This is a genomic window from Pontitalea aquivivens (assembly GCF_046507575.1).
In the GTDB taxonomy this organism is placed as follows: Bacteria; Pseudomonadota; Alphaproteobacteria; order Rhodobacterales; family Rhodobacteraceae; genus Pontitalea; species Pontitalea aquivivens.
This window is the reverse complement of the sequence record NZ_JBKFEY010000003.1, coordinates 1-54,927: the sequence shown is the minus strand read 5'-3', so window position 1 is coordinate 54,927 and position 54,927 is coordinate 1. Positions and strand designations below refer to the sequence as shown.

Below are 54,927 nucleotides of genomic sequence, written 5' to 3'. Positions count from 1 at the left end.
GGCGACTGGGAAAAGGACCGCCGCCAGATCAGCCGGACCGAGCTGATCGGGATCATGCGCCCGCGTGTCGAGGAAATCCTGGAAGAGGTGCGCGCGATCCTGGATGCGGCGGGCTTTGACCATCTGCCCAGCCAGCAGATCGTGCTGACGGGCGGGGCCAGCCAGATCCCGGGGCTGGACGGGCTGGCGGCGCGCATCCTGGGCCAGAACGTGCGTCTGGGGCGGCCGCTGCGGGTGCAGGGCCTGCCGCAGGCCGCGACCGGGGCGGGCTTTGCCAGCGCGGTGGGGCTGGCGCTGTTTGCCGCCCATCCGCAGGACGAATGGTGGGATTTCGAAATCCCCGCCGAACGCTATCCGGCCCGCTCGCTCAAGCGTGCGATGCGCTGGTTCCGCGACAATTGGTGAACCCAGTTGCTGCGGTGGATGCGAATCGTTTCCACCAGATGCTGCGTCATGCGCGAAATACCGCTTGCGGCGGTTTTCCGCCTTCCAGATTTTGTGGGGTAACTGTGTTTTTCTGGTGACGTTCCACGGAATAAAGGCTAAAATCACCCTAATTTTCAGGGAAACCGGCTCGGGACAGGGGCCGAACAACATCACAGGCGGAAACCAATGACCTTGAATCTGATGATGTCGGATCACGAAGACCTCAAGCCGCGGATCACCGTGTTCGGCGTCGGCGGGGCGGGCGGCAACGCGGTCAACAACATGATCGAAAAGCAGCTGGAAGGCGTCGAGTTCGTGGTGGCGAATACCGATGCCCAGGCGCTGCAGCAGTCGCGCGCGGCGGCCCGTATCCAGATGGGCGTCAAGGTCACCGAAGGTCTGGGCGCGGGCGCGCGCCCCTCGGTCGGGGCGGCCGCTGCGGAAGAGACGATCGAGGAGATCGTCGATCATCTGGCCGGCGCGCATATGTGCTTCATCACCGCTGGCATGGGTGGCGGCACCGGCACCGGTGCGGCCCCGATCATCGCGCAGGCCGCGCGCGAGCTGGGCGTGCTGACCGTGGGCGTTGTGACCAAGCCGTTCCAGTTCGAGGGCACCAAGCGGATGCGTCAGGCCGAAGAGGGGCTTGAGGCGCTGCAGAAGGTCGTCGATACCCTGATCATCATTCCGAACCAGAACCTGTTCCGTCTGGCCAACGAACGCACCACCTTCACCGAGGCCTTCGCCATGGCCGACAACGTGCTGTATCAGGGCGTGAAGGGCATTTCCGACCTGATGGTCCGTCCTGGCCTGATCAACCTCGACTTTGCCGATGTGCGGTCCGTGATGGATGAAATGGGCAAGGCGATGATGGGCACCGGCGAGGCCGATGGCGACGACCGCGCCATTCAGGCCGCCGAAAAGGCGATTGCCAACCCGTTGCTGGATGAAATCAGCCTGCGCGGCGCCAAGGGCGTGCTGATCAACATCACCGGCGGCTATGACCTGACGCTGTTCGAACTGGACGAGGCCGCTAACCGCATCCGCGAGGAAGTGGACCCCGACGCCAACATCATCGTGGGCTCGACGCTCGACCCGTCGATGGAAGGGCAGATGCGCGTATCGGTCGTGGCGACCGGCATCGACGCCGCCCCGGCGACCTCGGAAATCCCGGTGCCGCGCCGCCCGATGTCCGAACCGCTGCGCCCCGCGGCGCGCGAAGAGGCCCCGATGGCAGAACCCGCACCGGTGACGCAGCCGGTGGCCGCCTCGGTCGCGCCGGTGCAGCAGCAGCCCGTCGCGCAAGAACGGGGGCTGTTCGACGCGCCCGAAGCGGCGCCGGTTCAGCCCGCCCCCGCGCATGCCCCGTCGCACCCGCAGGCCCATGCCGATGACCTGCCGCCCCCGGCCTATCGTCCGCAGCCCGCGCCGCAGCCGATGGCGCGCGACCTGCCGCCCGAAGACGACATGGGCGCCTTTGTCGCGCCGCGCCCGCGCGCGCCGGGAACCCCCTCGCCCGAGGCGCTGCAGCGTCTGCAGGCGGCGGTGAACAAGGCCCCGTCGGCTGCGGGGCAGCAGCGCCCGCTTGCGGCGGGTCTTGCAGCCCAGCGGCCCGCGCCGCAGCACGCGCCGCAGCCGGAACGCCCGCGGTTTGGCATCAATTCGCTGATCAACCGGATGACGGGCCACGGCGTCGAAGCCGCGCCGCAGGCCGCGCAGCCCGCACCCCAGGCCCGCACCGTCGCCCAGCAGCATCAGGCCTATGATGAGGATCAGGCCGCCGATCCCGATCAGGACCGGATCGAAATCCCGGCGTTCCTGCGGCGCCAGGCGAACTGATCCGTTCACAAAAGACCAGACAGGGCCGGGGAAATCCCGGCCTTTTGTCTTTTTATATCAATGCATTGCGCCATGATCGGCAGGCTTGCGCCCAAGCCGGCGGCAATTGTTTCAATGCGTTACAAAGAGTGAATTGTTAACCGACCCCCGCGCGCTTAGCTGATGCTGCGGTTCGGTGCCCGCCCGCCAGCCCGGCTACCGGCAAGTGAAACAAAGGACGCAGCAGTGCAGACGACAATCGGTTCCCCGGCAGTGTTTGAAGGCGTTGGCCTGCATTCCGGCCAGCCCGTGCGGATGGTGATCCACCCCGCGCCCGCCGATCATGGCGTTGTCTTTCGCCGCACCGATGTGCGCGCGGCCAATCCGCGCATTCCTGCGCTGTGGGACAGGGTGACGCCGTCCAGGCTGTGCACGCTGGTGGAAAATGCCGATGGCGTTTCCGTCTCGACGATCGAACATGTGATGGCAGCCCTGGTCGGCGCGGGGGTGCACAACGCCCTGATCGACATCGACGGCCCCGAAGTGCCGATCCTGGATGGATCTGCCGCGCCCTTCGTCGCGGTGATTCAGGCCAGGGGCCTGCGCCTTCTGGATGCGCCGCTGCGCGCCATCCGCGTTCTGAAACCCGTCGAGGTGCATGAGGGTGAGGCCGTGGCCCGCCTGGACCCGGCCCCGGCGCTGGAAATCGATTTCGTCATCGATTTCGCCGATGCCGCGATCGGCCGCCAGGCCAAGCGGCTGAACATGGCCAATGGCGCCTTTGTGCGTGAACTGGCCGACAGCCGCACCTTCTGCCGTCAGTCGGATGTCGAGGCGATGCGCGCCAATGGGCTTGCCCTTGGCGGCACTTATGAAAATGCCGTCGTGGTCGATGGCGATCGTGTGCTGTCACCGGGTGGTCTGCGGCACGCCGATGAGGCGGTGCGCCACAAGATGCTGGATGCGCTGGGGGATCTGGCCCTGGCGGGCGCGCCGATTCTGGGCCGCTATACCGGCACCCGGGCCGGCCATGCGATGACCAACCGGCTGTTGCGCGCGTTGTTCGCCGATCCTTCGGCCTGGACCTGGGAAGAATGCACGGCCGCGCAGGCCTATGGCCTTCCCGGTGCAGGCGTTTGCCGGGCCAGCGTTGCGGCGCGCTGACCTGCGCGCCGTTGCCGGGCCGCCAGCTGTCATATGGCCTATGCCGCGGCGGTGAAAGGCGTTTTGCGCCCCGGATTTTTCTGTGCTAGGACAAACCGAAGGGGCGGTTCCGCGTCATGCGGGGCGGCTTTTGACAAGGTTGAATCAGGGTAGAAACGGGATAGGGCAGGACATGGCGCGCGGCAGATCGGCGGCTCAACTGGTCGGAAGTCTCGTTCTTGTGGGGGTGCTGGCGGCCTGCGGTGGTGGCACGGCGCGCGAAGCCTCGCTCGAATCCCTGACCGCCGAGGAAATCTACAAGCGCGGCGAATATGAGCTGGAGGTGGGCAACCCACGCCGGCCCGCATCCGCGCTGCGCTATTTTTCCGAGGTCGAGCGGCTTTATCCCTATTCGGAATGGGCCAAGCGTGCGCTGATCATGCAGGCCTTCACCCAGCACAAGGCCAAGGATTACGAGGCAGCACGCGCCAGCGCGCAGCGTTTCATCGACACCTATCCAGGCGATGAGGATGCGGCCTATGCCAAATACCTGCTGGCTTTGTCCTATTACGACCAGATCGATGAGGTTGGCCGCGATCAGGGCCTGACCTTCCAGGCGCTGCAGGCGTTGCGCGCGGTGATCGAGGAATATCCCGACAGCGAATATGCGCGTTCGTCCATTCTGAAATTCGACCTGGCCTTTGACCATCTGGCGGCGAAGGAAATGGAAATCGGGCGCTATTACCTCAAGCGCGGGCATTACACGGCGGCGATCAACCGCTTCCGCGTGGTGGTAGAGGATTTCCAGACCACCACCCACACGCCCGAGGCGCTGCACCGCCTGGTCGAGGCCTATCTGGCACTTGGCATCACCGAAGAGGCACAGACCGCGGGGGCGATTCTGGGCCACAACTTCCGGTCGTCGCCCTTCTATGAAGACAGCTACCGCCTGCTGACCCGCCGTGGCCTTGAACCCGAGGCTGGTGGCGACAGCTGGCTGGCGCGGGTCTATCGTCAGGTGATCCGGGGCGAGTGGCTCTGATCGCGGGCCGCGACGGGGGCGGGGATGCTGCGCGCGCTTGAAATCCGTGACATGCTGATCATCGACCGGCTGGACCTTGGGTTCCGGTCGGGTCTGAATGTGCTGACCGGGGAAACCGGCGCGGGCAAGTCGATCCTGCTGGATTGCCTGGGTTTCGTTCTGGGCTGGCGCGGGCGTGCCGAACTGGTGCGCAAGGGTGCCGATCAGGGCGAGGTGACGGCGGTTTTCGATCTGCCCGATGGTCATGCCGCCCATGCCGTTCTGGCCGAGGCCGGGCTGTCCGGCGGGCCCGAACTGATCCTGCGCCGGGTGAATGGCGCCGATGGCCGCAAGACCGCCTTCATCAACGATCGCCGCGTTTCGGGCGAGGTGCTGCGGGCGCTGTCGGCCACGCTGGTGGAACTGCACGGCCAGTCCGACGATGGCGGTTTGCTGAACCCGCGCGGGCACCGTGCGATGCTGGATGCCTTCGCGGGCCATGAGGATCTGCTGGCGCAGGTGCGCACAGCCTGGAATGCGCGTGCGGCAATTGCCCGCAAGCTGGATACCGCCGAGACCGCATTGGCCGCCGTCAGGGGCGAAGAGGATTTCCTGCGCCATGCCGTGGCCGAGCTGGACCAGCTTGATCCCCAGCCCGGCGAGGAAGGCACGCTGGACGCGCAGCGCCGCCTGATGCAGGGCGCCGAACGCATCCGCACCGATGTGGCCCGTGCGCTGCAGATGCTGGGCCCTGATGGTGCCGAGGGTGCGATGCGCGATGCCGATCGCTGGCTGCAGGGGGCTGCGGAAAAGGCCGAAGGCCGGCTGGATCTGCCGCTGTCGGCGCTGGAACGCGCGCTGATCGAACTGGGCGATGCCGCGCAGGGCGTCGAAGAGGCGCTGGAAGCCCTGTCTTTCGACCCCCGCGCGCTTGAGGCATGTGAGGAACGTCTGTTCGCGATCCGGGCGCTGGCGCGCAAGCATGGCGTTTTGCCTGACGATCTGGGCGGGTTTGCCGAAACCCTGCGCGCGCGCCTGGCCGCGCTGGATGGCGGTGAAGATGGTATCCGGGCGCTGCGGGCCGATCTTGCCGCTGCGGGGGCCGCCTATGATGCGGCGGCGGCGCGGCTGGGCGCGGCGCGGCGCGCGGCGGCGGGACGGCTGGATGCGGCGATGGCGGCGGAACTGGCGCCGCTGAAGCTGGAACGGGCGGTCTTTGCAACGGCGATCAGCGCGGGTGAATCCGGCCCCGAGGGCAGCGATACGGTGGCCTTTACCGTGGCCACCAATCCCGGCGCGCCGGCGGGGCCCCTGAACAAGATCGCCTCGGGCGGGGAACTGTCACGATTCTTGCTGGCGCTGAAGGTGGTTCTGGCGCGCGGGGCCGATGCTCTGGTGCTGATCTTTGACGAAATCGACCGCGGTGTGGGGGGCGCCACCGCCGATGCGGTCGGCCGGCGCCTGGCGCGTCTGGCCGAGGGGGCGCAGGTTCTGGTCGTGACGCACAGCCCGCAGGTGGCGGCGCGCGGCGGGCATCACTGGCGCGTGGAAAAGCGGGTGGTCGATGGCATGACCAGTTCAACCGTGGTGCCGTTGGCCGCCGACGCGCGGGTGGATGAAATCGCGCGGATGATTTCGGGCGCCGAGGTCAGCGAGGCCGCGCGGGACGCGGCCCGCGCGCTTCTGACGGGCTGACCCGCCGCTGCGGGGCTCAGGCTGCGGGACGAAGGGTGGGGGACGAAGGGTGGGGGCAGGGTCCTGGCCGGTCAGCCTTCGGCCACGAATTGCGCCGCAACGATTTCCCAGCCCGCGCCATTGGCCACCAGCGTCGCCGCCAGCACCGCCCCGATCCGCCCCGCGTCCGACCCGTCGGCATGCACGATGCCCGTCAGCACAAAGCGTTGCAGCAGCACCGCCGCATGCGGGCCCAGCGGGCGCAGCCTGGTCTTGCCGGTCACCAGCCGCGCGCGGGCAAAGGCCCCTGCCAGTTCCCCTGCCAGAACCTCGGTAATTTCGTCCACGCCTTCGGCGGCGGCGCCGGTCAGGCTCAGGAAATCGGCATCGGCGGCAAAAAAGCCCGCCAGCGCGCGGGCGTCACGCGCGCTCCAGGCCAGGGCAAAGGCGCGGGGCAGGTCGGCGGGGGTGGACAGCAGGGTCATGCAAGGGTCTCCGGGCGGGGGGCGGCCAGATCGGGGGCCAGATCGGGGGCCAGATCGGGGGGCAGCAGGTCAGGTCCGGGCACCAGCTTGCCCGGGTTCAGGATATTGGCGGGGTCAAGCGCGGCCTTGATCGCGCCCATCACCGCCCAGGCGGGGCCATGTTCGGCCGCCATCAGTGCGCGTTTGCCAAGCCCCACGCCGTGTTCGCCGGTGACCGTGCCGCCCATGCGCAGCGCGCGTTCGGCCATGCGTTCGGCCAGCCGCTTGGCCCGCGCCAGATCGCTGTCGCTGCCCCGGTCCAGCAGCAGGACGGCATGGAAATTGCCATCGCCCACATGGCCCAGGATCGGGCCGATCAGGCCCTCGGCGGCGATATCGTCGCGGGTTTCACGCACCGCTTCGGCCAGCCGCGACATCGGCACGCAGATGTCGGTCACCAGACCCATTGATCCCGGCCGCGCGGCCAGACACGCGGTATAGGCACCGTGGCGCATCTTCCACAGCCGCGCGCGCGCCTCGGGCGTGGTGGCCCAGTCGAAATGCGCGCCGCCCATTTCCGCCACCACCTCGCCAAAGCGTTCGGCCTGTTCGGCCACCCCCGCGGGCGAGCCGTGGAATTCCACCAGCAGATGCGGCGTTTCGGGCAGGCTGGTGCCGGCATGGGCATTGAAGACCCGCGCCATCGTTTCATCGACGAATTCGATGCGCGCCATCGGAATGCCCAGCTGGATCGTGGCCATCACCGTCTGCACCGCCGCCTCCAGCGTGTCAAAGGCGCAGACCGCGGCGGAAATCGCCTCGGGCTGGCCATGCAGGCGCAACGTCAGTTCGGTGATGATGCCCAGCGTCCCTTCCGAACCCAGCATCAGCGCGGTCAGGTCATAGCCTGCGGCGGATTTGGCCGCAGCACTGCCGGTGCGGATGATACGGCCATCGGCCAGCACCACCTCAAGGGCGGCGACATTGGCGCGCATGGACCCATAGCGCACCGTCGTCGTCCCCGAGGCGCGGGTGGCCGCCATGCCCCCAAGGCTGGCATTGGCGCCCGGATCGACGGGAAAGAACAGGCCGGTGGCGCGCAGGTCCGCATTCAGCGCCTCGCGCGTCAGGCCGGGTTGCACCACGGCCAGCATGTCCTCGGGGCGGATCGCAAGCACACGGTTCATCCGGCCCATGTCAAGGCACAGCCCGCCCTGAACCGCCAGCGCATGCCCTTCCAGTGACGTGCCCGCGCCCCAGGGCACGATCGGCATGGCATGGGCCGCGCAGATGCGCACGATCTGCGCCACCTCGGCGGTGGTTTCGGGCCAGGCTACGGCATCGGGCGGGGCCAGCGGATACCAGGCCTCGGATGCGCCATGCAGGTCGCGCTCGGCGCGGGTGACGCTGAGGCGTGGACCAAGCAGGGCCTGCAGGGCGGCAATGGCGGCATCATGGGGCATCATGGCGATCCTTCGGCGGTGCGCTGCTGCCCCTTCCTTAGGTCAGCAAGCAGGCCGGGAAAAGCCCCCCGGCGCCGGGCGGGCGCCTTCCCGCCCGTATGGCCGCCCGTATGGCCCGCCCCTATGGCACGGCGGGGCGAACGGGCAGATCAGACCGGCGCGCAGGCGGCTTCCAGCCAGGCCCGCGCAGGCGCCGACACGGCCGGACCGATCCGGTGCAGGACTTGGGCGTGATAGTCATTCAGCCAGTCGCGTTCGTCGGGGGCCAGCATTCCGGCCAGGATCAGCCGGCGGTCAATCGGCACCCAGGTCAGTGTGCGCAACGCCAGCATCGGTCGGTCATCGGCGCCGGGCAGGGGCGGGGCCTGTTCCACCAGAACAAGGTTCTCGATGCGGATGCCAAAGGCCCCTTCGCGGTAATAGCCCGGTTCGTTCGACAGGATCATGCCGGGCTGCAGGGCCACATCCGACAGCCGCGACAGCCGCGCGGGGCCTTCGTGCACGCAGAGCGCCGCGCCAACCCCGTGGCCGGTGCCGTGGTCATAATCCTGGCCCGCGCGCCACAGGGCGATGCGGGCCAGCGCGTCCAGATCGCGCCCGGCCAGGCCCCGGGGCCAGCGCGCGCGCGATATGGCGATCATGCCCTGCAGCACGCGGGTAAAGGGGGCGCGGGCAGCCTCGGGCACGGGGCCGACGGCGATGGTGCGGGTGATGTCGGTGGTGCCGTCCACATATTGCCCGCCGGAATCGACCAGCAGGATTTCACCGGGGCGGAGGGGGCGGTTGGTGGCCTCGGTCACGCGGTAATGGACGATGGCGCCATTGGGCCCCGCGCCGCAGATCGTGTCAAAGCTGATTTCCGTCAGCGTATTCGACGCGCGGCGAAACCCTTCCAGCGCGGTGACCACGGCGATTTCATCAAGCCCGCCCTTCGGCGCCTCGGCGTCCAGCCAGGCCAGGAATTCGACCATCGCCACCGCGTCGCGGTGATGTGCGGCGTCCATCCCGGCGATTTCGGCCGGGGTCTTGATCGCCTTGGGCAGGATGCAGGGGTCGTCGGCCCACAGGATTTCTATACCCTGTTCGCCCAGTTCGCGCCCCACCTGCAGCGGCGCGCTGGCCGGGTCGACCTGCACCGGGCCGGGCAGGCTGCGCAGCGCGGGGGCAAAGGCGGCGGTCGGGCGCAGGGTGACATCGGCGCCCAGATGTTCCAGCACGGGGGGCGAAAATTTCGCGGCCTCGGCAAACAGTGTCAGATGGCCGGTATCATGCAGGATCGCAAAGCCCTGCACCACCGGATTGCGCGGAATATCGGCGCCGCGGATGTTCAGCAGCCAGCAAAGCGAATCCGTCAGCGTGATCACCGCGGCGCGCGCGCCGCGCTGGCGCAGCCCGTCCGCCAGACGCGCGCGCCTGGTGGCGCTGTCCTCGCCCGCGAATTCGGGCGGATGGATGCGGGCCGGGGCGGCGGGCGGGGCGGGCTGGTCGGGCCAGATCGCATCGACCGGGTTGCGCGGCACAGGCACCAGGTCAACCCCGCTGCCGGTCACCGCTGCCTGCAGATCATCGATTTCCTTGCGGGTGTGCAGCCAGGGGTCAAAGCCCACACGCCCGCCTGCGGGCAGGGCCGCGGCAAGCCAGGGGCCGGGCTTGACCTCGGGCCAGTTGACCGGGGTAAAGGTGGCGCAGTCGACCTCGGCCCGGACCTGCACGCGGTAGCGGCCATCGACGAAGACGCCCGCGCGATCCATCAGCGCGATGCAGAACCCTGCCGATCCGGTAAACCCCGTCAGCCAGGCCAGCCGCGCATCATGGGGGGCGACATATTCGCCCTGATGGGCATCGGCGCGTGGCACGATGAACCCCGCAAGCCCCTGACCGGCCAGCACCGCGCGCAGCGCCGCCAGCCGGGGTGGCCCGTCCGAGGGGCGTGAACGGACCGCGAAATCCTGATACATCAGCGCGCCGCCTTGGCGATGCCCATCAGCCGGGCCCGCGCGCGCGGGTCGGAATCGAACAGCCCCGCCAGCTGTTCGGTCATCGCACCGGCCAGCTGTTCCACATCGGTGATGGTCACCGCATGCTGGTAATAGCGTGTCACATCATGGCCGATGCCGATCGCGATCAGTTCCACCGCGCGGCGCCGTTCCACCATGGCGATCACGTCGCGCAGGTGTTTTTCCAGATAATTCGCGGCATTGACCGACAGGGTGGAATCATCGACCGGCGCGCCATCGGAAATCACCATCAGGATCTTGCGCGCCTCGCGCCGGCCCAGCATGCGCCGATGCGCCCATTCCAGCGCCTCGCCGTCGATGTTTTCCTTCAGCAGGCCTTCTTTCATCATCAGGCCCAGGTTGTCGCGCACCCGCCGCCAGGGCACATCGGCGGATTTGTAGATGATGTGCCGCAGGTCATTCAGCCGTCCCGGTTGTTGCGGGCGCCCGGAATTGAGCCATTTTTCCCGGGCCTGCCCGCCCTTCCAGGCACGGGTGGTAAAGCCCAGGATTTCCACCTTGACCGAGCAGCGTTCCAGCGTGCGCGCCAGAACATCGGCGCAGATCGCCGCGATGGAAATCGGCCGCCCCCGCATCGAGCCGGAATTGTCCAGCAGCAGCGTCACCACCGTGTCGCGGAATTCGGTATCCTTTTCCACCTTGAACGACAGCGGCGTGGTGGGCGTGGCCACCACACGCGCCAGGCGCGCCACATCCAGGATGCCTTCCTCGCGGTCGAATTCCCAGCTGCGGTTCTGCTGCGCCTGAAGCCGGCGCTGCAGCTTGTTGGCCAGCCGGCTGACCGCGCCCTTCAGCGGTTCCAGCTGCTGGTCCAGATAGGCGCGCAGCCGTTCCAGCTCGGCTGGTTCGGCCAGATCCTCGGCATGGATTTCTTCATCGAAATCGGTGGCATAGACCTGATAGTTCGGATCCGCGGCGGAATAGGGCGCGGGCGGGGGCGGTTCCAGCGGCGCCTCGGCCTCGGGCATGTCGACCTCTTCGCCCATCTCCTGATCGGCAAGGTCGTCCATGCTGACGGTGGTCTGGCTTTGCTCCTGGGTTTCGTCCTGGCTGCTTTCGGACGATGCCTCATCCTCGTCCTGCGCCTCGTCGCGGGCCTGGTTGTCGCCGGCCTCTTCTTCCTGTTCAGCCTCGTCCTCGGCACCCTCGTCGGGCTGGTCGGCATCGGGGTCTTCGCCCAGCTGATCGGCATAGCCCAGATCGGCGATCACCTTGCGCGCCATGCGCGCGAAGGCCGCCTGATCGGCCAGGACCGCGTTCACATCGCCCAGATCGCCCGCGGCCGATTCCTCGATGAAGGGGCGCCACAGATCCAGCACATGGTGCGCGGCGGCGGGCAGTTTGCGCCCGGTGGCCAGTTCGCGCACCATGTAGCCCGCGGCGACCGCCAGCGAGGCCTCTTCCCGGCTGCGGATCTGGCCATAGCCCTTGCGCTCGGCCTCATGTGCGATCCTGGCGTCGATATTGGTCAGCGTGCCGGGCATGTCGCGCGCGCCAAGCGCCTCGCAGCGGGCGGTTTCCATCGCCTCATACAGATCGCGCGCCATCGGCCCCGAGGGGTTGTAGCGGGCGAACGTGCCCGCATCGTGATGGCGCCGGCGCAGCGCCAGCGCATCGCCCGTGCCCCGCGCCAGCAATACCTCATCGCGCGTCATGCGGCGGCTGACCTGCGGCAGGCGCATCGTATCGCCCGCGATCCCCGAAGGATCGACCGAGAAGGTGACCGTCAGATCGGCATCGTCGGCCAGCGTCCTGGTCGCCTCGGCCAGCGCCTTCTTGAACGGATCTGCAGGGTTGTCGACGGGTTTCATGCCTTACCGTATCGCCTGGGCCGCAGCACTTTCGGGAAGCTCCTCATCAAAGAGGCGCTGGTAGAATTCGGCAACCGTCTGGCGTTCCAGTTCGTCGCATTTGTTCAGGAAGGTCAGCCGGAAGGCATAGCCCACGTTGCGGAAGATTTCCGCGTTCTGCGCCCAGGTGATCACCGTGCGCGGCGACATGACCGTGGACAGATCGCCGTTCATGAAGGCGGTGCGGGTCAGATCGGCGACATGCACCATCTGGCTGATCGTCTTGCGGCCTTTTTCGGTGTTGTAATGCGGGGTCTTGGCCAGGACGATCGCGGTTTCGGCGTCATGCGACAGATAGTTCAGCGTGGCCACCAGGCTCCAGCGGTCCATCTGTGCCTGGTTGATCTGCTGCACGCCGTGATACAGGCCCGTCGTGTCGCCAAGGCCCACAGTGTTGGCCGTGGCAAACAGCCGGAAGAACGGGTTGGGGGTGATGATTTCATTCTGGTCCAGCAGCGTCAGCTTGCCGTCATGTTCCAGAACGCGCTGGATCACGAACATCACGTCGGGGCGGCCCGCGTCATATTCATCGAAGACGATGGCGACGGGGTTGCGCAAGGCCCAGGGCAGGATGCCTTCGTGGAATTCGGTCACCTGCTTGCCGTCGCGCAGCTTGATCGCATCCTTGCCGATCAGGTCGATCCGGCTGATGTGGCTGTCCAGGTTCACCCGCACGCAGGGCCAGTTCAGCCGGGCGGCGACCTGTTCGATATGGGTGGATTTGCCGGTGCCATGATAGCCCTGGATCATCACGCGGCGATTGTAGGCAAAGCCTGCCAGAATGGCCAGCGTGGTGTCGGGGTCGAACTTGTAGGTCGGGTCGAGTTCCGGCACACGGTCGGTGCGTTCGGCAAAGCCCTTCACCTTCATCTCGGTATCGATCCCGAAAACGTCCCGTACGGAGATGTCTTCGGTGGGTTTCGCGTTGTGATCCAGCATGCCGTCCGCCAATTCTATCCGGGTTGTCTCGCGCGCGCGCCCCGATCGGGCGGCCTGGGAAAGTTGTGGATCATATCGCCCGGGCGTGCAAGGGGAAGGCGGTGGATTGCCGCGTTCGCGCGCCCGCGCTAGTTTGGCGTGGGTTCCTTGCAGGAGATCGGGGATGAGTGGCCTTCTGGCGCTGTTGGATGACGTGGCGGGCATCGCCAAGGTCGCGGCGGCAAGCATCGACGATGTGGCGGGGCAGGCCGCCAAGGCGGGTGCCAAGGCGGCGGGCGCGGTCATCGACGATGCGGCGGTGACGCCGAAATATGTGCATGGCTTTGCGCCGGCGCGCGAATTGCCGATCGTGGGCAAGATCGCGCTGGGTTCGATCCGCAACAAGCTGCTGATCCTGCTGCCGGCGGCGCTGTTGCTGTCGGCCTTCGCGCCCTGGGCGATCACGCCGCTTTTGATGCTGGGCGGGGGCTATCTGTGCTTTGAGGGGGCGGAAAAGGTCTGGCATCTGTTCCAGCCCCACACGCCCCATGCCGATGGCCATGTCGACCCCGTGGGCGACCCGCTGCACCTTGAGGCGGAAAAGGTCGCGGGCGCGGTCAAGACCGATTTCATCCTGTCGGCCGAGATCATGACCATTGCCCTGGCAGCCCTGCCCGCGCAGGGGGTGGTGATGCAGGCGCTGACGCTGGCGGTGGTGGCGGTGGGCATCACCGTGGCGGTCTATGGCGGGGTGGCGCTGATCGTGAAAGCCGATGATGCCGGGCTGTGGCTGGCGCGCGTCGGGCGGCTGGCGCCGACCCGCGCGCTGGGGCGCGGCATCGTCGCCTTCATGCCCCATTTCATGAAGGCGCTGATGGTGGTGGGCACGGCGGCGATGATCTGGGTCGGCGGGTCCATCGTGCTGCATGGGCTGGCAGACCTTGGCTGGCATGGCCCTTATGACTGGATCCATCATCAGGCCGGGGGGGCCGCTGCGGCCCTGGGGCGCGCGCCCGGTGCGGTGGCCTGGGCCGTCACCGCGCTGTTCGACGGCGTCTTTGGCCTGGCGCTTGGGCTGGGGTTGATCCCGGTCGTGGCGCGGCTGATCAACCCGACGGTCCGCGCGCTGCGCGGAGGGTCCCGCCGCGCCTGAGCCGGGGGCAAGAGGCGCCGGGGCCGGGGCAGGGGGCGCTGCCCCCTCTGCACCCCCGGAGTATTTTGGCCAAGAAGAAGGGGCCAGGCGGGGCCTTGATCCGGCCCGGATCAGTCCTTGAAGTTGCGGCTGTCCTTGATCTGATCCCAGGCCCAGACGACCTGTTGCAGCATTTCTTCCTGACTGCGGTCACCGCCGTTCATGTCGGGATGCAGCACCTTGATCAGCGCCTTGTAGAGCTTGCGGATTTCAGGCTTGGTCATGCTGTCCCTGGCATCCAGGATGTCCAGTGCGCGCCGTTCCGTGGGGGGCAGCTTGCGCCCCACGACCTGACGGCCCGGGTTTTGCGTGGCATTGGCGCCCAGAATTTCCATCGGGTCGGAAATGCCGTGCCGCGCCCAGCCGCGCGCCTCGTCATTGGCGTGGTTGAAGGGGCGTGTGGGGCGTTCCCAGACCGTGGCATTGTCAAGGAAGGCCTGGAATTCCGCCTCGGACTGGCCCTGGAAATAGTTCCAGTTCAGGTTGTATTCGCGCACATGGTCCTTGCAGAACCAGTAATAGTCATCCAGCACCTTGGGGCTTTTGGGCGCGCGATACTGGCCGGGCTCATTGCAGCCTTCCTTGTCGCAGACGCGGGTCGAGGTGTCGAACGCGCCCGACATCCCGCGCTTGCCTTTCTGGCGGCGCTTCTTGTCGGAGGCGGCGGAGATATCGAATCCGAAGGGGTCGTTTCTGCTCATCATGCGTCTCTTGTGCCGGGTCTGTTGACCAGCCGGTGCGACTCGGGCCACAAAGTTTAGGGGTTTTCACGGGGGGTGGAAGGGGGCGTGGCGGAAAAATGCCGGTGGTGGATGAGATAAGGGCGCGGCTGATGCAATTCCAGCCCGACAGGCTGGAGGTGATCGATGAAAGCGCGCGCCATGCGGGCCATGCCGGTGCCCGGCCCGAGGGCGAAAGCCACTTCCGGGTGCGCATCGCAGCCGCCGCCTTCGCGCCGATGTCACGGCTGGCGCGGCACCGGGCGATCCATGCGGTGCTGGGGCCGGACCTGCTGGCCCGCATCCACGCGCTTGCGCTGGAAATCGAGAGCTAGCGCCTAGGCCATGCTGGCGGCGGCCGGGCCCAGCCGGGGGGCGGCGCCTTCGGGCGTTTCGGCCAGCAGACGGCGCGCCTTGGGTTCTTCGGGGTGGGCCTGTGCCGGGGGCGCCTCTGCCCGTTCGGGGGGCGGCGGCTGCACACGGCCCGGGTCTGCCCCCGCCGCAACCGCGCGGCGGAACACCAGAAGGTTGTGATAGACCGTGGTCTTCGAGGTCAGCCCGCTGCGTTCCTCGGCTGGCAGGGTATCGGCGCGCAGATATTCCCAGCCATCGCGCGCCATGTCGTTCATCGCGCGGGTCAGGGCATGGGCAAAGCGTTCCGCCCCGGTCTTCAGGCCACGGTCCTTTTCACCCTTCGCGGGGGCGGGGATCACCCGGTATTCAAATTGCTGCATCGGCACACCTCTTGTTCGGGGCCGTTCTAACCGGGCCTGCCCCGTGGTCAATTGACGATGCGGTGAACCGGGCCGCTAAGCCGCGGGCGGGGGCTGTTACAGCCCCAGCTTCTTTGCCACGATTTCGTTCACCGCGGCCGGGTTGGCCTTGCCGCCCGAGGCCTTGATGACCTGGCCGGTGAACCAGCCTGCAAGTTTCGGGTTTGCCCTGGCCTTTTCCACCTGCGCGGGGTTGGCGGCGATGATGTCGTCCACCGCCTTTTCGATCGCGGAAAGGTCGGTGACCTGCTTCATGCCGCGCGCCTCGACGATGGCCGCCGGGTCGCCGCCTTCGGTCCAGACGATCTCGAACAGGTCCTTGGCGATCTTGCCCGAAATGTCGCCCGCCTTGATCAGCGTGATGATGCCGCCCAGCTGCGGCGGCGTCACGGGGCTGTCGCCGATTTCATGGCCTTCCTTCTTCAGTCGGCCGAACAGTTCATTGATGACCCAGTTCGCGGCCAGCTTGCCATCGCCACAGGCCGCCACGACCGCTTCGAAGAAGTCGGCATTCTCGACCTCGGCGGTCAGCACGTCCGCGTCATATTCCGAAAGCCCCAGTTCGCTGACGAACCGCGCCTTTTTCTCATCGGGCAATTCGGGCATTGAGGCCGCGATGTCATCGACCCACGCCTGCTCGATTTCCAGCGGCAGCAGGTCGGGACAGGGGAAATAGCGATAGTCATGCGCCTCTTCCTTCGACCGCATCGACCGCGTCTCGCCCTTGTCGGGATCGTATAGGCGCGTTTCCTGCACCACGGTGCCGCCATCCTCGACAATGGCGATCTGGCGGCGGGCTTCATAGTCGATTGCGGCTTGGATGAAGCGCATCGAGTTCATGTTCTTGATTTCGCAGCGCGTGCCCAGATGGCCGAAATCGCCGGTTTCCTGCCAGCGTTCATAGGCGCCGGGGCGGCAGACCGAGACGTTGACATCGCAGCGCAGGTTGCCGTTCTGCATGTTGCCATCGCAGGTGCCAAGGTAGCGCAGGATCTGGCGCAGCTTGGCCACATAGGCTGCGGCCTCCTCGGGGCCGCGGATGTCGGGGCGGCTGACGATCTCCATCAGCGCCACACCGGTGCGGTTGAGGTCCACGAAGGACATGTTCGGGTCCATGTCGTGAATCGACTTGCCCGCGTCCTGTTCCAGGTGGATGCGTTCGATCCGCACGCGACGCGCCACGCCCGGTCCCATGTCCACGATGATCTCGCCCTCGCCGACGATCGGGTGGTAGAGCTGCGAAATCTGATAGCCCTGCGGCAGGTCGGGGTAGAAATAGTTCTTGCGGTCGAAGGCCGAGACCAGATTGATCTGCGCCTTCAGCCCCAGCCCCGTGCGCACCGCCTGGGCCACGCAGAATTCGTTGATCACCGGCAGCATCCCGGGCATCGCGGCATCGACAAAGGCCACGTTGGAATTGGGCTCCGCCCCGAAGGTGGTCGAGGCGCCCGAAAACAGCTTGGCGTTCGAGGCCACCTGCGCATGGACCTCAAGGCCGATCACCAGTTCCCAATCGGCCTTGGCACCGGCGATCACTTTGGGTTCGGGGGCTTTGCAGGCAAGATGATCAAGCATGGGTCACGTCCTTCCTTGGCGGGCTTTCGCCTTCTAGGCCAGGGGCGAGGGAGGGGCAAGCCTTCGGGAAAGACCACCGCCGCCGGCTCTGCGGGGCTGGCGGCGGATCATGAGTATTTTTGCCAAGAAGAAGCCCACGCGCTTTCATCTTGCCGCAAATACCTCGGGGGTCCGGGGGCAGAGCCCCCGGCGCGGGCCGCGTGCGTCCGTTCAGCCCAGAAGCCGCGCGGTCATTTCCCGCAGATCGGGGCTCAGGTCCGGGGTGGCGGCGATGCGGGTCAGCGCGGCGCGGGCCAGCGTGCGGCGCGAAGCATCATGGCGCGCCCAGGTTTCAAAGGCGGTGGACATGCGCGCGGCGGTTTGCGGGTTTACCGGGTCCAGCCGGATCAGCCAGTCGGCATAGAAGGCATAGCCCGCGCCCGAGGCATGGTGAAAGCCTGCGTGGTTGGCCGCAAGCCCGCCCAGCAGCGCCCGGAAGCGGTTGGGGGTCTTCCAGTCGAAGGCGGGGTCGCGGGCCAGCGTTGCGGCCAGTGCCGGGGCCACGGCGGGCGGGCAATGGGCCATTTGCACCATGAACCACTTGTCCATGACCAGCCTGTCGCCTTCCCAGCGGCTGCGGAAGGCGGCAAGCGCATCGGCGCCGCAGTCCGCCTCGATCAGGCAGGTCAGCGCGCCCAGCGACTCGGTCATGTTGCGGGCCTGGGTGAACAGCGCCCGGGCCCGTGCCCCGCCGTCGCGGCGCGACAGCAGCGACAGGCAGGCCAGCCGCAGCGCGCGCTGGCCCGCGGGGGCGGCTTCGGGGGAATAGGGGCCGGGCACTTCCATTTGCCGATACAGCCGGTCCAGCAGCGGTTCATGCCGGTCGGCCAGCGCGCGGGCCAGGGCCAGGCGCGCGGCATGGATCGCGTCGGGGTCGGGGGTCTTGCCCGTCTCATGCAGGGCCTGGGCGATCTCTTCGGCGCCGGGCAGGCGCAGCACCAGCGCGCGGAAGGCGGGGTCGGCGGTGTCATCGGCCAGCACATGGCCCACGGCATCAAGATGCGCGGGGTCGGGCGCGCCGCCCGTGGCCATCGCCATCAGCGCCTGGCGTGCAAGGCCGCGGCCCGCTTCCCAGCGATTGAAGGGGTCGGTGTCATGGGCCAGCAGAAAGGCCTGTTCGCCGGGGTTTGTGTCGCGTTCCAGCACCACGGGGGCCGAAAAACCGCGCAGGATTGACGGCACCGGGCGGGCGCCAAGGCCGGGGAAGGTGAAACTTTGCCGGGTTTCGGTCATTTCGAGCACACGCGTCGGCATCACCTCATCGCCATTGGGCGACAGCAGGCCCACGGCAATAGGGATCACGCGCGGCGGCTTGTCGCGCTGGCCCGGCGTGGGGGGCGTGGATTGCTCGAACGTGAGCGTATAGGTGCCATCGGCCCAGTCCCCGGTCACGCGCAGGCGCGGGGTGCCGGCATCGGTGTACCAGCGCCTGAACTGGGTCAGATCGCGGCCCGTCACATCCTGGAACACCTTCAGCCAATCCTCGATCGTGCAGGCCTGGCCGTCGTGGCGGGTGAAATACAGATCCAGCGCCCGGGCGTAGCCGTCATCGCCCACCAGACGTTTGAGCATGCCGACCACCTCGGCGCCCTTTTCGTAGATGGTGGCGGTGTAGAAATTGTTGATCTCGCGGTATTCCTGCGGGCGGACGGGATGGGCCAGCGGGCCCTGATCCTCGCGGAACTGGCGGGCGCGCAGGGCCATCACATCCTCGATGCGCTTGACCGGGCCCAGGCGCATGTCGGCGGTGAACTGCTGGTCGCGGAACACCGTCAGCCCCTCTTTCAGGCACAGCTGGAACCAGTCGCGGCAGGTGATGCGGTTGCCGGTCCAGTTGTGGAAATACTCATGTGCGATGATGCCCTCAATTCGTTCGAAATCGGCGTCGGTCGCGGTTTCGGGGCTGGCGAGCACCCATTTCGAGTTGAAGATGTTCAGGCCCTTGTTTTCCATCGCGCCCATGTTGAAATCGTCCACGGCGACGATGTTGAACACATCCAGATCATATTCGCGGCCATAGGCGGTTTCGTCCCAGCGCATGGACTGTTTCAGCGCCTCCATGGCGAAGGCGCAGCGGTCCTGATCGCCGGGGCGGACCCAGATGTTCAGCGCGACCTTGCGCCCCGACATCGTGGTGAAGCGGTCGGAATGGGCGACCAGATCGCCCGCGACCAGCGCGAACAGATAGGCGGGCTTGGGCCAGGGATCGTCCCATTCGGCCCAACCCTTGCCTTGCGCCACCGGGTTGCCGTTCGACAGCAACACCGGCAGATCGCTTTCGATGCGCACGCGGAAGCGGGCCATCACATCGGGGCGGTCGGGGTAGAAGGTGATCTTGCGGAACCCCTCGGCCTCGCATTGGGTGCAATACATGCCGCGCGACATGTAAAGGCCTTCCAGCGCGGTATTGGTTTCGGGCGCGATCTCGACCTCGGTTTCCAGCGTGAAGGGGGTATCGGGCAGGGCGGCGGGGTGAATCGTCAGGCCGGTGTCGGTCAGCCGGTAATCGGCGGGCGTCAGCGTGACGCCATCGACCGTCGCCGAAATCAGGCGCAGCGCCTCGCCATCCAGCACCATCGCCTGACCGCTGCCCCGGGGCGCCAGCTGCAGCCGGGCGCGGACGCGGGTCGCGCCGGGGTGCAGGCGAAACTGCAGATGCACCTGATCCAGACGGAACGGCCAGGGCGCGTAATCGGCCAGGCGGGTGGGGGCGGCGGGGGTGGTGTTCATCACGGGCTCCTGCAGGTGGTCCGGGCGAACCGGATCGCGGCGGCGCAGGTTAGGGTGATCCTCGGCGGGGTTCAACTGCGGCGCTCTCTTGCCAGGCTTTCGGCATCCCGGCTTGGGCATGGCGCGCGGCTGCGCTATGGTCCGGCGTGGCAGGCGGGCAATCAGGATCAATCCCGGCCTGACTGGTAAAGTATCTTGACCGATTTTGTGCAAGCCGCCATTAGAGTACGGCAATCGCCCCGGATCGGGGCCGAAACGGGGGAGCAAGCATGAGCGAACGTATCGCGCGTGAGGCATTGTCGGTCGATCCGCAGCTGGTCGAATTCATCGAAACCGTGGCGCTTCCGGGCACCGGGGTCAGCGCCGGGGCCTTCTGGAAGGGCTTTTCGGACATCGTGCGCGATCTGGCGCCGAAGAACCGCGCGCTCCTGGCCAGGCGGGAAGAGATTCAGGCCCGGATCGACGCCTGGCACCTGGCCCGCCGCGGCCAGCCGCATGATGCCGCCGCCTACAAGGCCTTCCTGACCGAAATCGGCTATCTTCTGCCCGAGGGCCCCGATTTCACCATCGAAACCGGCCCGACCGATCCCGAATTCGCCACCCAATGCGGCCCGCAGCTGGTGGTGCCGATCATGAACGCGCGCTATGCGCTGAATGCCGCGAATGCGCGCTGGGGCAGCCTGTATGATGCGCTGTACGGCACCGATGCGCTGGGCGATCTGCCCGCGGGCGGCGGTTTCGATCCGGCGCGCGGGGCGCGGGTGATTGCCTGGGCCAAGGCGTTCCTGGATGAGGTCGCGCCCCTGGCCACCGGGTCCTGGGCCGAGGTCAGCGCGATCGCGGTGCGCGATGGCGCGCTGGTGGTCACCACGCAAGGGGAAACGGGGCTGAAGACGCCTGCGCAATTCGCGGGCTATCAGGGCGTGGCGGACGCGCCGTCCGCGATTCTGCTTGCGAACAATGACCTGCACATCATTCTTGATGTGAACGCCGATCATCCGATCGGGCGCACCGATCCGGCGCACATCGCCGATGTCCGGCTTGAATCGGCGCTGTCCTCGATCATGGATTGCGAGGATTCGGTGGCTGCGGTCGATGCAGCCGACAAGGTGCTGGCCTATTCCAACTGGCTGGGCCTGATGAAGGGCGATCTGGCCGAACAGGTGGAAAAGGGTGGCAAGACCTTTACCCGGGCGCTGGCCCCCGATCTGCACTTCACCGCGCCCGATGGCGGGCAACTTGTGCTGAAGGGTCGCGCGCTGATGCTGGTGCGCAACGTGGGCCATCTGATGACGAACCCCGCGATCCTGGATGCGGGGGGGCAGGAAATTCCCGAAGGTCTGATGGATGCGATGGTCACCACGTTGTGCGCCATCCATGACCTGCGCAAGGCCGGGGGCGCGCGCAATTCCACCACCGGGTCGGTCTATGTGGTGAAACCCAAGATGCACGGCCCCGAAGAGGTCGCCTTTGCCAGCGAAATCTTTGACCGGGTCGAGGCGGTGCTGGGCCTGCCGCGTTACACCGTCAAGCTGGGCATCATGGATGAGGAACGCCGCACCAGCGCGAACCTGAAGGAATGCATCCGCGCGGCGCAGAACCGCGTGGCCTTCATCAACACCGGCTTCCTGGATCGCACCGGCGATGAAATCCACACCTCGATGGAGGCCGGGCCGATGCTGCGCAAGGGCGAGATGAAATCGCAGCCCTGGATTTCCGCCTATGAAGACCGCAATGTCGATATCGGCCTGGCCTGCGGGCTGGCGGGCAAGGCCCAGATCGGCAAGGGGATGTGGGCGATGCCCGACCGCATGGCCGAGATGCTGGAGGCCAAGATCGGCCATCCGCGCGCCGGCGCCAACTGCGCCTGGGTGCCCAGCCCGACGGCGGCGACGCTGCATGCCACGCATTACCACAAGGTCGACGTCAAGGCCCGCCAGGCCGAGATCGCGGCGCTGAACCGCCCCGCGCGGCTGGATGACCTGCTGACGATCCCGCTGGCCACCGGCAAGAATTATTCCGAGGCCGAGATCACCGATGAGATCGAGAACAACGCCCAGGGCATCCTTGGCTATGTCGTGCGCTGGGTCGATCAGGGCGTCGGTTGTTCCAAGGTGCCGGACATCCACGATGTGGGCCTGATGGAGGACCGCGCGACCTGCCGGATCAGCTCGCAGGCGCTGGCCAACTGGCTGCATCACGGCGTGGTCACCGAAGGCCGCGTGATGGAGGCGATGCGCAAGATGGCCGCCGTCGTCGACCGCCAGAACCAAGGCGACCCGGCCTATCGGCCGATGGCGCCGGGCTTTGACGGCCTGGCCTTCCAGGCGGCCTGTGATCTGGTGTTTCTGGGGCGGGTGCAGCCCTCGGGCTATACTGAACCGGTGCTGCACCAGCGCCGCGCCCAGGTGAAGGAAGGGAACTGACATGGCACTGACTTTGGAAGCCGCCAAGCGGATCATCGACGTGGCAATGGCCCATGGCCGCGACGCGGGCTGGAAGCCGCTGTCGGTCGTGGTGCTGGATGCGGGCGGCCACCCGATCGCCTTTGAACGCGGCAATGGCGCCAGCCCCGGCCGGTTCGGGATTGCGCGCGCCAAGGCCTATGGGTCGATCATGCTGGGCATGGGCGGCAAGGCGCAGATGGCGCGGGCCGAATCGCAGGCCTATTTCATGGCCGCGGTGAATGGCGCCTTTGGCGGGCAGGTGATGCCGGTGCCGGGCGGGGTTCTGGTGCGCGACGGCGCTGGCACGGTGATCGGCGCGGTGGGCGTCACGGGTGACACCTCGGACAACGATGCCGCGGCGGCGCTGGCCGGCATCGAGGCGGCGGGGCTGGCGGGCGAGGCCTGATCTGCCCTGACCGGCGCATTTTGCGATGCCGCGCGCAGGCCCTGTGCGCGGCATCCTCTTTTCAGGCGCGCGGTCCGCCCTTAGGCTTGCGCAAAGCCAGGGGGGCACCATGTCCAGACCCGTTGTGGGCGTCATCGGCAATGCCTATGAAATCAATGACCGCTACCCGGTGCATGCCGGGGGCACGATGAATTCCGAGGCGGTGGCGCAGGTGGCCGATTGCGTGCCGCTGGTGATTCCCGCGGATCCGCGGCTGGTCCGGGTCGAAGACCTGCTGGCGGTCTGTGACGGCTTCCTGCTGACGGGGGGGCGGCCCAATGTGCATCCGTCCGAATACGGGCAGGAGGAAACCCCCGCGCACGGCGCCTTTGACCGGGCGCGCGATGCGGTGGCGCTGCCGCTGATCCGGGCCTGCGTGGACCGTGGCCAGCCCGTCTTCGGCATTTGCCGCGGGTTCCAGGAGGTGAACGTGGCCATGGGCGGCACGCTGCACCCCGAAATCCGCGACCTGCCGGGGCGGATGAACCACCGCATGCCGCCCGAAGGCACGCTTGAGGAAAGCTTTGCCCTGCGCCACATCGTGCGGCTGACCGAGGGCGGGTGCTTTCATCAGATCCTGGGCGCGACCGAGGTGATGACCAACACCCTGCACGGTCAGGGGATTTGCCAGCCCGGGCCCCGCGTCGTGATCGAAGGCCGGGCCGAGGATGGCACACCCGAGGCGATCCATGTCGCCGATGCGCCGGGCTTTACCCTGTCGGTGCAGTGGCATCCCGAATGGAATGCCGCCGATGACCCGGTGTCGCGCCCGCTGTTCCGGGCCTTTGGCGATGCGGTCCGGGCCTGGGCGGCGGCGCGGCGCGTCAGGTGACGGCCGCGCGTTCGCGGTATTCGGACCGGTCCCACAGCCGGTCGCGCATCACCTTGGCCAGAACCTCGACCGCGCGGTCGATCTCGGCCGTGCCGATGTAAAGCGGGGTGATCCCGAAGCGCAGGATGTCGGGGGCGCGGAAATCGCCCACCACGCCGCGCGCGATCAGCGCCTGCATGATGGCATAGCCTTCGGGATGGGCAAAGCTGACCTGGCTGCCCCGGATCGCCGGATCGCGCGGGGTGACAAGGCGCAGGTCGGGGCAGGCGGCCGCAACGCCCGCGATGAAGCGATCCGCCAGCGCCAGCGAGGCCGCGCGGATATCGGTCATCGCCACCCCGTCCCAGACATCCAGCGCCGCATCCAGCGCGGCCAGTTGCAGGATCGGCGGCGTGCCCACCCGCATCCGCTCAACGCCTGTGCCGGGGCGGTAGGACAGGTCAAACGCGAAAGGCGCGGCATGGCCCAGCCATCCCGACAGCGCGGGCACGGCCCGATCGGCATGGCGCGGGGCCACATAGATGAAGGCCGGGCCGCCGGGGCCGGAGTTGAGGTATTTATAGGTGCAGCCCACCGCGAAATCCGCCCCCGCGCCGGCCAGATCGACCGGGAAGGCACCCGCGGAATGGGCCAGATCCCAGACGGTGATGGCGCCCGCGGCATGGGCCCGCGCGGTCAGCGCGGCCATGTCATGGCGCCGGCCGGTGCGGTAATCGACCTCGGTCAGCATCAGCACCGCCACCGTGTCGTCGATTGCGTCTGCCACATCTTCGGGGGCCACGACCTTCAGCCGGTAATCGGCACCCAGCGTCCGGCACAGCCCCTCGGCCATGTAAAGGTCGGTGGGGAAATTGCCGCTGTCCGACAGGATCACGCGCCGCGCCGGGTTCATGTCCAGGCCTGCGGCGATCGCCTGATAGACCTTGATCGACAGCGTGTCGCCCATCACCACGCTGCCCGGTTCCGCCCCGATCAGCCGCGCCACCCGGTCGCCCACGCGGCGCGGCATCGCCATCCAGTCCGCCTTGTTCCACGCCGAAATCAGCATCCCGCCCCATTCGTCGCGGATCGTGCGCGCAACGCGGTCAGGTACCGTCCGGGGCAGGGGGCCAAGCGAATTGCCATCCAGATAGACCATCCCTTCGGGCAGGTCGAACAGGGCGCGGGTCGCGGTGAAGTCGGTTGTCATCATGTTCCTCCGTCAGGGGGGCAGAGTGTCGCGCCCGCCGGGGAATGGCAAGCACTTGCCCCTTGATCCCGGCGCGTCATCGGGCGCAGGATCGGGGGCGCGAAGGATCAGGCGCGCGAAGGATCAGGCGCGCGAAGGATCAGGGGCGCGAAGGATCAGGGGAAGGAGTCGCCGATGCGTTTTGTCAGGCCGTTGCGGATGTTCGACCTGCCGCCGGTCTGGCTTGGCCTGTTTGCCGTGCTGGGCTGGGGGGTGGCGCGCGTGGTGCCGGTCCCCTTTGGCCCCGGGCGTGTGCTGGGGATGGTGCTGATCGGACTGGGGCTGGCGTTGATGGTCGTGGCGGTGGCGCAGATGGTGGCGCGCCACACCACCTTCATCCCCCGCCGCGATCCGGTGGCGTTGGTGACGGGCGGGGCCTTTGCCCTGTCGCGCAACCCGATCTATCTGGCCGATGCGCTGATTCTGGCGGGCCTTTTGCTGTGGTGGGACGGTCTGGCGGCGATCTGGCTGGTGCCGGGCTTCATGGCGCTGATCGCGCGTCGCTTCATCGCGGGCGAAGAGACCCGCATCCGTGCCCGTTTCGGCGCCGACTGGCGGCGCTACGCCGCCCGGACACGCCGCTGGCTGTAGCCGATCGTTGCCGCGCTGCAACATTTTCCCCGCCCGAAGCCCGCGGAAGGGCCCGGCTTGACCGGCCAAAGGGTCGCAGCGGCGCCAAAGGGCTTGCGATGCAGGCCCGCTTGCCGCAAAGGCACATTGGGCGGGAATTGCGCCGCAGGTTCGGCGAATTGCCGTTGTGAAATATTATTGCGCGGTGTTATGCGTTCCGGGCCATATCATGACCACCGTGGCCAATTGGCCATGAGAAGGGGGAGAGAGCGTTGAAGATCGGAGCTCCTAGGGAGATTTTTGAGGGGGAATCGCGTGTTGCGATGACGCCGGATTCGGCGGTTCAGCTGAAGAAGCTGGGCCATGAATGTTTCCTTGAGTCTGGTGCGGGGGCCGGCGCCGGGTTTTCGGACGCGGCCTATGCGGCGGCGGGTGTGACGGTTGTTCCCGATGCGGCTGCGTTGTTCGGGGCGGTGGACATCGTTGTGAAGGTGCGCCCGCCCGGCGATGCGGAGGTAAAGCGGCTGCGCGCGGACCAGACGCTGATCTCGTTCTTCTACCCGGCGCAGAACAAGGATCTTCTGGAGGCTGCGAACAAGACGGGCGCAAGCGTGATCGCGATGGACATGGTTCCGCGGATCAGCCGTGCGCAGAAGATGGACGCGCTGTCGTCGATGGCCAATATCGCGGGCTATCGCGCGGTGATCGAGGCGGGCAACAACTTTGGCCGCTTCTTCACGGGCCAGGTGACGGCGGCGGGCAAGGTTCCGCCGGCGAAGGTTCTGGTTGTGGGGGCGGGGGTCGCGGGCCTTGCCGCGATCGGCACCTCGACCAGCCTTGGCGCGATCACCTATGCGTTTGACGTACGCCCCGAGGTGGCCGAACAGATCGAATCGATGGGCGCGGAATTCGTCTATCTTGATTTCGAGGATCAGGTTCAGGACGGCGCCGCCACGGGTGGCTATGCCGCGCCCTCAAGCCCGGAATTCCGCGAAGCGCAGCTGAAGAAGTTCCGCGAACTGGCCCCGGAAATGGACATCGTCATCACCACGGCGCTGATCCCGGGGCGCGATGCGCCGAAGCTGTGGCTGGCCGACATGGTCGCGATGATGAAGCCCGGCTCGGTCGTGGTCGACCTTGCGGCGGAACGCGGCGGCAATTGCGACCTGACGGTGCCCGACCGGAAGGTGGTCAGCGACAACGGCGTGACGATCGTGGGCTATACCGATTTCCCCAGCCGGATGGCGGCGCAATCGTCGACGCTTTATTCCAACAACATCCGCCACATGATGGCGGATCTGACGCCGGGCAAGGATGGCGTGGTCGTCCACAACATGGAAGACGACGTGATCCGCGGCGCGACCGTGACGCATGCCGGTGCGATCACCTTCCCGCCGCCGCCGCCCAAGGTGCAGGCGATCGCGGCCGCCAAGCCCAAGGAAAAGGCCAAGGAACTGACGCCCGGGGAAAAGCGGGCCCAGGAACTGGCGGCCTTTCGCAAGCAGACCCGCGATCAGGTGGCGCTGCTGGCGATCAGCGGCGGTCTGCTGCTGGCCGTCGGCCTGGTGGCCCCGGCCAGCTTCATGCAGCATTTCATCGTCTTTGTGCTGTCGGTCTTTGTGGGCTTCCAGGTGATCTGGAACGTCAGCCACAGCCTGCACACGCCGCTGATGGCGGTCACCAACGCGATTTCCTCGATCATCATCCTGGGCGCGCTGATGCAGATCGGGTCGGGCAGCTTCCTGGTGCTGGTGCTGGCGGCGCTGTCGGTGTTCATGGCCGGGATCAACATCTTCGGCGGTTTCATGGTGACGCGTCGCATGCTCGCCATGTTCCAGAAGTCGTAAAGGGAGGGCCGGAACATGGAATTCGGTTTCACCACCGCCGCCTATGTGGTTGCGGCTGTTCTGTTCATCCTGTCGCTGGGCGGCCTTTCGGGGCAGGAAAGCGCGAAACGCGCCGTCTGGTACGGCATCGTCGGCATGGCGCTGGCGGTGGCGGCAACGCTGGTCGGTCCCGGCGCGGGGCTTTGGTGGCTGTCGCTGCTGCTGATCCTGGGCGGCGGCATCATTGGCTGGATCGTCGCCAAGAAGGTCCAGATGACCGAAATGCCGCAGCTTGTCGCGGCGATGCACAGCCTTGTCGGTCTGGCCGCGGTTTTCGTGGGCTTTGGCACCCATGCGGAACTGGCGCGGGTCTTCGCGATGGATGACGTCGCGCGCGGCGCGCTGACGGGGTTCGCGGGTCTTCTGGCGCATAAATCGCCGGTCGAGGTGTCGATCCTGCGGGTCGAGACCTTCCTGGGCGTGTTCATCGGGGCGGTCACCTTCACCGGGTCGGTCATCGCATTCGGCAAGCTGGCGGGCAAGGTGACCTCGGCGGCGAAAAAGCTGCCCGGCGGTCATGCGCTGAACGCGGGTGCGGCGCTGATCTCGGTCGTGCTGCTGGTGGTCTATTTGCAGTCGGGCGGCACGCTGGCGCTGATCGTGATGACGCTGGCGGCGCTGTTCATCGGCTATCACCTGATCATGGGCATCGGCGGCGCCGACATGCCGGTGGTGGTGTCGATGCTGAACAGCTATTCGGGCTGGGCGGCGGCGGCGATCGGCTTCAGCCTTGGCAACGACCTGCTGATCGTGGTCGGCGCGCTGGTCGGCAGCTCGGGTGCGATCCTGAGCTACATCATGTGCAAGGCGATGAACCGCAGCTTTGTCAGCGTGATCCTGGGCGGCTTTGGCGGCACCACGGGTCCGGCGATGGAAGTGACGGGCGAACAGATCGCGATCGACGCCGAAGGCGTGGCCGCGGCGCTGAACGATGCCGACAGCGTCATCATCGTGCCGGGCTATGGCATGGCGGTGGCCCAGGCCCAGCAGTCGGTATCCGAACTGACGCGCAAGCTGCGCGCCAGGGGCAAAGAGGTGCGCTTTGCCATCCACCCCGTCGCGGGCCGCCTGCCGGGGCACATGAACGTGCTTCTGGCCGAGGCCAAGGTTCCCTATGACATCGTTCTGGAAATGGATGAGATCAACGAGGACTTCCCCACGACGGATGTGGTCATCGTCATCGGCTCGAACGACATCGTGAACCCCGCCGCCCAGGAAGACCCCAACAGCCCCATCGCCGGCATGCCGGTGCTGGAGGTCTGGAAGGCCAAGCAGGTCTTCGTCTCAAAACGCGGCCAGGGCACCGGCTATTCCGGCATCGAGAACCCGCTGTTCTACAAGGACAACACCCGCATGTTCTATGGCGACGCCAAAAAATCGGTCGACCAGCTGCTGCCGATGATCGAGTGATCGCGCGCGACATGACAGCAAAGGCCCCGCCCCGGCGGGGCCTTTTCGTTGGGGGCTGTTGCACAAATGCCCGGTATCCCGGTGCATACCCTCACACGCTTGATTTCCCTTGGCCCGACGGTGCTATTTGAAGCCGGCTCCGCCGATACCCCATTCCCGAAGGCCCCGCCTTTGCCCAAGCCATACCGGACCCCGCGATGCGCCCGATCGACGACCATCCCCAGCGCTATGCGCTTGTCAACGAACTGCATGCCCGCCCCTTTCCGCGGATTTCGGCGCCGGGCCATGTGGTCTATCTGGCGATCAAGGAACCGCTGGATGCGGCCAACCGCGACCGCGCCAAGGATCATGCCCATCTGCTGACCCTGCTGGACCGTTATGGTGCCGCCCATCCGCAGCCGGGGGCCACGCATTACACCGGACAGATCGGGCGCCATGCGCTGAAATGGGAAAGCCATACCGAATTCACCACCTTCCTGGCCCATGCGCCGGGCGTGTCGGACCGGCCCTTCGACCCGGCGGAAGCCGCCGTCTTTCCGGCCGACTGGATCGGGGCGGCCCCGGGGCGGCGGATCGCGGCCGTCAATATCCGCATCGAAACCTTGCCCGACGACCCCGATGATATCGCCCCCGCGCTGGATGGCTGGTTCGTTCCCGAAAGCCTGGTCTGCGCCTGGGTGCTGGATGGCGCGGCGGTGATCGCGGGCGATTTCCGCATCGATCCGGCCGGGCAGATGCGCTTTGCGGTCTTTGTCCGGCCCGGCACCGGATCGGGGCGCATCGGGCGCATCGTGCAGCGCATCTGCGAACTGGAAACCTATCGCGCCATGTCGATGTTGGGCCTTGGGCGGGCGCGTGCGCTGATGGGGCGGCTGAACGCGCTGGACCCGCAGCTGTCGGCGCTGATGACGGGGATGCGCGATGAAACCCGCCCCGCCGAGGCCGCGCTGGATGAGCTGCTGACGATCTCGGCGGAACTGGAAAGCCTGGCGGTGGAACATGCCTTCCGCTTTGGCGCGACCGGCGCCTATGAGGCGATCGTGAAAGAACGGGTCGAGGTGCTGCGCGAGGCACGCTTTGAGGGGCGGCAGAAGTTTTCCGAATTCATGATGCGCCGCTATGACCCGGCGATGCGCACGGTGAAATCGGCCGAGACGCGGCTGCGCACCATGCTGGAACGCGCCGCCCGCGCGGGTGAACTGTTGCGTACGCGGGTCGATGTGGAACGGTCTGCACAGAACCAGAAGCTGCTGGAAAGCATGGATCGCCGCGCGGATCTGCAGCTGCGACTGCAGCACACGGTCGAAGGTCTGTCGGTCGTGGCGATCAGCTATTACGCGGTCAGCCTGGCGGCCTATCTGGCTTATCCGGTGGCAAGGGTGCTGGGGCTGGGCAAGGAAATGGCGACCGCCGCCCTGACACCGCTGGTGATCGCGCTGGTCTGGCTGATGGTGCGGCGGATCCGCAAGCGGATGGGGCATTAGGCCAAGATAACGCCCGGGGGGGTGCAATTCGCGGCGATCCGTGCGATGCTGCGCTGCGGCAAGGGGGTGCAGCATGACGGGCAGGATTATCGCGGTCGCACAACAGAAGGGCGGGGCCGGCAAGACGACGCTTGCCGTGAACCTTGCGGTGGCGCTGGCGCGGGCGGGGCATTCGGTGGCGCTGCTGGATACCGATCCACAGGGGTCGTTGGGGCGGTGGTTCATGACCCGCCGCGAACGTCTGGGCGCGGCGGGGGTGGAGCTGTCGACCTCATCTGCCTGGGGTGTGTCCTATGAAAGCGACAAGCTGAAAAAGCTGCATGATTTCATTATCATCGACACGCCGCCCAAGGTGGACAGCGATCTGCGCCCGGCCCTGCGCGAGGCCGATCTGGTGCTGGTGCCGGTGGGCGCCAGCCATGTCGACCTGTGGGCGACCGAGGGCGTTCTGGATATGGCGCGGCGGATGGGCAAGCGGCCGCTGGTGGTGTTGAACCGCATCAAGCGCGGCACCCGGCTGGGGGATGAAATCGCCGCCGCCGCCGCAACGCTGGAGGCCGATCTGGCCGAATCGCAGCTGGCACACCGGGTGGTCTATGCCGAAACCCTGGGTCAGGGACTGACTGCCCCCGAGGCCGCGCGCCGTGGCCCCGCCAATACCGAGGTTGACGCGCTGATGGCGGAGGTCCTGGGCGCGCTTTCGTCTTAGAACGGGTCCGAGGCTTTCTGGAACGGATTGCTTGTGGTGATGCTTTCCCAGCATTCCATCAGGCTGGTGATGGCTGCGCGTGATCCTGACAGCGAAAAGCTGGCCAGCTTGCGTTCTTGCAGGTTCAGCAGCGTCAAGGACTGGCCCTTGGCCAGATCGTTGACGAATTCTGCGGCATTGTCCTTGTCTTCAAGCGAAACGGACAGCGCGATGCCCCCGGCATCGGCGTCAATTTCCCAGCGCGACCGATCGATGTCCACATATGTCTCGACCGTGCGTTCTGCCAGGTCCCAGCTGTGGTCGAAAAAGAACACGGTCATCGCGCCCGTGTCAAAGGCCGTCAGGTCGAAAGCCTGGTCACGGTTGTTGACCGTCTGCGCGGCACACCACAATTGCCCGTCAGAGGTGTCATGCGTCAGTTCCACCGTCCAGTTTCTTGCCGAAAACAAGGTCTCGGTCTGGAACTCGGCACGGGCGGGTGCGGCAAAGGCAAGCGCAAAAAGCGCCGTGAGAACGATGTTTCGAAAAGTCACCTGGAAATTCCCTTCAAGTCTTGCGCAAGGTTAAGGCGCTGGCCGAAAAAGGTAAAGCGCCAAGCTAGCGGCCCCGGCGCTTGACGCCGCCGCGCTGGCCGGGGCGACCGGCGGTGGACCGCCCCCTGGTCTTGACGGCGGCATCGGCGGCCTCTTGCACCGCGGACTGGCGGGCCAGCGGATCGTCGGACACCACCAGATCGACGGCTTCCAGCCGCTTGACTTCGTCGCGCAGACGGGCGGCTTCCTCAAATTCCAGGTTTTCGGCGGCCTTGCGCATGGCGGTGCGCAGACCGTCCAGATGCATTTCCAGGTTGGCGCCGTGCATCTTGCCCACGGTGGCGGTGACGCGCGACATGTCGGTGTCGCCCTGCCACAGGCCCGCCAGGACATCCTCGACGTTCTTCTTGACGGTCTGCGGCGTGATGCCATGCGCCGTGTTATAGGCGATCTGCTTTTCCCGGCGGCGGTTGGTTTCGGCCAGCGCGCGTTCCATGCTGCCGGTGATGCGGTCGGCATACATGATCACGCGGCCTTCGGCATTGCGCGCGGCCCGCCCGATGGTCTGGATCAGCGAGGTTTCCGACCGCAGGAAGCCTTCCTTGTCGGCATCCAGAATCGCCACCAGCCCGCATTCGGGAATATCCAGCCCTTCGCGCAGCAGGTTGATGCCGACCAGCACGTCAAACGCCCCCAGCCGCAGGTCGCGCAGGATTTCAATCCGCTCGATCGTGTCGATGTCCGAATGCATATAGCGCACGCGGATGCCCTGTTCGTGCAGATATTCGGTCAGATCCTCGGCCATGCGCTTGGTCAGGGTGGTGACCAGCGTGCGCAGGCCGCGGGCGGCGACCTTGCGGATTTCGTCCAGAAGATCGTCGACCTGTGTTTCCACGGGGCGGATTTCCACCTCGGGGTCCAGCAGGCCGGTGGGGCGGATCACCTGTTCGGTGAAGATGCCCTGCGCCTGTTCCAGTTCCCAGGCGGCAGGCGTGGCCGAGACAAAGACCGATTGCGGGCGCATCGCGTCCCATTCCTCGAACTTCAGGGGGCGGTTGTCCATGCAGGACGGCAGGCGGAACCCATGTTCGGCCAGCGTGAACTTGCGCCGGTAGTCGCCGCGATACATGCCGCCGATCTGCGGCACGGTGACGTGCGATTCGTCGGCGAAGACGATGGCAGTGTCGGGGATGAATTCGAACAATGTGGGGGGCGGTTCACCGGGCGCGCGGCCCGTCAGATAGCGGCTGTAGTTTTCAATCCCGTTGCAGACGCCGGTGGCCTCCAGCATTTCCAGGTCGAAATTGGTGCGCTGTTCCAGCCGCTGCGCCTCCAGCAACTTGCCCTCATTGGTCAGCTGTTTCAGCCGCTGCGCCAGTTCCGCCCGGATGCCCTTGATCGCCTGTTGCAGCGTCGGGCGCGGGGTGACGTAGTGGCTGTTGGCATAGATTCGGATCTTGTCGAAACTGTCGGTCCTGGCCCCGGTCAGCGGATCGAATTCGGTAATCGCCTCAAGCTCTTCGCCGAAGAAGGAAAAGCGCCAGGCGCGGTCTTCAAGGTGCGCGGGCCACAGATCGATCGTGTCGCCCTTGACGCGGAAGGCGCCGCGCTGAAATGCCGCATCCAGCCGCTTGTATTGCTGCGCCACCAGATCGGCCAGAAACTTGCGCTGGTCAAAAAGCCCGCCCACCGCCATATCCTGGGTCATCGCCGAATAGGTTTCAACCGAGCCGATGCCATAGATGCAACTGACCGAGGCCACGATGATCACGTCGTCGCGTTCCAACAGCGCCCGGGTGGCCGAATGGCGCATCCGGTCGATCTGTTCGTTGATCTGGCTTTCCTTTTCAATATAGGTGTCGGTGCGGGCCACATAGGCCTCGGGCTGATAATAATCGTAATAGCTTACGAAATATTCCACCGCGTTGTCGGGGAAGAAGCCCTTGAATTCGCCATATAATTGCGCAGCCAGCGTTTTGTTGGGCGCCAGGATGATCGCCGGGCGCTGGGTCTGTTCGATGACCTTGGCCATGGTGAAGGTCTTGCCGGTGCCGGTGGCGCCCAACAGCACCTGGTTGCGTTCGCCCGTCAGCACGCCTTGCGACAGTTCCGCGATCGCGGTCGGCTGATCGCCCGCGGCGGAAAATTCGGTCTTCATCGCAAAGCGTTTGCCGCCTTCCAGTTTCGGGCGGGTCAGCACCTCGGGGCGGGGGGCGGGGGCGTTGGTGGTGTTGTGGGGCATCGCGGACCTCTGCAAGCCCTCTAGACTTGGCTTGTTTTACCGTAGTTGCAAGGGGTTGGCGCAAAGGTCAAGAAAGGGTTAAAGGATGTGCTGAATTTTACGATTTATATCAGTGTATTGCGCGAAATTTTTCTTGTGTCGCGTCGCGTTTGTTCGCATCTTGTTCCGGCAAGCAGCAAAAGGCTGCCGGCGGGCGCACCACCCCACCCCTCGCTCCCCAGCCGGCCGGCAGCCACCCCTTGCCTGGTAACGGGCGCGCCGCCAAGGGCTTGCGCTTTTGGCCCGATCCACTAATAAAAGGCGACCCATTCGCAAGAGGTAAGCCATGCGCGCGCGTATCTACCAACCGGCCCGCAACGCCATGCAGTCGGGGCAGGCCAAGACCCGGATCTGGTATCTGGATTACATGCCCGCCGACGCGCGCGAGATTGACCCCCTGATGGGCTGGACCAGTTCGGGCGACACCCAATCGCAGGTCCGGTTGAAATTCGACAGCCGTGAGGCCGCCGAGGCCTATGCCCGCGATCATGGCCTGGATTACGTCGTGACCGAACCGCACAAGCGTGCCGCCAACATTCGCCCGCGCGGCTATGGCGAGAATTTCGCGACCGACCGCCGCAGCGCCTGGACGCACTGATCGGGGCGATGCGCCTTGCCCCGCCGGCAAGGCCTTTGCCGGCACGCGGGCCCTGGGCCCCGCAGGCACCGGCGTCTCAGGGCAGGATCGCCAGCCACAGCCAGATCGTCAGGATTGACCCGGTGGTCGCCAGCAACACACTGGAGGCCGCGACCCGCTTGGCGGTGCCATACATGTTGGCGAACAGATAGGCATTGATCCCCGGCGCCATTGCCGCCGTCAGCACCGCCGAACGCAGCAGCCCCGTATCCAGGTCAAAAACCCAGCGGCCAAGCCCATAGGTGATCGCCGGATGCAGCAGCAGCGACAGCCCGCTGACCATGGCAATCGCCTTCATGTCGCCTTCGGGCCGGTAGCGGTACAGCACCCCCCCCAGCCCGAACAGCGCCGCGGGCAGGGCGGCATTGGCCATCATCGTCATCGCCGCCCAAAGCGGCTCGGGCAGGTCCTGGCCGCTCAGCGCCATATAGGCCTGCAGCGCGAATCCCGCGAGGATGCCGATCACCAGCGGCGTGCGCAACACGCCCAGAAGCGCATTCAGCCCGACGCGCCCCAGCCCCGCCCCTGTCCCGCGTGACCGGACGGCCTCCATCGCGACGATGCCGATCGTGTACAGCAGCGGCGAATGCAGCGAGATGATGGCGAAATTGCCCGCCAGCGCCTCGGTTCCATAGGCGCGTTCCGTGATCGGCACCCCCAGCAGAAGCGAGTTCGAGAACAGGCAGGCAAAGCCGATCGCCACCGCATCGGGCCCCGACCGGCCAAACAGCAGCCGCGCCCCCGCGATCCCCAGCGCAAAGGCGCACAGCGCCCCGGTGTAGAAGCTGGCCATCAGCCCCGCGTCATAGCTGGCCCCCAGGTCCAGCCGCGCGATCGACCGCGCCAGCAGCACCGGCACCGCAAAATTCTGCGCAAAGCGCATCAGCCCATCGACCGCCCCATCCGCGAACAGGCCGCGCCAGGTGACCAGATAGCCAAAGCCGATCACCAGAAAGACCGGCAGGATGACGTCGATCAGCGCGCCCATGGGCGTGCCGTGATGCAGGCGGGCAGGGTCATGGCGCGGGCAGGTCCAGCACCATGCCGTCATGCGCCGGGCGGATATGGTCGGGCGTTTCGGCCATCACCTCATCATGGTCCAGATCGACATGCATGTTGGTCAGCACCGCCGTGGCGGGCCGGGCCCGCGCGATCCAGTCCAGCGCCAGCGCCAGATGGGCATGCGTCGGATGCGGCGTGCGGCGCAGCGCGTCCAGCACCCAGCACTCCAGCCCCCCCAGATGGCCCCAGGCCGCGTCAGGGATGGCCGAGACATCGGGCAGATAGGCCAGCCCGCCGATGCGAAAGCCCAGCGCATCGATATTGCCATGTTCCACGCGAAAGGGCTGAAACGGGATCGGCCCGCCCGCGCCCTCGATCTGGAAGGGGCCGTGGATGGCCCGCAGGTCGCAGATCGGGGGATAGTTGCTGTCGGGCGGTTGCACGAAGGCATAGCCAAAGCGGCTCAGCAGGGCCTCTTGCGTGTCGCTGTCGGCCCAGACCGGCAGGCGGCGGCGCGTGTTGAAGGTGATCTGGCGCAGGTCATCCAGGCCGTGCATGTGATCGGCATGGCTGTGGGTATAGACCACCGCGTCCAGGCTGCCGACCCCGGCGCGCAGCAGCTGTTCGCGCATGTCGGGCGAGGTATCGATCAGCGCGCGGGTCGCGCCCTCGGGGCCGATCCGTTCGACCAGCATCGAACAGCGGGTGCGGCGGTTCCTGGGGTTGGCCGGATCGCAGGCGCCCCAATGGCCGCCAATGCGCGGCACCCCGCCCGATGATCCGCAGCCCAGGATCGTGAAACGAAACCGGCTCATGCCTGCACCTTCATGGCGGCCTTGCTGAACAGACGGTCGAAATTTGCCGAGGTCGCGGCGGCGAAATCGGCATAGCTGAGGCCGAAGATCTCGGCCCCCTTGCGCGCGGTATGGATGGTATGGGCAGGTTCGTTGCGCTTGCCGCGGAAAGGCGGCGGGGCCAGATAGGGCGCGTCGGTTTCCACCAGGACCCGGTCCAGCGGCGCCGCGGCAAAGATGTCGCGGATGTCCTGGCTTTTGGGGAAGGCCGCGATGCCGGACATCGACAGATAGAACCCAAGGTCAAGGGCCGCGCGCGCCAGCGCGGGGCTGGACGAAAAGCAATGCATCACGCAGCTGTAGGGCCGGGCCCGGAACCCGTTGCGCAGGATCGCGGCCATGTCGTCATCGGCGGCGCGGGCATGGATGATCAGCGGCAGCCCGGTTTCCTGCGCCGCCTGGATGTGGATGCGCAGCGAGGTCTTTTGCACCTCGGCGCTGTCGGCGGTGTAGTGGTAATCCAGCCCGGTTTCGCCGATGCCCACGAATTTCGGATGCGCCGCCAGCGCCACCAGCTGATCGACGCTGACCAGCGGTTCCTGGGCCGCGCTCATCGGATGGGTGCCGGCGGCGTAAAAGACGCCCTCAAACCGTTCGGCGATGGCGCGGACCTGGGGTTCCTGGCGCAGCCGGGTGCAGATCGTTACCATCCGTGTCACGCCGGCCGCGCGGGCGCGATCGACCACGCCGGCCAGATCCTCGGCAAAATCGGGAAAGTCGAGGTGGCAGTGGCTGTCGACGATTTCGGGCGCTGCGGTCATCTGCCTGTCCTCATGACTCGGGCGGGTCAGCCGGATGCCGCCGCCGTGATTTCCAGCACCATATCCATGACCAGCGCGGCAGGGTCAAGGTTGACCGCCCGGCCGTGCCGTGCCCGCGCGCCCAGTGATTGGTGCAGCGCCGCCCATTTCAGCGCCGCCGCGGGATCGGGGGCCAGGCGGGCCATCACCGCGGCTTCGCCCGGGGCGGCCTCGGGGGTGGGGGGGCCGGCAACGCCGGTCCGTGCCAGCCGCGCCAAAAACAGGTCCGACAGGCCCAGCATCAGGTCAAAACGCGCTTCATTGGCCTTTCCGGCGACGCTTTCGGCCAGTGCCAGCGCCGCGATCCTGTCCAGCTGCGGCAGGCGGGCGTAAAGCGCCACCAGCGCGGCATAGCTGCGCAACCCGTCAAGGTTGGTCAGCCGGATCGCTTCGCCGACCGATCCGCCCGACAGCGCGGCCAGCGCCGCCGGATCCTCGGCTGCTGCCCCTGCCTGGACCAGCGCGGCGGCCATGTCCTGCGGACCCAGCGTCGCCAGCCGCAATTCGCGGCAGCGCGACCGGATCGTGGGCAACAGCCGCGCCGGTTGATGCGCGATCAGCAGGAAGGTGACGCCCGCGGGCGGTTCTTCCAGCAGCTTCAGCAGCGCATTGGCGGCCTGGGTGTTCATCTCATCCGCGGCATCCACGATCACCACGCGCCGCCCGCCCTCGGCCGAGGACAGGTGCAGAAAGCTTTTCAGCTTGCGCACCTCATCAATGCGGATGTCGGCCGACAGCGCGGTTTCCTTTTCGTTCGCCCCGCGTTTCAGAAGGAAAACCCCCGGTTCCGATCCGGCATGGATGCGGCGCACGACCGGATGGTCGGGGTCGGTGTCAAGGCTGTGCGGTGCGGGGGGCGCGCCGAACAGACCATCCGAACCGGGCGCGGGCCGGGTCAGCAGAAAGCGTGCGATGCGCCAGGCCAGCGTGGCCTTGCCCACGCCGCGCGGGCCGGTCAGCATCCAGCCGTGATGCAGCCGCCCGGTGGTGAAGGCATCCAGAAAATCCGCCCCGGCACGGGCCTGACCGATCAGGCGCGCGGTGTCGCGCGGATGGGGGGCACCCTCGACCTGGGTCGGATCGGGCAGGTCCGCCGCGCTCATGCCACGGCCCGGGCGATGGCGGCGATCTCGGCGGCGACGGCCTGGGGCGCGCGGGACCCGTCGATCACCCGAAAACGGGGCGCGAATTCGCGGGCCAGGTCCAGAAAGCCCGCGCGCATCCGTTGCTGCATCGGCAGGCCGAAATCCTCAAAGCGTTCCTCGTGCCCGTTGCGCGCGCGCGCCCGGGCCAGACCCACGGCGGGGTCGATGTCGATCAGGAAGGTCAGGTCGGGGTCGCGCCCGATCATCATGTCATGCAGCCGGTCGACGGTGGCGCGCAGATCGCCGCGCGTCAGGCCCTGATACATGCGCGTGCTGTCGGCGAAGCGGTCGCAGATGACAATCTGTCCCGCCGCCAGCGCGGGGGCGATGGTCCGTTCCAGATGGTCGCGCCGGGCAGCGGTAAACAGCAGCAATTCGGTTTCCGCGGACCAGCGATCCGGGTCGCCTTCCAGGACCAGCCGGCGAATTTCCTCGGCCCCGGGGCTGCCGCCGGGTTCGCGCGTCAGCACCACGGCCCGCCCCGCATCGCGCAGCGCCTGGGCCAGCAGGCGCGCCTGGGTGGATTTGCCCGATCCGTCGATCCCCTCGAAAGTGATGAACATCGCCGCTCAGCTGCCCGCCGCGTCCAGCGCCCGCGCGCCAAGACGTTCGAACGCGGCCCTGACGCGCACCGTAAAGCCGCCCTTGGCCACATCGGTTTGCGCCACAAGCGGCACCCGGCGCGGCGCATCCAGCCCCGGCACGGTGATCACCAGTTCGCCCAAGGCCTGGCCTGCGGCCACGGGGGCCTCGATGGGGCCATTGAAGATCGCCTCGGCGGTCATCCTGTCCTGCGCCAGCGCGGGCACCAGCATGGTGACATCCTCGGCCGGGACCAGACCGACCGATTGCGCGCCACCCAGCCAGACCGGCGCCTCGGCCAGCCGCTTGCCCTTTTGCACCACGGTTTTCATCACGAACTGGCGGAAGGCCCAGTTGACGATGCCTTCGGATTCGCCGCGCCGTTGTTCCTCGGTCTCAAGGCCGGTGATGACAAATACCACCCGCCGGTCGCCCTGCACGGCCGATCCCGCAAGCCCATAGCCCGCCTCGGATGTATGGCCCGTCTTCAGCCCGTCCGCCTGCCAGTCGGTGCCGCGCATCGCCAGCAGCGGGTTGCGGTTGTTGGCATTGGCCGGCGCGCGGTCCTTGTAGTTGAAGTTCGTTTCGGCGAAAATCGAATAGTATTCCGGGAATTCGGTGATCAGCCGCACGGACAGGATGCCCAGATCCTCCATCGACATGCGCTGGCCCGGATGCGGCCAGCCCGAGGCATTGGCGAAGATCGAATTTTCCATGCCCAGCGCCCGGGCGCGTTCGGTCATCAGCCTGGCAAAGGCGTCTTCCGACCCGGCCAGCCCCTCGGCTACGACGACGCAGGCGTCATTGCCCGAATTCACCACGATGCCGTGGATCAGGTCGCGTACGGTGGGACGGTCAAGTTCGTTCAGGAACATGGTTGATCCGCCCATCTCCTTGGCGCGGGTCGAAACCGAGAAGGTCGTGTCCATCGTGACGCGCCCGTCGCGCAGCGCCTCGAACAGCATGTTCAGCGTCATCAGCTTGGACATCGAGGCCGGCGGCAGCGCCACATCGGCGTTCTTTTCCAGAAGCACCGTCTGCGTGGTCACATCATAGACCCAGGCCGCGCTGGCCTGGGTGTCGAAGGCGCGGGCGGGCAGGGCGGCCAACAGCGACAGCGCCGTGGCGGCGGCAAGGCGGGCCAGCAGGCGGGGGGCGGGGCGGCAAAGGGTCATCAGGCGGTCCGATCAGTTCGAAATGGCATAGGCATCGGCATAGCCGAGCCCCTTGATCCTGGTCAGCATCGCATTGCGATCTGCGACTGTGGCGGCGGGGCCCGCGACCACGCGCCAGAAGGTCTTGCCCTGGCTTTCCTCCTTGCGGATGGCGGCGGCAAGGCCCGCGCCGGTGATCTGCGCGGCGGCACGTTTGGCATTGGCCTCGACGCTGAAGATGCCGATCTGGGCATAGGCCTTGAACCCGGCTTCGGGGGCGGCGGCAGGCGTCGGTGGGGCGGGTGTTGGTGGGGCGGCGGGCGCGGCTTCGGCCTTGGCGATGGCCTGGCTGGCGGCGCCCGCGATCTCGGCGATGGGGCGGGCCTCGATCGCCTCGCCGCCGATCGCCGATGCCTCGGCGATCACCGGGTCCCCGACCAGCGGTTCGGGCGCGGCAACCACCTCGCGGCGCAGCGCCACCACCGACAGTTTCGTCGGCGCGCCCGCCAGCATGCCCAGTTCCGCCGCCGCATCCGATGAGACCTGAAGCCGTGGCCCGGGTTGTTCGCGTTCGCGCCGGAACAGCGCGCCCACGACCGATTTTCCATTGGTGGTGTTGCGGATCAGCACCCGTTCGGGGTCTTTCACATCGGGATACGCCACCCAGACCCCGCCCAGCGAGGGCCGGCCATCCCAAAGCCCGTCGCCTTCGGCGGCAAAGACCTTCGGTGCCTCGACATCGCGTTCCACGCCGGCAGGCGCGCTGGCCCCGGCGTCTTCGGGCGCTGCCGTGCCCCCGCCAAGGCCCGGGAAGGGCAGGGTTCCCGCCTCGCATCCCGCCAGCACTGCCCCGGCTGCCAGCACCAGTGCAAACCGCCTTATTTCCTGCCTCGACATCCTGACCCTTCCCGCACGGTTGCCCGCGCCTGTTCCTGAACCACCCGCAAGGGCATCTGCCCGTGCCTCATTGCAGCCCGCGTCTCGTTTTGCGAAAGACTAGCCGTTCCGCCCGGCCAAGAAAAGTGCGGCACCGGCCTGCCTGCGGATTTCAGCGCGCGGCGTCTTTCAGAATCGCGTGATCTGGTCTAAGCCCGCCCCGCAGGACCTGGCGCGCAGGCCGGACAGACCGCGCAATCCGGCGCGCCAGCCCCTGCACCGGAAGTGTGGCCGAGTGGTTTAAGGCTCCAGTCTTGAAAACTGGCGTGCGGGGAACCGTACCGTGGGTTCGAATCCCACCGCTTCCGCCACGCTGCTTCTAGGACCCTTTCTCTAGTGCAACCCACCCCAAAAATTTTCCCTTATATTAAAGGGTTATAGCGCCAGTATGGTGCTGGGCAAAACGCTGAAATCCCCTTGGCGACCCCACATAAGCGCTCTCTTACCCGTATTTTCTCCGGACCTGTTAACCACGCATTTTTCGCTACGGTTTCAGTAACTTGCTGAATTTGAATCAATAAAATGTCTCGCTGTTTTCGAGTCCGAGCGGAGTCGCACAAATGGCACCGGCGACTCGCGTCCAACTCTTTGAGGTGGCTGCTGCCCATTTTGCCTTTGTGGTAGCAAAAAACCGTTCCAAATCATTGACTTGAAACGGCTCTTTGTCGGTCTGCATAGAGGAGTTTCAGCCGATGTCGTAGCCCAGCTCCGCCCGCTGCTCTGCCCAAACTGGCGTCATCGGATCGAGCAGCTCCGTCATGCCCACGGACGGTGGGTTTCCGTCCAGGATCGCTTCGATGATGTCGGGCGCCAGCAAGGTGAGCCGCATGACGCGGGTCAGGTATGAGGGTGAGATCTTCTCGCGCTCTGCCAATTCCGCAATGGTTTCCATTTCGCCGTCCTCGAGGATCTGGCGCCACCGATAGGCGCGCGCGACAGCTTTGATAAGCGTATAGTCTGGGCTGCGATTGTTTGCGCCGGGCGGAAGCCGCACCTCTTTCCGACCACCGCGCTTGGCCACGCGGAAAGGAATGGTGATGGTCACGGTGTCGGGGATATCGGATTTCTTGCTCATGCGGCGACATCCTTGTTCTCAGGGCTGACCATCAGTTCTTGGGCCAATTCCGCCAGACCGTCGATGCGCAACCGGACGTGGATGTCGTTGGTGCCAATGTCGACCCGCTCGACGGCCAAAGCGATGATACGCGCCTGCTCGGCTGGGAAGAGTTCATCCCACAGCGGATCGAATTGCTGCAGTGCCATGCGCGCCTCATTGAGGGTGATGTCGCGACACCGGCCTTTCGCAGCATCCCACGCGCCGGCGATGATTTCTGGTTGACGAAACACCGCCCGAACCTGGTCGATGACGGCGGTTTCGATCGCTGCGGCCGGGACGCGCCCAATCGGGCAGGACCCGGCGCCGTGCTTCAGGATCGACTGGCTGACATAGTAGCGGTAGAGCTTGCCCCGCTTTTTCGTGTGGGTTGGCGAGAAGGCCGCCCCGTCGGGGCCATAGATCAACCCCTTGAGCATCGCGGGCGTTTCGGCGCGCGTATTGGCCGCCCGCTTGCGGGGGCTCTCCTGCAGGATCGTATGCACCTTGTCCCAGATAGCGCAGTCCAGGATTGGTTCGTGTTCCCCGGGATAACTGTCGCCCTTGTGGACCGCCTCGCCGATATAGGCGCGGTTGTTCAGCACCCGGTAGAGGTACTTCTTGTCCATCCGGTTCCCATTGGGGGTCAGGAGGCCGCGCTGATCGATCTGGCGCGCCAGTTCCGTCGCTGACCCGATTTCGACAAAGCGGGAGAAAATCCATCGCACATGCTCGGCGCGCTCGGGGTCGATGACCAGCTTGCGATTTTCGACGCGGTAGCCGTAGGGCGGCACACCGCCCATCCAGATGCCCTTCTTGCGTGATGCGGCGACCTTGTCGCGGATGCGCTCAGCCGTCACTTCGCGTTCGAATTGCGCGAAGCTGAGCAGGATGTTCAGCGTCAGCCGCCCCATCGAGGTCGTGGTATTGAACTGCTGGGTGACGGACACGAAGGTGACGCCCGTGCGATCGAAGACCTCAACCAGCTTGGCGAAGTCAGCCAGCGAGCGGCTGAGGCGGTCTATCTTGTAGACCACGACCACGTCGACCAAGCCGTCCTCAATGTCTTGCATCAGCGCCTTGAGGCCCGGCCGCTCCAGGGTGCCGCCGGACACACCGCCGTCATTGTATTGGTCGCGGAGCACCACCCAGCCTTCGGAGCGCTGGCTGGCAATGTAGGCCTCGCAGGCTTCACGTTGCGCATGCAGGCTGTTGAACTCCTGATCGAGCCCTTCCTCGCTGGATTTGCGGGTGTAGATAGCGCAGCGCAGTTTGCGCAGGATCGGTTGGGTCATGTCCGCGCCCGATAGTTTTTCAGGCCAAAGAAAGTCCAGCCATTCCAGCGCGTGCCGGTGACGGCGCGGGCGATGGCGGACAGCGACTTGTAAGGGCGACCCTGCCATTCGTAGCCATCGACTGTCACAGTGACGACATGCTCGACGCCTTGCCATTCACGGAGCAGCCTTGTGCCCGCGATCGGCTTGATATCGGCGCGGATGCGGCTTTTCAGGCGATCCCCGCCGTCGAGGTCTTCACCCAGCCGTGCCAGCCTTTTGAGGGTCTCGGGTTTCAGGCCGCCATAGGCCAACTCCTGGATGCGATAGGCCAGTCGGCTTTCCAGGTATCGGCGGTTGAACGGCGGCGGCATAGTGCCGAACAACTCGGCCCATTGCTTTCGCAGTGCCGGCGTCGGCGTGGTTTTCAACGCGGCGATGCGCGCGGGGATTTGATCATGTTTTGTCATGCAGTCCTCCTGTGAATCGGGGTTGCATGAACGCTCTGGTTGGCTGGATAGTGTAGGGAACTTTCTCCAATTCCGTCAGATAGTTGCGCCACGTCCCTCTGGCGCAGGCGGATCAGGCCAAGCGCCAGCAGGCGACACAGTTCAGCCCGCCGCTCCTGGGCTGTCATTCGGTCGGGGTGCAAGGCATTGGGGCGCTTCATGCGGGCCTCTGTGCGCTTCAGTGGCGCTGTTTCGCAGATTCCCGAACAACGATTTTCTGTAGCCGCGCGGCGATGGCATCGCGGTCTTTCGCTTGCCAGCGCCGCCGGTACATGTCTTGTTCGAGAATATCTTCGGCATCTTTCTCAAGACGCTTTTCCAGGCGCGGGTCGTCCATGCGGCTCATGGCATAAGTTCCAGATTGACGTCATCTTTGAGCCGGTGCTGGACATGGCCATCCTCAGTCAGCGTGATCATGATCAGGCCTGTTGGGAAGTTCGCGCCAAAGCGACACGACGGCTGCGATCTCTTCGTCGTCAGAGCTTTCTGCCGCGCAACACCATTCCAGCACACGGCCGATCGTGTCGGGCAGCGCATCAGGGGTCCGGGCATGGATTTTCCCGATGACATTGGCAATCTCATCTTCAGGCCAGTCGATCCCGATCTCGCGACACCATCCGACGATATCGCGCCACAAGTCAGGCGCGTCACGACGAAGGCTCTGGGTCATGTTTTTCTCCTGTCACAGTTAATACTCCCGCTGCGTGACGGCGGTGCTTCGGACCTCTGGCCGCCCGCATCGCTTCGAAGAAGGGCGCTGGCGGCAAGGATTTTTTCGATCTCCGGCCAATGGTCACTGGCTTCAATCCAAGGGGCGAGGTGGTCGCGCACATAGGCCATCGCATCTTCCATAAAGACGCTGAACTCATCGCCCCCCATGGCAACGAAGCTGATCGAGACCGGTCGCGCCACGACCGCCAAGGTCCCGTCTGGAACATTGTGCCGGGCGCGCTCGAGGCGCGTCATGGGCCGGTTGCGTGTGCGCCCTGTGGCCACCAGAAGGTCATCCTTGACGTTTTCGGCGGTCCAGGTGGCGCTGGTCGGCCCATCATTCAACGCGTCCGCCACATACGTGACAAAGGCCCAGAACAGGCGATGCTGTTTACCGTTGCGGGGCTGGGTCGGCTCGATCTTGTAAAGCGCCCCACGCCTGAGCCTCTCAACGGCGAGCTGGCCTGCCTTGCAGGCGGGAATAAGCACTGAGCCTTCGCGGCGGACGAAGAAGGGGAATGCCATCAGACCCGCTCCGCCTTGTTCGCGCGCCATTCAAACATGGGGGCCGTGGGGAAACCGAGCCGACCGTCCGCCATGACCTCGACCAGGGCAAGAGGCAGCCAGCACGCGGCGGCGGTGTCGCCGGTATGATGGACTAGTCCGGCGCGCTTGGCGCGGGCGCGGATTTTACCATCGAGAAGGGCGATCGCGCGGCTCACAGGCGTCCCTCCATGATGAAGGGGATTTCGTCGTCGTCGAGCCCCCCGCCCGCCCGGCCACCGGCGCCATAACCGGATTTTCGCGACGCGCGACCGTCGGGGCCATTGCCATCGCCTTGGTTGTCGGCGCTACGCATTCGTCCGCCATGATCATCGCCCGCCTGGCTATCGAGGAGCACGAGGTCCCCGCGATAGGGCCGGAGGGCAATTTCGGTCGTGTAGCGATCCTGTCCGCTTTGGTCCTGCCACTTACGGGTTTCCAGCTGACCCTCGATGAAGACCTTCGATCCTTTCCGCAGATACTGCTCCGCGACCCGGATCAGCCCCTCGGTATGGAGGGTGACCTTGTGCCATTCGACGCGTTCGCGCCGTTCACCGCTGGTACGGTCTTTCCATGTTTCAGATGTGGCGATGCTCAGGTTGCAGACCTGGCCGCCATTGGCGAAGCTGCGGACTTCCGGGTCGCGCCCCAAATGGCCGAGAAGGATGACTTTATTGATACTGCCTGACATTATTCCGTCCCTCTGGGCGCCGCAGGGCGGCGGATGATTTCGATGGCCCGCGCACGGCCCGGCAGCCGGCGGATATAGCCTCGCTCGTCAAGCTGGCGCAGGATGTGATGGACCCCGGACTTCGAGCTCATGTTCAGGGCCCGGGCGATCTCTTCGTAGGACGGGGCAAAGCCACGTCCATCGAGATGCTCGGTCAGAAAGCTCAGGGCCTCGCTTTGACGCTGGGTCAGCATGTCAGGCCCTCCCGGGATGGATTTTGCAGCTGGCCTATATCGACCTTTTCCGGGGCGATGTACTTCCGGGCCTCCGGGTCAAAATCGAAGCCGAGTTCATTGGCCCGATCCACAACCTGCCTGGCGATCGCCTTGCCTGCCTTCTTGGCTCGACCAAGAAGCGCGTTGATCCCCTCGGCCGAGTCGATCTGGGGCAGCTTTCTCGCGAACCAATCCGCCTCCGCCTTCCGCGCGATCTGCTCCTCGGACAGGGTGTTCAACTCTGCCTTGATGCGCGCGATAATCGCGGCGAGGCAGGTCGTGAAGGCGTGGTTTGTGGCCTCGGGTATGGCGATCTGGACGATCCCGGCAGGGTCTTTGCCAAAGGCCGTTTCCGTGGGCGAGAACATCAGATGGCGCTCTTTGTTGAATACCGAGATGCGCGCGATCACGTCGCTGTCCGTCAGAACCAGATCTTTCGATCCGCCCTGGATTTTCAGGCGCTCCTTGATCGTGTCCCCATCCATTTTCTCGTCCATATGCGACAGCAGCACCACGTCTTTGCCAAACCCTCGCAGCAGCTTCAGGAAAGCCGAGAACCGCACCCCGAGCTGGCCCCATCCCTGCTGGTTGAGCGCGCCGCCGTAGGAGAGGCGGGCATTGTTCGCGATGATGTCCGCGCCGAGCGCGTCCAGCGCTTTGCCCACCGTATCGATCACAATCGTGTCGTAGCCTTCGAGATCTGCCGCGCGGATATTGGCAACATCCGCCCAGGCCTCGACCTGCACGACATCTTTGCGCGCCACGGCACGATAGGCGCCCTTGTCAAAATCCAAGAGCAGCGGGCGGGCGGCCGTGAAGGCCAGGCTGGTCTTGCCAAGGCCGGGCTGGGAATAGACCGTGAGACAGAGGTTCTTCACCTCGATCGGCTCATCGGCTGTTGTGATTTTCAATGCCATCACGCCACCCGCACGCTCACGCTGTCCGCTCCGCGCACCAGGGCGGCGCCGGGCACGATCTCGCCCGCCTGCAGCTGTGCCTTGATTGCCACCTTGTCCGGCGTCACCACGGTCTTGCACAGCTGCGATGGGACCGCGGTCTCATCGGTGATTTCGACCGACAGCGCGCCCGTGCGCCGCGATACTGTCGCCATCGGGCGCACCAATTTCCGCTCGCCCGTGGCCTCTAGGATCAGCAAAAGCGCCTTGTCCGCCGCCTGTTCGCGCGCCTCCATCCGCTTGCGACGAAGTGACAGGGCGTCGTTTTCGGATTTGATCGCTTGCGCAAGTGCACGTGCTTCCATGCGATCGCGGAGCAGGTGGTCAATCACATCGGCGATATCGGTTTCGCCATCGAGCGTGTCCCAAAAGGTCTCTGGGTCAAACTCTTCGCCCAGCATGTCGCGCAGCTGGGCGCTGATCTGTTCAATCAAATGCGTGTTGATCCGCATGGTTCCTCCAAAGATGCGTGACGGCTGGTTGGCGACAATGGTCCTACTGGCCTCAGTCCAGGCCGAGGCCATGGCCGATCAGCAAGAAGAGATAGCCCGTCGCGAAGATCGACGCCGCGCCGAGGAGGTCGCACAATGCCGCAGCGACCTCGCGCCAATTGACCTGCGGGCGGCTTGTCTTGTCCCTGTTCTCATTTGAGACGAATGCGACCATGTGTTCCCCCTATGTTCCGAGTAAGTGATCGCAAAAGGAGAGCGATCAGTCAATCGTTAAATGCGCACGAAAGCGCACGCCGCTGCGAACACGCAGGGCGAATCGATCTGCAGGTCGGATTTATCGCGGGGTGGCGCGGGGTTGCGCGCGGCTGGTCAGATTTTCCCGGCGGCCCAAATCACCCGGCCGATGACCTCGATTTCGGACAGTGACCGCTCGACGCTTGGATAAACGGAACGATTGTCGGAGATGATGGTGACGCGGCCCGCCTGCGACGCGCGCCCGATTCTCTTGACCAACAGCGCATCGCCATTGTCGCGGATCACGAAGATACCGTCATAGCTCAGATCGCGCTTGGAGACGTCTACCATGACGATGTCGTCATCGCTCAGGGTCGGGAGCATACTGTCGCCCTTGACGGAAATGATCCTGAGATTTCTGGGGGATGTTGTGGTCAGATGCGTAAGGTAACCAGGGGGGAAGGCCAGTTTGCCAACGGCGTCTTCGTAAGCGACAACCGCCCCATTGCCCGCGGAGGCCTCAACGCTGAAGATGGGCACAAGGTCGTCGCCGGTCTCATCGTCGTAGCTTCCCGGAGGCATGCCAGCGAGTTCCATGATCTCTGCGCGTGCGATGCCGCGTTCGGCCAGCGCATCTGCGAAAGCCTCCGCCTCACGCATCGGCAGGATGTCATCCTTGAAGCGATCCGGGCTTTCATAGTGCAAATAGCCTGAGGGGGATTTCCCGACCCTCTTGGCCATAGCCCGGATCGACAGGCCGGAGCGCTCCCGGATGGCCTTGAGGCGTTCTGCTGTGGTTTTTTTCTGTTCCATTCTGTCCTTATTACAAGTCTGTCCGCAAAAGTCCGTGCGCTTTAAGCAAACATAATGATTGACAGGGTGTCCGCTCATGGCGGATAAATGCGGTCATGAACCACGCTGGCTCCCCTGTCCAGTCCAGGAGCCGCATGTATCAGCCGCCGAACCTCGTTTGCGCGCGGCTTTCCTGCGGTCGGACGAGCCTGATGCAGACGACGAACGCGGGTATCGCACAGAAGGATGGGGAACGTATCGTGAACGGGATCGTGCAATGAACCAACTTGGACATAATGAACGCTCCTATCGCCTGGATAGGCTCGTGGCAGATGCGCGGCGCGGGCTGGAAAACGTCGAGAAGGGCGAGGAATTCACCATTGGGGGCTGGCTTGCTTATGGCCATGCGCTGAACGAGGGGCGGGCGCTCTTTCCCGGGGATCGGGAGTTCGGCGAATGGGTTCAGGCAAATGCGCTCCGACAAGTTGTCGGTGCGGATGGATCCTTGCGCGATATTCATGACCCCGAGCGTGCTGCGGCCATGTGGGCGGCCGCCAATGCCGACCAATTCGAGCAGGCCCGCCAGCGCGGCAACCCGCGGACGATCCGTGGCATTCACGCCAAATGGAAAGAGATCGAAGCCGAGCGGGAAGCTGCGCTGTTCGAGCAAGAGCGTCAGACGCGGCAAGAGGCGGAACGGAAAGCCCCAGTTGCAGCCGTCGAGCCTGCCCGCATCTCAGCGGAGGCGGAACGTACAGCGGAGATCGGGGCGCGACGCGATCTAAAAACCACTCCCGACGCGGAAGCGCTGCACGCGGTGGTGGCCCGCGCCGAGGCGGCCGAACAGGCATCGGTGATCGACGCGGCAAGGGCATCCGGCCCTTATGCCGAGGCCCGCAAGAAGTTGACCGGGCTGACCCGGGAGGGGCTGGAAGATGAAGTGCTGGGTCTGCGTGACGCGCTGGCAGAGGAACAGGTCCGCCGCAGGCAAGCTGAGGCGGAACGCGATGCGTGGCAGGCAAAGTTCCATCAGGCTACGTCTGACAGTGATCTGGGTCGGTCCCTGGGCTTGGCGTTGCGTCAGCGTGATACCGCGAAGGGCCGTCTTGGCGAGGAAATGGCCAAGAATGCGCGACTGGGGCGCCGAATCCAAAGTCTCGAGGCCGAACTTGCCAAACTGCAGCGCTCCCTTGAGATGCAGGAGATCCCGCTCTGATGACGCCGATCCTCGACCGCATACGCGCCCATGGCGGCGATGTTATCCGCGATCAATGGCGGATCAGGGTGCGGCGCGGTCGGCTGCCGGAGGCTGCGATCGCCTGGTTGCGCCAGCCGCGCATTCAAACAGCGCTGCTTCTGGAAGTCTGGCCTGAGGCGGATGCCTTCGAGGAGCGCGCGGCGATCCGTGAATACTGCGGCGGTCAAGACCGCGCAACGGCAGAGCGCGCGGCCTACGAGGAGGTGATGGTATGCTGAGTTTCCACCCCCCGAAGGCGATCCAGCTGCGTGATTATCAGGCTGCCGCGATTATGGCCCTGCGCGCGGGCATTCGTGCAGGCAAGAAACGTCAGCTTCTGGTGGCTGGTACCGGGGCCGGGAAGACCCTGACGGCGGCGCATATTCTGCATGAAGCGGCCCAGAAAGGCAGCTATACGCTCTTCATCGTCGATCGAGTGGCCCTGGTGGACCAGACATCGGCGGTGTTCGAGGCCTACGGCATCCCGCATGGCGTGGTGCAGGGCAGCCATCCTCGCTGGTCACCTCGGGAAAATGTACAGCTGTGCAGCGCCCAGACCCTGGCACGCCGCATTTTGCCGCGCGACCCCGATCTGATCATCGTTGATGAGGCGCATTGCCAATACAAGTCGACCTTGGATTACATGGCGATGAACGCCGCGGCGGTAAAGATCGGCCTGACCGCAACCCCATTCACCAAGGGCATGGGTCATCACTGGGATGGCGTGGTCAACGTGATCCCAACGCGCGCGCTGATCGAGGGCGGGCATCTGGTCGAGCCGCTCATCTACACCGCCCGGGCGCCCGATGATGCAGAGTTGGGCCTCAACAGCTACGGGGAATTTTCTGACGCCTCCGCCACGGCAGCAGGCATCCAGATTGTCGGTGATGTCGTTTCGGAATGGGAGGCAAAGGTCGGGGCGCATTTCGGAGGGCCTGCCAAGACCATCGTGTTTTCGCCCACCGTGGAACATGGCCGCGAGCTCTGCGCAGCCTTCGCCGCGGCAGGATATAATTTCCAGCAGATCAGCTACCTCGATCGCTCGGATACTGAACGGGCCGAAAAGATCGCCGAATTCCGCAGACCCGACAGCCTGATCCACGGGCTGGTCTCCTGCGGGGTGCTGACCAAGGGCTTTGATGTGCCCGATGTGGCGGTTGGCATTTCCTGCAAGCCTTATCGCAAGAGCCTGTCGAGCCACATGCAGGAGATCGGTCGCGTGATGCGGCCGCACCCCGATCTGCCGAAAAAACTGTGGCTTTGCCATAGCGGCAATATCGAACGCTTCGCGCTGGACATGTTCGAGATCTGGGAGAATGGCGTTGGTCAACTCGACACCGCAACCACACGCGACAGTACGCCCCGAAAGCGCGATGAGCGGGTTCGCGCGCAGGTGGTCTGCCCGGAATGTGCAGGCGCGCTGCGTGGCACGACCTGCATGGTTTGTGGATGGGAGCGGCCGCCGCGGTCGCGCATCCATGCGCTTGAGGGCGAATTGCTGGAGTTCAACCGAGCCGATCACATCGCGCCGCGCGGCGGGCTGCGCGCGGATATCCTTTGCGACCCGCGCAAGGTCTGGGAGGGCGCATTGGCCTACACGATGGTACACACGCGCAAGGGCGAGCAACATGCGCGGCGTTGGGCCTACGGGATCTGGCGGGGCATCTATCCGGGCGCAAAATTGCCCTTTGGCTGGTTTGACGCGCCGGCGCCAATCCTGCCTGATCCGGCCGCCTATGCCTTGGCCGAGCGTGAGACAAAGCGGTTTCGCAAGACCCTCCGGAGGATGTCATGAGCTTGGAGGCTGCGATGCGCGATGCGTGCACCGCCGTAGGCATCCGCCCGCCGCGGCATACGGTGCCGGGGCGTTGGATCGCATCTCCGGTCGAGGGCAAAACAGCCTCGAACGGCGCAGGTCGCGTGCTGATCTTTGACGATCGTTCTGGCGGTATTGCCTGGAATTGGACAACGCAGGCGCAGCAGCGGTTCACAGCAGACGGGCTGGTCGACGCGCAAGAGGTTCGCGCCCCGCGTCGTGACCCAAAGGCAGATGCGCTTGAACGAGAACGGCAAGCGGTCGCGATCGAGGCTGCCAGACGCATGATTGCGGCCGCGCAGCCCGAGCCGCATCCTTACCTCGCCAGAAAAGGGTTCGCCGAGGAACGCGGCTTGGTGCTGGACACTCCGGGAGCATTCGTGCCCGCCGACAGATTCTTTGACGGCATGCGCTACCAGCTTGGGCAGATGGCCGGACCCTTTCTGATCATCCCGGGCCGCATCACGAAACGGGTCGTGACAGTTCAGCTGATCGACGCTGAGGGCGCCAAGGTGAACATGAAAGCCGCCCCCATGGCCGGAGCCGCCCATCGGATTGCCGCGGGGCGCGAGACCTGGGTCTGCGAGGGGATTGCGACCGCGCTCTCTGTCAGGGCTGCGCTGTGGCTCTTGGGGCGTTCCGCCACGGTTCTTTGCGCCTTTTCCGCTGCGAATGTCGCCAAGGTCGCGCTGCGTCTCGAGGACAGTATCATCGCAGCTGACCATGACAGACCGCTGGAGCAACTGCATGGGCAGGGCACGGGCGCTTTCTACGCCGCCCGGACAGGCCGGGTTTGGACGCAGCCGCCTGAACCTGGTGATTTCAACGACTGGCACATGCGCGACGGGCTTCGGGCCGTGGCACTGCATCTGCGCGAGATCAGGCCGCCGTAATTCAAGCTCCGCTCGCCGCGTCGTGCGGGCATCTTCAGGCTTCAAGCGTATCGCAGCGGCCTGAACGGCATGGGGATGGCAAGGCCCCGGTGCAGCGCCGAAAGATTGCGACATAGGCTCCCCACAGTAGCCCCCGGACGGTGACGGACGGACGCGAACGAGCCAAACGACGCCAGACGCCTTACCCACACTGGACGCGGGGGCACGACCACCCGCAGCCGCCCACGCATGGCCATCGGAGAGCGTGACGCGGTGCCGCCAGGTCCCGAATGGGAGCGAAGCCACGGTGAAGGGCGACAGCCTGACCCCGCCCGCGCCTTACAGCGCAGCCGCTCCGATGGTGTGTGTCTGCGTGTCCCGAGGTCCCAAGACCGAAAGCATCAGCACACTTCGTCCCGACGACGGGCGAAGTGTGCCCAGCGGAACCCTCAGAACCCAGCCCGAAAGACGCTGGATGCGAAAGAGAGGATCGGAACAGGATGAACGAAACAACGGGTGAAACGTCAAGCGGCGAGCGAGCCGTGAGGATGCAGCCAGGCGGTTCGGCGAGAGAGCCGCATGTAGCGCGTCGGTGCTGCCAAACGATCTGACCGGTACGCGCGTCACCGGCCGGCTTCAGACAGGTGCTCGCATCAATGGGTGGCCAGGCGCGCACGACGATCAAGGCCCATACAGATTCCGATCCGACGACGGCGGCCGGTACCGCCAAGCATCAACCGCCATCGTCTTCCAGCCCAAGCAGCCAACCAGAAAAGGAGACCATCCATGGCTGACCCGACTTTGACTGCCCCATCCGCCGGCGCAAGGCCGAAAATGCCACCGCCCGAGCGCGGCCGGACAATCCTTGCCCTGGACCTCGGCACCACCACCGGCTGGGCCATCCGTGCCTTCGACGGGCTGATCACCAGCGGTACCGTCAGCTTCAAACCCGGCCGCTTTGACGGCGGTGGCATGCGGTACCTGCGGTTCACCGACTGGTTGACCGAGATCGACCGACTCTCCGGGCCAATCGAGGCGATATTCTACGAAGAGGTTAGAGCCCATAGGGGCGTGGACGCGAGCCACGTTTATGGCGGTCTGATGGCCACGCTGACCGCGTGGGCGGAGCTGCGCGGCGTGCCCTACGCGGGCGTGCCAGTGGGCACCATCAAGCGTCATGCCACGGGTCACGGCAACGCCAACAAGCAGGCGATGAGCGATGCAGCCCGTGCCCGCGGGTTTTCGCCCGCCGACGACAACGAGGCCGATGCCATCGCGCTGCTGCTTTGGGCGATCGAGACGAAAGGAGGGCTGGCCTGATGGGCATGCGCTTCACCCCCAAGGGCTATGGCGGCAAGCGCCGCGACCCTGAGCAGGTCAAACGGGACGGCTGGCACGAGCAGGGCGTTCTGGCGGTCAGCGTGGAGGACCAGCGGCTGACCTGGCCCGAGCGGGAATTGGTCGAGCAGCTGGGCGCCAAGCTTTACGGGCCGCGGGAAAAGGGCAGGGAGGCGCGCCATGGCTGACCGCATCTGGACCACAGACGACGTGGCGGATCATTTTGAGGAAGCATTCCGCACCCTGCGCAAGCTGCCACCCGTAAAGGTGCAGGGCTATTTCAACGCCTGGCCGGCGGTCATGCGCACGCCCCGCGAAATCGCCGCAATGGAACCCGAGCCCATGCGGGTCTGGCCATCTACCAGTGCCATCACGCGGCTGGAGCAGACCTTCGACTGGGTACTCTGGATCGGCGAGGACGAACGCCGCCTGGTCTGGTGGCGTGCAGCACGCCGGCCCTGGAAGCAGATCACCTACGAATTGGGCGTCGATCGCAGCACCGCATGGCGGCAGCACAAGCTCGCGCTGACCAAGATCGCTGCACGGTTGAACGCTGGTTGACAGTGCCCGCCGGGGCGGTCTTCATAGGCAGCCCGGGCGGTGCGGCAGGGCAGTGTCCGTCGGGGGCAGAAATGTGTGTTAAAGGTATGCGTCATGGTGCGAAGAGAGTTGATTGCGAAGCTTGCGGCCGAGAACCCAAAGCTAACGCAGGCCCAGGCCGAAAAAGCCGTTGATGCCATTTGCGGGGCCATCATCCGACACCTTGAACAGGGCGGACGCGTGGAACTCCGGCGCTTGGGGAATTTCCACGTCACGCAGATTGCGGGTCGGCTTGGGCGGCACCCCAGGACGGGTGAGTATGTCCACACAGGCCCAAAGGCCGTGGCACGGTTCCGGGCAAGCCGGTTGCTGCAGCAGCGGATGAACTCCGAGTGACGTCAAAGTGTTGCAACACTTTTTCTTTCGACAGATGCAACATCGAAGCGCTATCCGAACGGTATGATGGGGAGAGTGCGTCGGCAGACCTCTCTCCCCGTTCTCGCTGGGGTGGATGCCTCGGTGGCTTCCAGGGGTCAGTCTGGAATCCAGTCAGAGTCCAGCGGGGCTGAGGAACGGTTCGATCGGCTGATTTTGCGAGGGGCAAATGCGCGCCGCTTGCCCCGATGGCAACCGTCTCCGAATGGTGTGAGAGAACGGTTTTTCGGGTGCAACCGGTAACCGGTTTTCCAAAAAAACTGTCTCTGCCCAGCGTGCTGTAATGCCTAAGCCTTTGATTTTACGGGTCCCTCCTGGCTGAAACCGTATTCGGGGGGGCGAAGCCCGGAACTTCGCTAGCGTCAGGGCGATTTTTTTGGGAGTCCACCCCGCTCGGAATCCACCCCGGATCGCCTGAAATG

General features: G+C 65.8%; 57 protein-coding genes and 1 tRNA gene (1 of these 58 only partly in view). 25 read left to right on the top strand and 33 right to left on the bottom strand.

Annotated elements, in window-relative coordinates; translation table 11 throughout:
- The 5 genes from ftsA to recN form a co-directional block, all read left to right on the top strand.
- On the top strand, positions 1-405 hold the 3' portion of the coding sequence (ftsA, locus tag ACK8OU_RS06305) for a cell division protein FtsA (protein WP_410302512.1). The gene continues 930 nt to the left of window position 1, outside the view; only the last 405 of its 1,335 coding nucleotides appear in the window; the start codon falls outside the window, past its left edge; the stop codon is at positions 403-405.
- Positions 406-612: 207 nt separating this feature from the next.
- Complete coding sequence (gene ftsZ / locus ACK8OU_RS06300; protein ID WP_410302511.1) at positions 613-2,265, top strand: cell division protein FtsZ; 1,653 nt, start codon at positions 613-615, stop codon at positions 2,263-2,265.
- 225 nt (positions 2,266-2,490) lie between these two features.
- Positions 2,491-3,408: a UDP-3-O-acyl-N-acetylglucosamine deacetylase gene (gene lpxC / locus ACK8OU_RS06295; protein WP_410302510.1), complete on the top strand. Its 918-nt coding sequence runs from the start codon at positions 2,491-2,493 to the stop codon at positions 3,406-3,408.
- A gap of 172 nt (positions 3,409-3,580) precedes the next feature.
- Complete coding sequence (locus ACK8OU_RS06290) at positions 3,581-4,429, top strand: outer membrane protein assembly factor BamD (RefSeq protein WP_410302509.1); 849 nt, start codon at positions 3,581-3,583, stop codon at positions 4,427-4,429.
- A gap of 24 nt (positions 4,430-4,453) precedes the next feature.
- The gene (gene recN, locus ACK8OU_RS06285; protein ID WP_410302508.1) at positions 4,454-6,103 is read left to right on the top strand and encodes a DNA repair protein RecN; all 1,650 of its coding nucleotides are present in this window, start codon (positions 4,454-4,456) and stop codon (positions 6,101-6,103) included.
- Between the two features lie 71 nt (positions 6,104-6,174).
- On the opposite strand, the gene ACK8OU_RS06280 is transcribed toward recN, so the two are convergent.
- The 5 genes from ACK8OU_RS06280 to cobS form a co-directional block, all read right to left on the bottom strand.
- Positions 6,175-6,567 (bottom strand): SgcJ/EcaC family oxidoreductase, encoded by a 393-nt coding sequence (locus ACK8OU_RS06280; protein WP_410302507.1) that lies wholly within the window; start codon positions 6,565-6,567, stop codon positions 6,175-6,177.
- Positions 6,564-8,009 carry an FAD-binding oxidoreductase gene (locus ACK8OU_RS06275; RefSeq protein ID WP_410302754.1) on the bottom strand — a complete coding sequence of 482 codons (1,446 nt, stop codon included), beginning with the start codon at positions 8,007-8,009 and terminating at the stop codon, positions 6,564-6,566. Before ACK8OU_RS06275 ends, ACK8OU_RS06280 begins: the two co-directional genes overlap by 4 nt.
- Before the next feature lie 149 nt (positions 8,010-8,158).
- The gene (locus tag ACK8OU_RS06270) at positions 8,159-9,967 is read right to left on the bottom strand and encodes an aminopeptidase P family protein (RefSeq protein ID WP_410302506.1); all 1,809 of its coding nucleotides are present in this window, start codon (positions 9,965-9,967) and stop codon (positions 8,159-8,161) included.
- On the bottom strand, positions 9,967-11,838 hold the full coding sequence (gene cobT, locus ACK8OU_RS06265; protein WP_410302505.1) for a cobaltochelatase subunit CobT: 1,872 nt from the start codon (positions 11,836-11,838) through the stop codon (positions 9,967-9,969). Before cobT ends, ACK8OU_RS06270 begins: the two co-directional genes overlap by 1 nt.
- Before the next feature lie 3 nt (positions 11,839-11,841).
- The gene (cobS, locus tag ACK8OU_RS06260; RefSeq protein ID WP_410302504.1) at positions 11,842-12,828 is read right to left on the bottom strand and encodes a cobaltochelatase subunit CobS; all 987 of its coding nucleotides are present in this window, start codon (positions 12,826-12,828) and stop codon (positions 11,842-11,844) included.
- A gap of 151 nt (positions 12,829-12,979) precedes the next feature.
- Between cobS and ACK8OU_RS06255 the strand changes: the two genes are divergently transcribed.
- Positions 12,980-13,948, top strand: coding sequence for a DUF808 domain-containing protein (locus ACK8OU_RS06255; RefSeq protein ID WP_410302503.1), 969 nt, complete (start codon positions 12,980-12,982; stop codon positions 13,946-13,948).
- 110 nt (positions 13,949-14,058) lie between these two features.
- Here ACK8OU_RS06255 and ACK8OU_RS06250 read toward each other — a convergent pair whose 3' ends face one another.
- A complete protein-coding gene (locus tag ACK8OU_RS06250; RefSeq protein ID WP_410302502.1) occupies positions 14,059-14,688 on the bottom strand; it encodes a J domain-containing protein in 630 nt (209 codons plus the stop codon).
- Positions 14,689-14,786: 98 nt separating this feature from the next.
- Between ACK8OU_RS06250 and ACK8OU_RS06245 the strand changes: the two genes are divergently transcribed.
- The gene (locus ACK8OU_RS06245) at positions 14,787-15,041 is read left to right on the top strand and encodes a BolA family protein (RefSeq protein WP_410302501.1); all 255 of its coding nucleotides are present in this window, start codon (positions 14,787-14,789) and stop codon (positions 15,039-15,041) included.
- A gap of 3 nt (positions 15,042-15,044) precedes the next feature.
- Here ACK8OU_RS06245 and ACK8OU_RS06240 read toward each other — a convergent pair whose 3' ends face one another.
- The 3 genes from ACK8OU_RS06240 to pepN form a co-directional block, all read right to left on the bottom strand.
- Positions 15,045-15,440 carry a DUF4177 domain-containing protein gene (locus ACK8OU_RS06240; protein WP_410302500.1) on the bottom strand — a complete coding sequence of 132 codons (396 nt, stop codon included), beginning with the start codon at positions 15,438-15,440 and terminating at the stop codon, positions 15,045-15,047.
- A gap of 96 nt (positions 15,441-15,536) precedes the next feature.
- Positions 15,537-17,054, bottom strand: a complete 1,518-nt coding sequence (gene gatB / locus ACK8OU_RS06235) for an Asp-tRNA(Asn)/Glu-tRNA(Gln) amidotransferase subunit GatB (RefSeq protein ID WP_410302499.1) — start codon at positions 17,052-17,054, stop codon at positions 15,537-15,539.
- A gap of 210 nt (positions 17,055-17,264) precedes the next feature.
- Positions 17,265-19,823, bottom strand: a complete 2,559-nt coding sequence (gene pepN / locus ACK8OU_RS06230; RefSeq protein WP_410302498.1) for an aminopeptidase N — start codon at positions 19,821-19,823, stop codon at positions 17,265-17,267.
- Positions 19,824-20,092: 269 nt separating this feature from the next.
- Here pepN and ACK8OU_RS06225 point away from each other — a divergent pair, with 269 nt between their 5' ends.
- From ACK8OU_RS06225 to ACK8OU_RS06215, 3 genes are all read left to right on the top strand, one after another.
- The gene (locus ACK8OU_RS06225) at positions 20,093-22,249 is read left to right on the top strand and encodes a malate synthase G (protein WP_410302497.1); all 2,157 of its coding nucleotides are present in this window, start codon (positions 20,093-20,095) and stop codon (positions 22,247-22,249) included.
- A 1-nt stretch (position 22,250) separates the two neighbouring features.
- On the top strand, positions 22,251-22,676 hold the full coding sequence (locus tag ACK8OU_RS06220; RefSeq protein WP_410302496.1) for a GlcG/HbpS family heme-binding protein: 426 nt from the start codon (positions 22,251-22,253) through the stop codon (positions 22,674-22,676).
- A 109-nt stretch (positions 22,677-22,785) separates the two neighbouring features.
- On the top strand, positions 22,786-23,547 hold the full coding sequence (locus ACK8OU_RS06215; RefSeq protein ID WP_410302495.1) for a gamma-glutamyl-gamma-aminobutyrate hydrolase family protein: 762 nt from the start codon (positions 22,786-22,788) through the stop codon (positions 23,545-23,547).
- Here the strand turns inward: ACK8OU_RS06215 and kynU are convergent.
- Positions 23,540-24,736 carry a kynureninase gene (gene kynU / locus ACK8OU_RS06210; RefSeq protein ID WP_410302494.1) on the bottom strand — a complete coding sequence of 399 codons (1,197 nt, stop codon included), beginning with the start codon at positions 24,734-24,736 and terminating at the stop codon, positions 23,540-23,542. The genes ACK8OU_RS06215 and kynU overlap by 8 nt on opposite strands.
- Before the next feature lie 174 nt (positions 24,737-24,910).
- On the opposite strand from kynU, the gene ACK8OU_RS06205 reads away from it, so the two are divergent.
- From ACK8OU_RS06205 to parA, 5 genes are all read left to right on the top strand, one after another.
- Positions 24,911-25,366, top strand: coding sequence for a methyltransferase family protein (locus tag ACK8OU_RS06205; RefSeq protein WP_410302493.1), 456 nt, complete (start codon positions 24,911-24,913; stop codon positions 25,364-25,366).
- A 251-nt stretch (positions 25,367-25,617) separates the two neighbouring features.
- Positions 25,618-27,192, top strand: coding sequence for a Re/Si-specific NAD(P)(+) transhydrogenase subunit alpha (locus ACK8OU_RS06200; RefSeq protein WP_410302492.1), 1,575 nt, complete (start codon positions 25,618-25,620; stop codon positions 27,190-27,192).
- 15 nt (positions 27,193-27,207) lie between these two features.
- Positions 27,208-28,641 carry an NAD(P)(+) transhydrogenase (Re/Si-specific) subunit beta gene (locus ACK8OU_RS06195; protein ID WP_410302491.1) on the top strand — a complete coding sequence of 478 codons (1,434 nt, stop codon included), beginning with the start codon at positions 27,208-27,210 and terminating at the stop codon, positions 28,639-28,641.
- 197 nt (positions 28,642-28,838) lie between these two features.
- Complete coding sequence (locus tag ACK8OU_RS06190; RefSeq protein ID WP_410302490.1) at positions 28,839-30,125, top strand: DUF3422 family protein; 1,287 nt, start codon at positions 28,839-28,841, stop codon at positions 30,123-30,125.
- Between the two features lie 73 nt (positions 30,126-30,198).
- A complete protein-coding gene (gene parA, locus ACK8OU_RS06185) occupies positions 30,199-30,834 on the top strand; it encodes a ParA family partition ATPase (protein WP_410302489.1) in 636 nt (211 codons plus the stop codon).
- On the opposite strand, the gene ACK8OU_RS06180 is transcribed toward parA, so the two are convergent.
- Positions 30,831-31,367 carry a hypothetical protein gene (locus tag ACK8OU_RS06180; RefSeq protein WP_410302488.1) on the bottom strand — a complete coding sequence of 179 codons (537 nt, stop codon included), beginning with the start codon at positions 31,365-31,367 and terminating at the stop codon, positions 30,831-30,833. The genes parA and ACK8OU_RS06180 overlap by 4 nt on opposite strands.
- Before the next feature lie 64 nt (positions 31,368-31,431).
- The gene (gene uvrB / locus ACK8OU_RS06175) at positions 31,432-33,609 is read right to left on the bottom strand and encodes an excinuclease ABC subunit UvrB (protein WP_410302487.1); all 2,178 of its coding nucleotides are present in this window, start codon (positions 33,607-33,609) and stop codon (positions 31,432-31,434) included.
- A gap of 325 nt (positions 33,610-33,934) precedes the next feature.
- On the opposite strand from uvrB, the gene ACK8OU_RS06170 reads away from it, so the two are divergent.
- A complete protein-coding gene (locus ACK8OU_RS06170; RefSeq protein ID WP_410302486.1) occupies positions 33,935-34,246 on the top strand; it encodes an ETC complex I subunit in 312 nt (103 codons plus the stop codon).
- 76 nt (positions 34,247-34,322) lie between these two features.
- Here ACK8OU_RS06170 and ACK8OU_RS06165 read toward each other — a convergent pair whose 3' ends face one another.
- From ACK8OU_RS06165 to ACK8OU_RS06135, 7 genes are read right to left on the bottom strand one after another with little or no spacing between them, the layout of a single operon-like run.
- On the bottom strand, positions 34,323-35,273 hold the full coding sequence (locus ACK8OU_RS06165) for an AEC family transporter (RefSeq protein ID WP_410302753.1): 951 nt from the start codon (positions 35,271-35,273) through the stop codon (positions 34,323-34,325).
- Positions 35,274-35,301: 28 nt separating this feature from the next.
- Positions 35,302-36,102: an MBL fold metallo-hydrolase gene (locus ACK8OU_RS06160; protein ID WP_410302485.1), complete on the bottom strand. Its 801-nt coding sequence runs from the start codon at positions 36,100-36,102 to the stop codon at positions 35,302-35,304.
- On the bottom strand, positions 36,099-36,902 hold the full coding sequence (locus ACK8OU_RS06155) for a TatD family hydrolase (RefSeq protein WP_410302484.1): 804 nt from the start codon (positions 36,900-36,902) through the stop codon (positions 36,099-36,101). The genes ACK8OU_RS06160 and ACK8OU_RS06155 overlap by 4 nt, the downstream gene beginning before the upstream one ends.
- 26 nt (positions 36,903-36,928) lie before the next feature.
- Positions 36,929-38,044 carry a DNA polymerase III subunit delta' gene (locus tag ACK8OU_RS06150; RefSeq protein ID WP_410302483.1) on the bottom strand — a complete coding sequence of 372 codons (1,116 nt, stop codon included), beginning with the start codon at positions 38,042-38,044 and terminating at the stop codon, positions 36,929-36,931.
- Positions 38,041-38,649: a dTMP kinase gene (gene tmk / locus ACK8OU_RS06145; protein WP_410302482.1), complete on the bottom strand. Its 609-nt coding sequence runs from the start codon at positions 38,647-38,649 to the stop codon at positions 38,041-38,043. Before tmk ends, ACK8OU_RS06150 begins: the two co-directional genes overlap by 4 nt.
- A 6-nt stretch (positions 38,650-38,655) precedes the next feature.
- Complete coding sequence (locus ACK8OU_RS06140; RefSeq protein ID WP_410302481.1) at positions 38,656-39,843, bottom strand: D-alanyl-D-alanine carboxypeptidase family protein; 1,188 nt, start codon at positions 39,841-39,843, stop codon at positions 38,656-38,658.
- Positions 39,844-39,855: 12 nt separating this feature from the next.
- Positions 39,856-40,719, bottom strand: a complete 864-nt coding sequence (locus tag ACK8OU_RS06135; RefSeq protein WP_410302480.1) for an SPOR domain-containing protein — start codon at positions 40,717-40,719, stop codon at positions 39,856-39,858.
- 260 nt (positions 40,720-40,979) lie between these two features.
- Between ACK8OU_RS06135 and ACK8OU_RS06130 the strand changes: the two genes are divergently transcribed.
- Positions 40,980-41,069: transfer RNA gene (locus tag ACK8OU_RS06130), tRNA-Ser, on the top strand.
- Positions 41,070-41,272: 203 nt separating this feature from the next.
- On the opposite strand, the gene ACK8OU_RS06125 is transcribed toward ACK8OU_RS06130, so the two are convergent.
- The 14 genes from ACK8OU_RS06125 to ACK8OU_RS06060 form a co-directional block, all read right to left on the bottom strand.
- A complete protein-coding gene (locus ACK8OU_RS06125; protein ID WP_410302479.1) occupies positions 41,273-41,434 on the bottom strand; it encodes a hypothetical protein in 162 nt (53 codons plus the stop codon).
- A gap of 9 nt (positions 41,435-41,443) precedes the next feature.
- Positions 41,444-41,833: a hypothetical protein gene (locus ACK8OU_RS06120; RefSeq protein WP_250044619.1), complete on the bottom strand. Its 390-nt coding sequence runs from the start codon at positions 41,831-41,833 to the stop codon at positions 41,444-41,446.
- Complete coding sequence (locus ACK8OU_RS06115) at positions 41,830-43,146, bottom strand: recombinase family protein (RefSeq protein WP_250044617.1); 1,317 nt, start codon at positions 43,144-43,146, stop codon at positions 41,830-41,832. Before ACK8OU_RS06115 ends, ACK8OU_RS06120 begins: the two co-directional genes overlap by 4 nt.
- Positions 43,143-43,595, bottom strand: coding sequence for a DUF2924 domain-containing protein (locus ACK8OU_RS06110; protein WP_250044616.1), 453 nt, complete (start codon positions 43,593-43,595; stop codon positions 43,143-43,145). The genes ACK8OU_RS06115 and ACK8OU_RS06110 overlap by 4 nt, the downstream gene beginning before the upstream one ends.
- A 217-nt stretch (positions 43,596-43,812) precedes the next feature.
- Positions 43,813-43,980 (bottom strand): hypothetical protein, encoded by a 168-nt coding sequence (locus ACK8OU_RS06105; RefSeq protein ID WP_250044614.1) that lies wholly within the window; start codon positions 43,978-43,980, stop codon positions 43,813-43,815.
- Positions 43,981-44,034: 54 nt separating this feature from the next.
- Entirely contained in the window at positions 44,035-44,304 is a 270-nt protein-coding gene (locus tag ACK8OU_RS06100) for a hypothetical protein (RefSeq protein ID WP_410302478.1), read from the bottom strand.
- Positions 44,301-44,870: a hypothetical protein gene (locus tag ACK8OU_RS06095; protein ID WP_250044609.1), complete on the bottom strand. Its 570-nt coding sequence runs from the start codon at positions 44,868-44,870 to the stop codon at positions 44,301-44,303. The genes ACK8OU_RS06100 and ACK8OU_RS06095 overlap by 4 nt, the downstream gene beginning before the upstream one ends.
- Entirely contained in the window at positions 44,870-45,067 is a 198-nt protein-coding gene (locus ACK8OU_RS06090) for a hypothetical protein (protein WP_250044607.1), read from the bottom strand. Before ACK8OU_RS06090 ends, ACK8OU_RS06095 begins: the two co-directional genes overlap by 1 nt.
- The gene (gene ssb / locus ACK8OU_RS06085) at positions 45,064-45,579 is read right to left on the bottom strand and encodes a single-stranded DNA-binding protein (RefSeq protein ID WP_410302477.1); all 516 of its coding nucleotides are present in this window, start codon (positions 45,577-45,579) and stop codon (positions 45,064-45,066) included. The genes ACK8OU_RS06090 and ssb overlap by 4 nt, the downstream gene beginning before the upstream one ends.
- Positions 45,579-45,812 (bottom strand): LexA family protein, encoded by a 234-nt coding sequence (locus ACK8OU_RS06080; protein ID WP_250044599.1) that lies wholly within the window; start codon positions 45,810-45,812, stop codon positions 45,579-45,581. Before ACK8OU_RS06080 ends, ssb begins: the two co-directional genes overlap by 1 nt.
- Positions 45,806-46,750, bottom strand: a complete 945-nt coding sequence (locus ACK8OU_RS06075) for an ATP-binding protein (protein WP_250044597.1) — start codon at positions 46,748-46,750, stop codon at positions 45,806-45,808. Before ACK8OU_RS06075 ends, ACK8OU_RS06080 begins: the two co-directional genes overlap by 7 nt.
- The gene (locus tag ACK8OU_RS06070; RefSeq protein WP_410302476.1) at positions 46,750-47,241 is read right to left on the bottom strand and encodes a siphovirus Gp157 family protein; all 492 of its coding nucleotides are present in this window, start codon (positions 47,239-47,241) and stop codon (positions 46,750-46,752) included. The genes ACK8OU_RS06075 and ACK8OU_RS06070 overlap by 1 nt, the downstream gene beginning before the upstream one ends.
- 52 nt (positions 47,242-47,293) lie before the next feature.
- Complete coding sequence (locus tag ACK8OU_RS06065) at positions 47,294-47,455, bottom strand: hypothetical protein (RefSeq protein ID WP_250044593.1); 162 nt, start codon at positions 47,453-47,455, stop codon at positions 47,294-47,296.
- Positions 47,456-47,610: 155 nt separating this feature from the next.
- Positions 47,611-48,288 (bottom strand): S24 family peptidase, encoded by a 678-nt coding sequence (locus tag ACK8OU_RS06060; protein ID WP_250044591.1) that lies wholly within the window; start codon positions 48,286-48,288, stop codon positions 47,611-47,613.
- 256 nt (positions 48,289-48,544) lie between these two features.
- Between ACK8OU_RS06060 and ACK8OU_RS06055 the strand changes: the two genes are divergently transcribed.
- The 8 genes from ACK8OU_RS06055 to ACK8OU_RS06020 all read left to right on the top strand — a co-directional run bounded on the left by ACK8OU_RS06055 (position 48,545) and on the right by ACK8OU_RS06020 (position 54,466).
- Positions 48,545-49,483, top strand: a complete 939-nt coding sequence (locus tag ACK8OU_RS06055; RefSeq protein WP_410302475.1) for a hypothetical protein — start codon at positions 48,545-48,547, stop codon at positions 49,481-49,483.
- Positions 49,483-49,743, top strand: coding sequence for a hypothetical protein (locus ACK8OU_RS06050; RefSeq protein WP_250044587.1), 261 nt, complete (start codon positions 49,483-49,485; stop codon positions 49,741-49,743). The genes ACK8OU_RS06055 and ACK8OU_RS06050 overlap by 1 nt, the downstream gene beginning before the upstream one ends.
- Entirely contained in the window at positions 49,737-51,299 is a 1,563-nt protein-coding gene (locus tag ACK8OU_RS06045; protein ID WP_410302474.1) for a DEAD/DEAH box helicase, read from the top strand. Before ACK8OU_RS06050 ends, ACK8OU_RS06045 begins: the two co-directional genes overlap by 7 nt.
- Positions 51,296-52,213 (top strand): toprim domain-containing protein, encoded by a 918-nt coding sequence (locus ACK8OU_RS06040; RefSeq protein WP_410302473.1) that lies wholly within the window; start codon positions 51,296-51,298, stop codon positions 52,211-52,213. Before ACK8OU_RS06045 ends, ACK8OU_RS06040 begins: the two co-directional genes overlap by 4 nt.
- Positions 52,214-52,978: 765 nt before the next feature.
- On the top strand, positions 52,979-53,512 hold the full coding sequence (locus ACK8OU_RS06035; protein WP_250044581.1) for a crossover junction endodeoxyribonuclease RuvC: 534 nt from the start codon (positions 52,979-52,981) through the stop codon (positions 53,510-53,512).
- The gene (locus ACK8OU_RS06030; protein ID WP_410302472.1) at positions 53,512-53,718 is read left to right on the top strand and encodes a hypothetical protein; all 207 of its coding nucleotides are present in this window, start codon (positions 53,512-53,514) and stop codon (positions 53,716-53,718) included. The genes ACK8OU_RS06035 and ACK8OU_RS06030 overlap by 1 nt, the downstream gene beginning before the upstream one ends.
- Positions 53,711-54,091, top strand: a complete 381-nt coding sequence (locus ACK8OU_RS06025) for a DUF6362 family protein (RefSeq protein WP_250044579.1) — start codon at positions 53,711-53,713, stop codon at positions 54,089-54,091. The genes ACK8OU_RS06030 and ACK8OU_RS06025 overlap by 8 nt, the downstream gene beginning before the upstream one ends.
- Before the next feature lie 93 nt (positions 54,092-54,184).
- On the top strand, positions 54,185-54,466 hold the full coding sequence (locus tag ACK8OU_RS06020; protein ID WP_410302471.1) for an HU family DNA-binding protein: 282 nt from the start codon (positions 54,185-54,187) through the stop codon (positions 54,464-54,466).
- The last annotated feature ends 461 nt before the right edge of the window (positions 54,467-54,927 follow it).

Bases quoted from the DNA above. Each gene is read 5' to 3' on its own strand.
- ACK8OU_RS06020 (WP_410302471.1), top strand. From the start codon at position 54,185: ATGGTGCGAAGAGAGTTGATTGCGAAGCTTGCGGCCGAGAACCCAAAG.
- parA (WP_410302489.1), top strand. From the start codon at position 30,199: ATGACGGGCAGGATTATCGCGGTCGCACAACAGAAGGGCGGGGCCGGC.
- recN (WP_410302508.1), top strand. From the start codon at position 4,454: ATGCTGCGCGCGCTTGAAATCCGTGACATGCTGATCATCGACCGGCTG.
- ACK8OU_RS06040 (WP_410302473.1), top strand. From the start codon at position 51,296: ATGAGCTTGGAGGCTGCGATGCGCGATGCGTGCACCGCCGTAGGCATC.
- ACK8OU_RS06125 (WP_410302479.1), bottom strand. From the start codon at position 41,434: ATGCAGACCGACAAAGAGCCGTTTCAAGTCAATGATTTGGAACGGTTT.
- ACK8OU_RS06190 (WP_410302490.1), top strand. From the start codon at position 28,839: ATGCGCCCGATCGACGACCATCCCCAGCGCTATGCGCTTGTCAACGAA.
- ACK8OU_RS06225 (WP_410302497.1), top strand. From the start codon at position 20,093: ATGAGCGAACGTATCGCGCGTGAGGCATTGTCGGTCGATCCGCAGCTG.
- ACK8OU_RS06050 (WP_250044587.1), top strand. From the start codon at position 49,483: ATGACGCCGATCCTCGACCGCATACGCGCCCATGGCGGCGATGTTATC.
- ACK8OU_RS06035 (WP_250044581.1), top strand. From the start codon at position 52,979: ATGGCTGACCCGACTTTGACTGCCCCATCCGCCGGCGCAAGGCCGAAA.
- ACK8OU_RS06255 (WP_410302503.1), top strand. From the start codon at position 12,980: ATGAGTGGCCTTCTGGCGCTGTTGGATGACGTGGCGGGCATCGCCAAG.
- ftsZ (WP_410302511.1), top strand. From the start codon at position 613: ATGACCTTGAATCTGATGATGTCGGATCACGAAGACCTCAAGCCGCGG.
- ACK8OU_RS06195 (WP_410302491.1), top strand. From the start codon at position 27,208: ATGGAATTCGGTTTCACCACCGCCGCCTATGTGGTTGCGGCTGTTCTG.
- ACK8OU_RS06105 (WP_250044614.1), bottom strand. From the start codon at position 43,980: ATGAGCCGCATGGACGACCCGCGCCTGGAAAAGCGTCTTGAGAAAGAT.
- ACK8OU_RS06080 (WP_250044599.1), bottom strand. From the start codon at position 45,812: ATGCTGACCCAGCGTCAAAGCGAGGCCCTGAGCTTTCTGACCGAGCAT.
- ACK8OU_RS06155 (WP_410302484.1), bottom strand. From the start codon at position 36,902: ATGACCGCAGCGCCCGAAATCGTCGACAGCCACTGCCACCTCGACTTT.
- ACK8OU_RS06215 (WP_410302495.1), top strand. From the start codon at position 22,786: ATGTCCAGACCCGTTGTGGGCGTCATCGGCAATGCCTATGAAATCAAT.
- ACK8OU_RS06220 (WP_410302496.1), top strand. From the start codon at position 22,251: ATGGCACTGACTTTGGAAGCCGCCAAGCGGATCATCGACGTGGCAATG.
- ACK8OU_RS06205 (WP_410302493.1), top strand. From the start codon at position 24,911: ATGCGTTTTGTCAGGCCGTTGCGGATGTTCGACCTGCCGCCGGTCTGG.
- ACK8OU_RS06120 (WP_250044619.1), bottom strand. From the start codon at position 41,833: ATGAGCAAGAAATCCGATATCCCCGACACCGTGACCATCACCATTCCT.
- ACK8OU_RS06165 (WP_410302753.1), bottom strand. From the start codon at position 35,273: ATGGGCGCGCTGATCGACGTCATCCTGCCGGTCTTTCTGGTGATCGGC.
- ACK8OU_RS06135 (WP_410302480.1), bottom strand. From the start codon at position 40,719: ATGTCGAGGCAGGAAATAAGGCGGTTTGCACTGGTGCTGGCAGCCGGG.
- cobT (WP_410302505.1), bottom strand. From the start codon at position 11,838: ATGAAACCCGTCGACAACCCTGCAGATCCGTTCAAGAAGGCGCTGGCC.
- ACK8OU_RS06095 (WP_250044609.1), bottom strand. From the start codon at position 44,870: ATGGCATTCCCCTTCTTCGTCCGCCGCGAAGGCTCAGTGCTTATTCCC.
- ACK8OU_RS06060 (WP_250044591.1), bottom strand. From the start codon at position 48,288: ATGGAACAGAAAAAAACCACAGCAGAACGCCTCAAGGCCATCCGGGAG.
- ACK8OU_RS06100 (WP_410302478.1), bottom strand. From the start codon at position 44,304: ATGACCCAGAGCCTTCGTCGTGACGCGCCTGACTTGTGGCGCGATATC.
- gatB (WP_410302499.1), bottom strand. From the start codon at position 17,054: ATGCTTGATCATCTTGCCTGCAAAGCCCCCGAACCCAAAGTGATCGCC.
- ACK8OU_RS06280 (WP_410302507.1), bottom strand. From the start codon at position 6,567: ATGACCCTGCTGTCCACCCCCGCCGACCTGCCCCGCGCCTTTGCCCTG.
- tmk (WP_410302482.1), bottom strand. From the start codon at position 38,649: ATGTTCATCACTTTCGAGGGGATCGACGGATCGGGCAAATCCACCCAG.
- ACK8OU_RS06245 (WP_410302501.1), top strand. From the start codon at position 14,787: ATGCCGGTGGTGGATGAGATAAGGGCGCGGCTGATGCAATTCCAGCCC.
- ACK8OU_RS06115 (WP_250044617.1), bottom strand. From the start codon at position 43,146: ATGACCCAACCGATCCTGCGCAAACTGCGCTGCGCTATCTACACCCGC.
- ssb (WP_410302477.1), bottom strand. From the start codon at position 45,579: ATGTCAGGCAGTATCAATAAAGTCATCCTTCTCGGCCATTTGGGGCGC.
- kynU (WP_410302494.1), bottom strand. From the start codon at position 24,736: ATGACAACCGACTTCACCGCGACCCGCGCCCTGTTCGACCTGCCCGAA.
- ACK8OU_RS06270 (WP_410302506.1), bottom strand. From the start codon at position 9,967: ATGTATCAGGATTTCGCGGTCCGTTCACGCCCCTCGGACGGGCCACCC.
- ACK8OU_RS06250 (WP_410302502.1), bottom strand. From the start codon at position 14,688: ATGAGCAGAAACGACCCCTTCGGATTCGATATCTCCGCCGCCTCCGAC.
- ACK8OU_RS06075 (WP_250044597.1), bottom strand. From the start codon at position 46,750: ATGGCATTGAAAATCACAACAGCCGATGAGCCGATCGAGGTGAAGAAC.
- ACK8OU_RS06160 (WP_410302485.1), bottom strand. From the start codon at position 36,102: ATGAGCCGGTTTCGTTTCACGATCCTGGGCTGCGGATCATCGGGCGGG.
- ACK8OU_RS06110 (WP_250044616.1), bottom strand. From the start codon at position 43,595: ATGACAAAACATGATCAAATCCCCGCGCGCATCGCCGCGTTGAAAACC.
- ACK8OU_RS06275 (WP_410302754.1), bottom strand. From the start codon at position 8,009: ATGCCCCATGATGCCGCCATTGCCGCCCTGCAGGCCCTGCTTGGTCCA.
- ACK8OU_RS06070 (WP_410302476.1), bottom strand. From the start codon at position 47,241: ATGCGGATCAACACGCATTTGATTGAACAGATCAGCGCCCAGCTGCGC.
- ACK8OU_RS06030 (WP_410302472.1), top strand. From the start codon at position 53,512: ATGGGCATGCGCTTCACCCCCAAGGGCTATGGCGGCAAGCGCCGCGAC.
- ACK8OU_RS06045 (WP_410302474.1), top strand. From the start codon at position 49,737: ATGCTGAGTTTCCACCCCCCGAAGGCGATCCAGCTGCGTGATTATCAG.
- ACK8OU_RS06025 (WP_250044579.1), top strand. From the start codon at position 53,711: ATGGCTGACCGCATCTGGACCACAGACGACGTGGCGGATCATTTTGAG.
- ACK8OU_RS06240 (WP_410302500.1), bottom strand. From the start codon at position 15,440: ATGCAGCAATTTGAATACCGGGTGATCCCCGCCCCCGCGAAGGGTGAA.
- ACK8OU_RS06055 (WP_410302475.1), top strand. From the start codon at position 48,545: ATGAACCAACTTGGACATAATGAACGCTCCTATCGCCTGGATAGGCTC.
- ACK8OU_RS06140 (WP_410302481.1), bottom strand. From the start codon at position 39,843: ATGACCCTTTGCCGCCCCGCCCCCCGCCTGCTGGCCCGCCTTGCCGCC.
- ACK8OU_RS06065 (WP_250044593.1), bottom strand. From the start codon at position 47,455: ATGGTCGCATTCGTCTCAAATGAGAACAGGGACAAGACAAGCCGCCCG.
- ACK8OU_RS06150 (WP_410302483.1), bottom strand. From the start codon at position 38,044: ATGAGCGCGGCGGACCTGCCCGATCCGACCCAGGTCGAGGGTGCCCCC.
- pepN (WP_410302498.1), bottom strand. From the start codon at position 19,823: ATGAACACCACCCCCGCCGCCCCCACCCGCCTGGCCGATTACGCGCCC.
- uvrB (WP_410302487.1), bottom strand. From the start codon at position 33,609: ATGCCCCACAACACCACCAACGCCCCCGCCCCCCGCCCCGAGGTGCTG.
- ACK8OU_RS06290 (WP_410302509.1), top strand. From the start codon at position 3,581: ATGGCGCGCGGCAGATCGGCGGCTCAACTGGTCGGAAGTCTCGTTCTT.
- ACK8OU_RS06170 (WP_410302486.1), top strand. From the start codon at position 33,935: ATGCGCGCGCGTATCTACCAACCGGCCCGCAACGCCATGCAGTCGGGG.